This window comes from Amycolatopsis sp., assembly GCF_035546795.1.
Classification (GTDB): domain Bacteria; phylum Actinomycetota; class Actinomycetes; order Mycobacteriales; family Pseudonocardiaceae; genus Amycolatopsis_E.
Map to the genome: position 1 here is coordinate 54,292 of NZ_DASZWC010000066.1, position 52,487 is coordinate 106,778.

Annotated in this window: 52 protein-coding genes and 1 pseudogene; 33 read left to right on the top strand and 20 right to left on the bottom strand. The window is 68.5% G+C overall.

Going from position 1 to position 52,487, the window contains the following annotated elements; translation table 11 throughout:
* Positions 1 to 28: 28 nt before the first annotated feature.
* Together VHD82_RS32605 and VHD82_RS32610 are read left to right on the top strand one after the other, a co-directional pair.
* The gene (locus tag VHD82_RS32605) at positions 29 to 955 is read left to right on the top strand and encodes a helix-turn-helix domain-containing GNAT family N-acetyltransferase (protein WP_325712661.1); all 927 of its coding nucleotides are present in this window, start codon (positions 29 to 31) and stop codon (positions 953 to 955) included.
* A 3-nt stretch (positions 956 to 958) separates the two neighbouring features.
* Complete coding sequence (locus tag VHD82_RS32610; protein WP_325712662.1) at positions 959 to 1,216, top strand: hypothetical protein; 258 nt, start codon at positions 959 to 961, stop codon at positions 1,214 to 1,216.
* On the opposite strand, the pseudogene VHD82_RS32615 reads toward VHD82_RS32610, so the two are convergent.
* From VHD82_RS32615 to VHD82_RS32625, 3 genes and pseudogenes are all read right to left on the bottom strand, one after another.
* A pseudogene (locus tag VHD82_RS32615) lies at positions 1,204 to 1,768 on the bottom strand (peroxidase-related enzyme). The gene VHD82_RS32610 and the pseudogene VHD82_RS32615 sit on opposite strands and share 13 nt — an antisense overlap.
* A 9-nt stretch (positions 1,769 to 1,777) precedes the next feature.
* On the bottom strand, positions 1,778 to 3,457 hold the full coding sequence (gene mctP / locus VHD82_RS32620) for a monocarboxylate uptake permease MctP (RefSeq protein WP_325712664.1): 1,680 nt from the start codon (positions 3,455 to 3,457) through the stop codon (positions 1,778 to 1,780).
* Entirely contained in the window at positions 3,454 to 3,732 is a 279-nt protein-coding gene (locus VHD82_RS32625) for a DUF3311 domain-containing protein (RefSeq protein WP_325712665.1), read from the bottom strand. The genes mctP and VHD82_RS32625 overlap by 4 nt, the downstream gene beginning before the upstream one ends.
* Positions 3,733 to 3,924: 192 nt before the next feature.
* Between VHD82_RS32625 and VHD82_RS32630 the strand changes: the two genes are divergently transcribed.
* Positions 3,925 to 5,517 carry an alpha/beta hydrolase gene (locus VHD82_RS32630; protein ID WP_325712667.1) on the top strand — a complete coding sequence of 531 codons (1,593 nt, stop codon included), beginning with the start codon at positions 3,925 to 3,927 and terminating at the stop codon, positions 5,515 to 5,517.
* Positions 5,518 to 5,868: 351 nt separating this feature from the next.
* On the top strand, positions 5,869 to 6,114 hold the full coding sequence (locus tag VHD82_RS32635) for a helix-turn-helix domain-containing protein (RefSeq protein WP_144754022.1): 246 nt from the start codon (positions 5,869 to 5,871) through the stop codon (positions 6,112 to 6,114).
* 84 nt (positions 6,115 to 6,198) lie between these two features.
* On the opposite strand, the gene VHD82_RS32640 is transcribed toward VHD82_RS32635, so the two are convergent.
* The 5 genes from VHD82_RS32640 to VHD82_RS32660 all read right to left on the bottom strand — a co-directional run bounded on the left by VHD82_RS32640 (position 6,199) and on the right by VHD82_RS32660 (position 12,972).
* Complete coding sequence (locus VHD82_RS32640; protein ID WP_325712669.1) at positions 6,199 to 8,022, bottom strand: phosphoenolpyruvate carboxykinase (GTP); 1,824 nt, start codon at positions 8,020 to 8,022, stop codon at positions 6,199 to 6,201.
* 369 nt (positions 8,023 to 8,391) lie between these two features.
* Entirely contained in the window at positions 8,392 to 9,117 is a 726-nt protein-coding gene (locus VHD82_RS32645; protein WP_325712670.1) for a hypothetical protein, read from the bottom strand.
* 68 nt (positions 9,118 to 9,185) lie between these two features.
* Positions 9,186 to 11,021 (bottom strand): dynamin family protein, encoded by a 1,836-nt coding sequence (locus VHD82_RS32650; protein WP_325712672.1) that lies wholly within the window; start codon positions 11,019 to 11,021, stop codon positions 9,186 to 9,188.
* Entirely contained in the window at positions 11,018 to 11,470 is a 453-nt protein-coding gene (grpE, locus tag VHD82_RS32655; protein ID WP_414637608.1) for a nucleotide exchange factor GrpE, read from the bottom strand. The genes VHD82_RS32650 and grpE overlap by 4 nt, the downstream gene beginning before the upstream one ends.
* Positions 11,467 to 12,972, bottom strand: a complete 1,506-nt coding sequence (locus tag VHD82_RS32660; RefSeq protein WP_325712741.1) for a dynamin family protein — start codon at positions 12,970 to 12,972, stop codon at positions 11,467 to 11,469. The genes grpE and VHD82_RS32660 overlap by 4 nt, the downstream gene beginning before the upstream one ends.
* 173 nt (positions 12,973 to 13,145) lie before the next feature.
* Here VHD82_RS32660 and VHD82_RS32665 point away from each other — a divergent pair, with 173 nt between their 5' ends.
* The 4 genes from VHD82_RS32665 to VHD82_RS32680 are packed head-to-tail and all read left to right on the top strand — an operon-like array spanning position 13,146 to position 15,474.
* Complete coding sequence (locus VHD82_RS32665; RefSeq protein WP_422652907.1) at positions 13,146 to 14,309, top strand: sensor histidine kinase; 1,164 nt, start codon at positions 13,146 to 13,148, stop codon at positions 14,307 to 14,309.
* Positions 14,306 to 14,962, top strand: coding sequence for a response regulator transcription factor (locus tag VHD82_RS32670; protein ID WP_325712673.1), 657 nt, complete (start codon positions 14,306 to 14,308; stop codon positions 14,960 to 14,962). The genes VHD82_RS32665 and VHD82_RS32670 overlap by 4 nt, the downstream gene beginning before the upstream one ends.
* Before the next feature lie 31 nt (positions 14,963 to 14,993).
* Positions 14,994 to 15,254: a type II toxin-antitoxin system prevent-host-death family antitoxin gene (locus VHD82_RS32675; RefSeq protein WP_325712675.1), complete on the top strand. Its 261-nt coding sequence runs from the start codon at positions 14,994 to 14,996 to the stop codon at positions 15,252 to 15,254.
* A gap of 34 nt (positions 15,255 to 15,288) precedes the next feature.
* Entirely contained in the window at positions 15,289 to 15,474 is a 186-nt protein-coding gene (locus VHD82_RS32680) for a type II toxin-antitoxin system RelE/ParE family toxin (protein WP_325712745.1), read from the top strand.
* A 1-nt stretch (position 15,475) separates the two neighbouring features.
* Here the strand turns inward: VHD82_RS32680 and VHD82_RS32685 are convergent, their stop codons facing one another.
* Positions 15,476 to 16,372 carry an SDR family NAD(P)-dependent oxidoreductase gene (locus VHD82_RS32685; RefSeq protein WP_325712747.1) on the bottom strand — a complete coding sequence of 299 codons (897 nt, stop codon included), beginning with the start codon at positions 16,370 to 16,372 and terminating at the stop codon, positions 15,476 to 15,478.
* 226 nt (positions 16,373 to 16,598) lie between these two features.
* Between VHD82_RS32685 and VHD82_RS32690 the strand changes: the two genes are divergently transcribed.
* From VHD82_RS32690 to VHD82_RS32710, 5 genes are all read left to right on the top strand, one after another.
* Positions 16,599 to 17,540, top strand: coding sequence for an ABC transporter ATP-binding protein (locus VHD82_RS32690; RefSeq protein ID WP_325712677.1), 942 nt, complete (start codon positions 16,599 to 16,601; stop codon positions 17,538 to 17,540).
* 16 nt (positions 17,541 to 17,556) lie between these two features.
* A complete protein-coding gene (locus VHD82_RS32695) occupies positions 17,557 to 18,324 on the top strand; it encodes an ABC transporter permease (protein WP_325712679.1) in 768 nt (255 codons plus the stop codon).
* A 307-nt stretch (positions 18,325 to 18,631) separates the two neighbouring features.
* The gene (locus tag VHD82_RS32700; protein WP_414637609.1) at positions 18,632 to 19,186 is read left to right on the top strand and encodes a hypothetical protein; all 555 of its coding nucleotides are present in this window, start codon (positions 18,632 to 18,634) and stop codon (positions 19,184 to 19,186) included.
* 99 nt (positions 19,187 to 19,285) lie between these two features.
* On the top strand, positions 19,286 to 19,981 hold the full coding sequence (gene trmB, locus VHD82_RS32705) for a tRNA (guanosine(46)-N7)-methyltransferase TrmB (protein WP_325712683.1): 696 nt from the start codon (positions 19,286 to 19,288) through the stop codon (positions 19,979 to 19,981).
* Between the two features lie 33 nt (positions 19,982 to 20,014).
* Positions 20,015 to 20,452 carry a MarR family winged helix-turn-helix transcriptional regulator gene (locus tag VHD82_RS32710; RefSeq protein WP_325712685.1) on the top strand — a complete coding sequence of 146 codons (438 nt, stop codon included), beginning with the start codon at positions 20,015 to 20,017 and terminating at the stop codon, positions 20,450 to 20,452.
* Between the two features lie 46 nt (positions 20,453 to 20,498).
* On the opposite strand, the gene VHD82_RS32715 is transcribed toward VHD82_RS32710, so the two are convergent.
* Entirely contained in the window at positions 20,499 to 22,706 is a 2,208-nt protein-coding gene (locus VHD82_RS32715; RefSeq protein WP_325712687.1) for an FtsX-like permease family protein, read from the bottom strand.
* Positions 22,703 to 23,398, bottom strand: a complete 696-nt coding sequence (locus tag VHD82_RS32720) for an ABC transporter ATP-binding protein (RefSeq protein WP_325712749.1) — start codon at positions 23,396 to 23,398, stop codon at positions 22,703 to 22,705. Before VHD82_RS32720 ends, VHD82_RS32715 begins: the two co-directional genes overlap by 4 nt.
* Positions 23,399 to 23,507: 109 nt before the next feature.
* Here VHD82_RS32720 and VHD82_RS32725 point away from each other — a divergent pair, with 109 nt between their 5' ends.
* From VHD82_RS32725 to VHD82_RS32735, 3 genes are all read left to right on the top strand, one after another.
* Positions 23,508 to 25,205, top strand: coding sequence for a sensor histidine kinase (locus VHD82_RS32725; RefSeq protein ID WP_325712689.1), 1,698 nt, complete (start codon positions 23,508 to 23,510; stop codon positions 25,203 to 25,205).
* An 85-nt stretch (positions 25,206 to 25,290) separates the two neighbouring features.
* On the top strand, positions 25,291 to 25,944 hold the full coding sequence (locus tag VHD82_RS32730) for a response regulator transcription factor (protein ID WP_325712691.1): 654 nt from the start codon (positions 25,291 to 25,293) through the stop codon (positions 25,942 to 25,944).
* Positions 25,945 to 25,953: 9 nt separating this feature from the next.
* Positions 25,954 to 27,255: an amidohydrolase gene (locus VHD82_RS32735; RefSeq protein ID WP_325712693.1), complete on the top strand. Its 1,302-nt coding sequence runs from the start codon at positions 25,954 to 25,956 to the stop codon at positions 27,253 to 27,255.
* Between the two features lie 70 nt (positions 27,256 to 27,325).
* Here the strand turns inward: VHD82_RS32735 and VHD82_RS32740 are convergent, their stop codons facing one another.
* On the bottom strand, positions 27,326 to 28,015 hold the full coding sequence (locus VHD82_RS32740) for an SDR family oxidoreductase (protein WP_325712695.1): 690 nt from the start codon (positions 28,013 to 28,015) through the stop codon (positions 27,326 to 27,328).
* A gap of 55 nt (positions 28,016 to 28,070) precedes the next feature.
* On the opposite strand from VHD82_RS32740, the gene VHD82_RS32745 reads away from it, so the two are divergent.
* Positions 28,071 to 29,414 carry an MFS transporter gene (locus VHD82_RS32745; RefSeq protein ID WP_325712696.1) on the top strand — a complete coding sequence of 448 codons (1,344 nt, stop codon included), beginning with the start codon at positions 28,071 to 28,073 and terminating at the stop codon, positions 29,412 to 29,414.
* Here VHD82_RS32745 and VHD82_RS32750 read toward each other — a convergent pair.
* From VHD82_RS32750 to VHD82_RS32760, 3 genes are all read right to left on the bottom strand, one after another.
* Positions 29,373 to 31,376, bottom strand: a complete 2,004-nt coding sequence (locus VHD82_RS32750; protein WP_325712698.1) for a PhoX family phosphatase — start codon at positions 31,374 to 31,376, stop codon at positions 29,373 to 29,375. The two genes, VHD82_RS32745 and VHD82_RS32750, sit on opposite strands and share 42 nt — an antisense overlap.
* Before the next feature lie 84 nt (positions 31,377 to 31,460).
* Positions 31,461 to 32,675: an MFS transporter gene (locus tag VHD82_RS32755; protein WP_325712699.1), complete on the bottom strand. Its 1,215-nt coding sequence runs from the start codon at positions 32,673 to 32,675 to the stop codon at positions 31,461 to 31,463.
* A complete protein-coding gene (locus VHD82_RS32760) occupies positions 32,665 to 33,057 on the bottom strand; it encodes a MarR family winged helix-turn-helix transcriptional regulator (protein ID WP_414637610.1) in 393 nt (130 codons plus the stop codon). Before VHD82_RS32760 ends, VHD82_RS32755 begins: the two co-directional genes overlap by 11 nt.
* 131 nt (positions 33,058 to 33,188) lie before the next feature.
* On the opposite strand from VHD82_RS32760, the gene VHD82_RS32765 reads away from it, so the two are divergent.
* Entirely contained in the window at positions 33,189 to 33,824 is a 636-nt protein-coding gene (locus VHD82_RS32765; RefSeq protein ID WP_325712703.1) for an HAD family phosphatase, read from the top strand.
* Here the strand turns inward: VHD82_RS32765 and VHD82_RS32770 are convergent.
* From VHD82_RS32770 to VHD82_RS32780, 3 genes are all read right to left on the bottom strand, one after another.
* The gene (locus VHD82_RS32770; RefSeq protein ID WP_325712705.1) at positions 33,807 to 34,457 is read right to left on the bottom strand and encodes a TetR/AcrR family transcriptional regulator; all 651 of its coding nucleotides are present in this window, start codon (positions 34,455 to 34,457) and stop codon (positions 33,807 to 33,809) included. The two genes, VHD82_RS32765 and VHD82_RS32770, sit on opposite strands and share 18 nt — an antisense overlap.
* Positions 34,458 to 34,614: 157 nt before the next feature.
* A complete protein-coding gene (locus VHD82_RS32775) occupies positions 34,615 to 35,706 on the bottom strand; it encodes an inositol-3-phosphate synthase (protein ID WP_325712707.1) in 1,092 nt (363 codons plus the stop codon).
* 59 nt (positions 35,707 to 35,765) lie between these two features.
* On the bottom strand, positions 35,766 to 36,329 hold the full coding sequence (locus tag VHD82_RS32780; protein ID WP_325712709.1) for a PadR family transcriptional regulator: 564 nt from the start codon (positions 36,327 to 36,329) through the stop codon (positions 35,766 to 35,768).
* A 223-nt stretch (positions 36,330 to 36,552) separates the two neighbouring features.
* Here VHD82_RS32780 and VHD82_RS32785 point away from each other — a divergent pair, with 223 nt between their 5' ends.
* The 3 genes from VHD82_RS32785 to VHD82_RS32795 all read left to right on the top strand — a co-directional run bounded on the left by VHD82_RS32785 (position 36,553) and on the right by VHD82_RS32795 (position 41,394).
* On the top strand, positions 36,553 to 36,951 hold the full coding sequence (locus VHD82_RS32785; protein ID WP_325712710.1) for a DUF5318 family protein: 399 nt from the start codon (positions 36,553 to 36,555) through the stop codon (positions 36,949 to 36,951).
* 397 nt (positions 36,952 to 37,348) lie between these two features.
* The gene (locus VHD82_RS32790; RefSeq protein ID WP_414637611.1) at positions 37,349 to 39,679 is read left to right on the top strand and encodes a transglycosylase domain-containing protein; all 2,331 of its coding nucleotides are present in this window, start codon (positions 37,349 to 37,351) and stop codon (positions 39,677 to 39,679) included.
* Positions 39,680 to 39,810: 131 nt separating this feature from the next.
* Positions 39,811 to 41,394, top strand: a complete 1,584-nt coding sequence (locus VHD82_RS32795) for a glycosyltransferase family 87 protein (protein WP_325712713.1) — start codon at positions 39,811 to 39,813, stop codon at positions 41,392 to 41,394.
* On the opposite strand, the gene VHD82_RS32800 is transcribed toward VHD82_RS32795, so the two are convergent.
* Positions 41,370 to 42,143, bottom strand: coding sequence for a deoxyribonuclease IV (locus VHD82_RS32800; protein ID WP_325712715.1), 774 nt, complete (start codon positions 42,141 to 42,143; stop codon positions 41,370 to 41,372). The genes VHD82_RS32795 and VHD82_RS32800 overlap by 25 nt on opposite strands.
* Positions 42,144 to 42,245: 102 nt before the next feature.
* On the opposite strand from VHD82_RS32800, the gene VHD82_RS32805 reads away from it, so the two are divergent.
* The 12 genes from VHD82_RS32805 (at position 42,246) to dnaB (ending at position 51,749) form a co-directional block, all read left to right on the top strand.
* Positions 42,246 to 43,025 carry a hypothetical protein gene (locus tag VHD82_RS32805; RefSeq protein WP_325712716.1) on the top strand — a complete coding sequence of 260 codons (780 nt, stop codon included), beginning with the start codon at positions 42,246 to 42,248 and terminating at the stop codon, positions 43,023 to 43,025.
* 78 nt (positions 43,026 to 43,103) lie between these two features.
* A complete protein-coding gene (locus tag VHD82_RS32810; protein ID WP_325712718.1) occupies positions 43,104 to 43,955 on the top strand; it encodes a hypothetical protein in 852 nt (283 codons plus the stop codon).
* Positions 43,956 to 44,030: 75 nt separating this feature from the next.
* Positions 44,031 to 44,909, top strand: coding sequence for a hypothetical protein (locus tag VHD82_RS32815; RefSeq protein ID WP_325712751.1), 879 nt, complete (start codon positions 44,031 to 44,033; stop codon positions 44,907 to 44,909).
* Between the two features lie 79 nt (positions 44,910 to 44,988).
* Positions 44,989 to 45,312, top strand: a complete 324-nt coding sequence (rpsF, locus tag VHD82_RS32820; RefSeq protein ID WP_325712719.1) for a 30S ribosomal protein S6 — start codon at positions 44,989 to 44,991, stop codon at positions 45,310 to 45,312.
* 7 nt (positions 45,313 to 45,319) lie between these two features.
* A complete protein-coding gene (locus tag VHD82_RS32825) occupies positions 45,320 to 45,820 on the top strand; it encodes a single-stranded DNA-binding protein (RefSeq protein ID WP_325712721.1) in 501 nt (166 codons plus the stop codon).
* Between the two features lie 36 nt (positions 45,821 to 45,856).
* Positions 45,857 to 46,105, top strand: a complete 249-nt coding sequence (gene rpsR, locus VHD82_RS32830) for a 30S ribosomal protein S18 (RefSeq protein WP_325712722.1) — start codon at positions 45,857 to 45,859, stop codon at positions 46,103 to 46,105.
* Positions 46,106 to 46,120: 15 nt separating this feature from the next.
* Positions 46,121 to 46,579: a 50S ribosomal protein L9 gene (gene rplI, locus VHD82_RS32835; protein WP_325712723.1), complete on the top strand. Its 459-nt coding sequence runs from the start codon at positions 46,121 to 46,123 to the stop codon at positions 46,577 to 46,579.
* Between the two features lie 148 nt (positions 46,580 to 46,727).
* A complete protein-coding gene (locus tag VHD82_RS32840; protein ID WP_325712725.1) occupies positions 46,728 to 47,147 on the top strand; it encodes a hypothetical protein in 420 nt (139 codons plus the stop codon).
* A complete protein-coding gene (locus VHD82_RS32845; RefSeq protein WP_325712726.1) occupies positions 47,144 to 47,749 on the top strand; it encodes a DUF3558 domain-containing protein in 606 nt (201 codons plus the stop codon). The genes VHD82_RS32840 and VHD82_RS32845 overlap by 4 nt, the downstream gene beginning before the upstream one ends.
* A 15-nt stretch (positions 47,750 to 47,764) precedes the next feature.
* The gene (locus tag VHD82_RS32850; protein WP_325712727.1) at positions 47,765 to 49,093 is read left to right on the top strand and encodes a PPE domain-containing protein; all 1,329 of its coding nucleotides are present in this window, start codon (positions 47,765 to 47,767) and stop codon (positions 49,091 to 49,093) included.
* A 1-nt stretch (position 49,094) separates the two neighbouring features.
* Entirely contained in the window at positions 49,095 to 49,877 is a 783-nt protein-coding gene (locus tag VHD82_RS32855) for an ESX secretion-associated protein EspG (protein ID WP_325712729.1), read from the top strand.
* A gap of 468 nt (positions 49,878 to 50,345) precedes the next feature.
* Complete coding sequence (dnaB, locus tag VHD82_RS32860; protein ID WP_325712730.1) at positions 50,346 to 51,749, top strand: replicative DNA helicase; 1,404 nt, start codon at positions 50,346 to 50,348, stop codon at positions 51,747 to 51,749.
* A gap of 92 nt (positions 51,750 to 51,841) precedes the next feature.
* Here dnaB and VHD82_RS32865 read toward each other — a convergent pair.
* Positions 51,842 to 52,487, bottom strand: a 646-nt coding sequence (locus tag VHD82_RS32865) for an acyl-CoA dehydrogenase family protein (protein WP_325712731.1), incomplete at its 5' end; no start/stop codon positions are given.

Sequence of the window (52,487 nt, forward strand, 5' to 3'; positions counted from 1 at the left end):
AAGTCAACGAACTCGTTGAGGAGGTCAAATGACTGACGATCAGCTGCACGCCCGGGTCGCCAGGGTCCGCGCGTTCAACCGGTTCTACACCGGCGTGGTCGGCGCGCTTGATGAAGGGCTCGTCGGCAGCCCACATTCACTGAGCGAGGCCCGCGTCCTGTACGAGCTCGAGCAGGAGGGCGTCACCGAGGTGACCGAACTCCGGCGCCGGCTCGGGATGGACGCCGGTTATGCCAGCCGCCTGCTGGCCAAACTCGAAGCACGCGGCCTGCTCGTCCGCGAGAAGTCCGACACCGACGCCCGCCGCCAGCTCCTGCGGCTCACCGACGCCGGCCGAGCCGATCAGCACCTGCTGGAGCAGAACACCGTCGAACAGGTGGCGAAACTGCTCGAACCGCTCACCGAAGAGGAGCAGGATCGCCTGCTCACCTCGATGCGGACGATCACCCGGCTCGTCGGCGACGAGGCAGGCGACCCCATGGTCGTGCTGCGCCCGCCGCGTGCCGGGGACTGGGGCTGGATCGTCGAGCGGCACGGAACGCGGTACGCCGAGGAATACGGCTGGGGAGCGCAGTTCGAGGCCTGGGTCGCCCGGATCGTGGCCGACTACCTGTCCGACGCCGACCCAAGGCAGGCCGGCTGGATCGCCGAGGTGGACGGCGAGCGCGCCGGGGCGATCGCCTGCACCCGCGGCCCCGACGAGCAGACAGCGCTGTTGCGGCTGCTCCTGCTCGAACCGCGCGCCCGCGGCCGCGGTCTCGGCAAACGTCTGGTGGCCGAATGCATCGATTTCGCCCGTGCAGCGGGATATCGTGCGATGGAGCTGTCCACCTACGACGTGCTCACCGCCGCGCGCGGGATCTACCGGCGCGCGGGTTTCGAACTGATCAAGGCCGAACCGGTACACCACTACGGCCAGGATCTGACGAGCGAGACCTGGCGGATGGAGTGGTAGCCCGTGTTCCTGGTGTACTGCCCGGCCTGCGACAGCCGCACGCTGATGGGGATCGACGAGGTCGAGTGGGTGCACAACCTCGCGCCGGGGATGATCTCAGTGACGGGCCGCTGCCCGCGCGGGCATGAGGCGACGGTGCTCACCGGCGAATCCTTCACCCCGCGCAGCGATCCGCGGCGGCACCGGACGCCACGGCGGCGCCGGAAGTGGTGGGCGCAGCTGTTCGACCGGCACCTGCCGGAGGTGTTCTACCGCTTCTGACGGCCCATCGCGTAGAACTCCGGATTCGGCCGGAGCGCGGTGAAATGTGCCAGCCGGTTCGACATCGCGAACAACGCGGTGATCGCGCCGACGTCCCAGATCTCGTCCTCGGTCAGCCCGGCCTCGCGTGCGGCGGCGATATTCTCCTCGCCGAACAGGTGCGAGTCACGAGCCAGCGAAAGCGCGAGTTCGACGATGGCCCGGCCACGCTTGTCCAGCTCCACCTGCCACGGGTTGCTCGACACGCGCGGGATCCTTCGCGCGGATCCGCAAGATCGCGCCGTGCGCCACCACGCAGTAGGTGCAGTGGTTGGCGCCCGAGGTCGCCACCACGACCAGCTCGCGCTCGGCCTTGGTCAAGCCGTCGGAGCTTTCCATCAGCGCGTCGTGGTAGTCGAGGAACGCGCGCAGCTCGGCGGGCCGGTGCCCGAGCGCACGGAAGATGTTCGGGACGAACCCGGATTTCTCGGCGATGGCGCCGACCCGGTCGCGGAGATCCGCGGGGAGCCCGTCGAGCTCCACGACCGGGAACCGGCTCACTGCTTCGGTCATGCCCTCACGCTAGTGCGCGCCGATCGCGCGGAGGTCCTTGTCGTGCTCGTCGGCGTGGTAGTCGGTGTCCTCGGTTTCGTCGACACCGTTGAACACCTTGAAGGAACGGGCGATCACGGTCACGATCACCGCCACCACAAGGTTCGCCACCAGTGCCACGAAACCCGGGTAGATCTGCGTCGTGACACCGGAGAACGGGTGCCAGCCGAAGATCGACAGGTTGCCCAGCGGCATCGCCGAACCACCGAAGTGCGCCTTGCCGTTGCTCGGGTTGGGGATGTTGTAGAGCATGATCAGGCCCCAGCCCATGCCGACGATCCAGCCCGCGACCAGACCCCAGCGGTGCAGCCACCGGGTGTACAGGGAAATCGCGACGGACGGCAGCGTCTGCAGGATCAGCACACCACCGATCAGCTGCAGGTCGATGGAGAACTGCGGGTCGATGAACAGGATGAACGCGACCGCGCCGAACTTCACCACCAGCGAAGCGAGCTTCGCCTGCTTCGCCTCCTGCTTCGGGGTGGCGTCGCGCTTGAGGTACTCCTTGTAGATGTTGCGCGTCCACAGGTTCGCCGCCGCGATCGACATGATCGCCGCCGGCACCAGCGCGCCGATCCCGATCGCCGCGAACGCGATGCCCGCGAACCACGACGGGAACTGCAGGTCGAACAGCACCGGCACAACGGTGTTGGAGTCGGCGTTCCCGGTCGCCGCGTTGGTGATCGGCTTGACGCCTGACGCGAGCGCGACGTAACCCAGCAGCGCCAGCAGACCGAGCAGGAACGAGTACGCCGGCAACGCCATCATGTTCCGCTTGATCACGTTGCGACCGCGCGAAGCGAGCACACCGGTCAGCGAGTGCGGATAGAGGAACAGCGCCAGCGCCGAACCCAGCGCCAGGGTGATGTACTGCAGCTGGTTGGTCCCGGTCAGCACGATCGAACCGGCGGGCTTGCCCGTCTTCGGGTTGGGCTGCGCCAGTTTCTGCGCACTCACGTCGAAGATGTGCGACCAGCCGCCGAGCTTCGCGGGCAGGTAGAACACCGCCACCAGGATCACGACGTAGATCAGCCCGTCCTTGACGAACGCGATCAGCGCCGGCGCGCGCAGCCCGGACTGGTAGGTGTAGAGCGCCAGGATGATGAACGCGATCAGCAGCGGCAGGTGGCCCGTGATGCCCCCGCCGTTGAGGCCCATCGTGCGCAGCACCGCCTCCAGGCCGACGAGTTGCAGCGCGATGTAGGGCATCGTGGCGACGATGCCGGTGATCGCGATCAGCAGCGCGAGGGTGGGCGAGCCGAACCGGCCGCGCACGAAGTCGGCTGGGGTCACGTAGCCGCGCGAGCGGGAAACCGACCACATCCGCAACGCGGGCAGGAACACGATCGGGTACAGGATGACGGTGTAGGGGAGCGCGTAGAAACCGAGCGCGCCGGCCCCGAACACCAGCGCCGGCACGGCGACGAAGGTGTACGCGGTGTAGAGGTCACCACCGACGAGGAACCAGGTGATCCAGCCGCCGAACTTGCGGCCGCCGAGCCCCCATTCGTCGAGGTGGTCCAGCGATTCGGCGGCCTTCCACCGCGCCGCCAGGAACCCGAGCACGGTGACCAGCAGGAACAGCACCACGAAGATGCTCAGCTCGGTCCACTGCAGCCCACTGCCGGGCGCTGCCGCGAGAGTCTTCATTTCTGGTCCCCCTCATCCAGTTCCTCGGCCGCGAGCAGATCGGGCTTGCCGGTGACCACCGGCTTGCCCTTGGTCGCGACATAGACGATCGCGACACTCGCGACGCCGATGAACACCCAGACGAACTGGAACCAGTAGAAGAAGGGCAGCCCGAGGAATCTCGGTTTGTCGAAGTTGAACCACGGCGTGACCAACATCAACAACGGAATGAGCAGGACCAGGTTCCACGGGCTCACCTGCAGCCCGCGCACCTTCCCGGCCGCTTTGCCAGACATCGGACCTCGCTTCGACGTTCGTATGGCCGGATAGACCTTAATCCTTCGGCCCTGGTGGCCATGCATGCCCGATGTATCGATTTGATCAGCAAATGCCCGACTATCGCAGGTTGCCGACGCCCCGCCCCCGGGCTATCAATGACCGATCGCGAGAGTGATCACATGGCCTCGGCCAGTGACGAAGGGGAGAGCATGAAACGAATGCGCTACGCGGTGGTGATTCCGGCTCTGGCCGGCACCCTGCTGGCGGGTGGGACGACGGCGCTCGCACAGCCACCGAGCACCACGGGGATCCCGGACAAGTACACGAACCAGGTGCTCGACTGGCATCCGTGCACCTCCGGCGAGCTGTCCGGGCAGACCCCGCCCGCGGGTGCCGAGGGCATCGAATGCGCGACTTACCGCACTCCCCGTGACTGGCAGAAGCCCGACGAGAACATCGATCTGACCATCGCCGTGAGCAGGCTCAAGGCAACCAAGGACGCGACGGCGAGCGTGCTGGTCAACCCGGGCGGCCCCGGCGCGCCAGGGCTGATCTTCCCGGCGCGGCTGCGCAACCAGCCGCGGTTACGGGAACACCAGGAGGTCATCGGGTTCGACCCGCGGGGCACCGGCAAGAGCACGAACATCACGTGCGGCGGCGCGATCGGCACCGGCAACAAGCTGGACCCGCGCGACCGCAGCCGGGACAACCTGAACCTGATCCTGGACGCGACGAAGTACGCGGCCGAGTCCTGCCAGGTCAAGTCCGGTGAGCTCGGCCCGCTGATCAACACCGACCAGACGGTGCACGACATCGACCTGCTGCGGGCGCTGCTGGGCCGCCAGAAGATCAACTGGGTCGGCTACTCGGCCGGCACCTGGCTCGGCGCGCACTACGCGCAGGCATTCCCGGCGCACACCGGGCAGTTCGTGCTGGACTCCAACACCGAGTGGACCACCACCTGGCAGAAGTCCTTCGACTGGCAGCCGATGGGCTTCGAACGCCGCTGGCGCGAGGACTTCCTGCCGTGGCTGGCCACCTACGACAAGCTGTACCACTACGGCACGACCGCCGAGGCCGCACGCCAGACGTACGAACAGGTGCGGGCGTCGCTGGCGAAGAACCCGGTGGAACTGGACGGAAACAAGTTGTCCGCCAACGAGTTCGACTCCTTCATCTCTTCGGAGCTCTACAGCAAGAAGTCGTTCCCGGACCTGGCGGACTATCTGGTCAACGTGCACACGTTGACACAGACGAGCGCGACGGCGCAGCAGCAGACGGCTGCGAAGCAGAAGGTGACCGCGAAGAGCACCGCGGAGCGCGCGGTCGGTCCACAGCCGCTGGTGGTGCCTGTGGATTACGACGACGCGTACGACGCGAGCTTCTGGACGATCCCGTGCAACGAGGGCCCGTGGTTCGGCGGCCGCGCGTCGGCGATCAACCAGTCCGCGGAGCTCGGCCCGAAGTACCCGCTGCTGGGCTGGGGCTGGCTGGTGCAGCCGTGCATCTTCTGGAAGAACACCCCCGCAACGCTGCCGGCGATGACCGGTGACGGCGTGCCGCCCGTGCTGATGGTGCAGTCCACGCACGACCCGGCGACGCCGATCGAAGGCGCGGAGCGTGCGCACCAGGCGTTCCAGAACTCGCGGATGATCACCGTGACCGGCGAGGGCGACCACGGCATCTACGCCGGCGGTAACGTGGGCGTGGACAAGGTTGTGGAGGACTACCTCGTCGACGGGACCGTGCCCGCCGACCAGAGCATCCCGGGGGTGCCGCTGCCGGTGCCTTCGGGCGCCTAGTCGATTTCTTCGACGACCCCGTCGAGCCGCTGCGCTCGGCGGGGTCTTTTCTGTGTTCAGTGGCGGGGGCCCGACTGGTCCTCCGGCACGAACGCTCCTGCGTGACGCCTGTTTCGTGTGGTCCTCAGGTCGCGGAACCGGCCACTCGCGAGGGCCAGCGCCAGGTACGCCAGCGCGAGGAGCAGCATTGCCGCGGCTGCGAACAACATCATCTCCCACCTCCGATCGCGCCTGTATCCATGAGACGTGCCGATCATGGAAAACGTTGCGAGCAGTTTCTCCACCGTGTTCCACAGCCTGTGCACAGAGTTGTCCACAGGCTGTGGAGAACTCCCCGGTTAAACTGTGCACATGGTGCGAGTGCCGCTGACCGACGCCGAGCGTGCTCGCGGCGAGCGGCTCGGCGCCGTTCTCCGCGAGGCGCGGGGTGCCCGGAGCATGGTCGAGGTCGCGGCCGAGGCCGGGATTTCGGTGGAAACACTGCGAAAGATCGAGACCGGGCGCATCCCGACGCCGGCGTTCTTCACCGTCGTGGCATTGGCCGACGCGGTGGGCCTGCCGCTGGAAGCCCTGCGCGGCGCGGTTCCGACCGGTTAGCGGAGCGATCACCAGGCCGGCCGCGGACCTGACGCGAAACAGCCGGCTTCCCCGAAGGAAAGCCGGCTGCTGCGGAGAAAACGCTTACGCCAGGCGGGACTTCAGTGCGTCCAGCTCGTCGCGAAGGGTCGACGGGACCTTGTCGCCGATCTTGTCGAACCACTCCTCGATGAGCGGGATCTCCTGCCGCCACTCCTCCGCGTTGACGTCGAGCGCGGCCTGGATGTCCTCGAGCGGCTCGGCGAGGCCCTCCACGTCGAGGTCCTCGGCGCGGGGCACGAAGCCGACGGGGGTCTCGACCGCACCGGCCTTGCCCTCGATCCGCTCGATGACCCACTTCAGCACGCGCGAGTTCTCGCCGAAGCCAGGCCACAGGAACCGCTTGTCGTCGCCGCGGCGGAACCAGTTGACGTAGAAGATCTTCGGCAGCTTGGTGCCGTCGGCGGCCTTGCCGAGCTCGATCCAGTGCTTGAAGTAGTCACCGGCGTGGTAGCCGAGGAACGGCAACATCGCCATCGGGTCGCGACGGACTTCGCCCACCTTTCCGGCAGCGGCGGCCGTCTTCTCCGACGACATGGTGGCGCCCATGAACACGCCGTGCTGCCAGTCGCGGGCCTCGTTCACCAGCGGCACCGTGGTGGCGCGGCGGCCACCGAAGAGGATCGCCGAGATCGGCACGCCCTTCGGGTCGTCCCACTCCGGCGCGAGGATCGGGCACTGGGACATCGGGGTGCAGTAGCGCGAGTTCGGGTGCGCCGCCTTCTCCTCCGACTCCGGCGTCCAGTCCTGCTGCTTCCACGAGGTCAGGTGCTCGGGCTTGCCCTCCATGCCCTCCCACCAGATGTCACCGTCGTCGGTCAGGGCCACGTTCGTGAAGACCGTGTTGCCCTTTTCGATGGTGCGCATGGCGTTCGGGTTGGTGTGCCAGTCGGTGCCCGGCGCGACCCCGAAGAAACCGAACTCGGGGTTGACCGCGTAGAGCCTGCCGTCCTCGCCGAACCGCATCCACGCGATGTCGTCGCCGAGGGTCTCGGCACGCCAGCCCGGGATGGTCGGCTGCAGCATCGCCAGGTTGGTCTTGCCGCAGGCGCTGGGGAACGCGGCGGCGATGTAGTACGCCTTGTTCTCCGGCGAGATCAGCTTCAGGATCAGCATGTGCTCGGCGAGCCAGCCCTCGTCACGGGCGAGCACGGAGCCGATGCGCAGCGAGAAGCATTTCTTGCCCAGCAACGAGTTTCCGCCGTAGCCGGAGCCGTAGCTCCAGATGGTGCGGGTCTCGGGGAAGTGCGTGATGTACTTCGTGTCGTTGCACGGCCAGGGCACGTCCTTCTCGCCCGGCTCCAGCGGCTTGCCGACCGAGTGCAGCGCCGGCACGAAGGCGCGCTCGGTGCCGTCCTCGGTGACGAACTTGTCCAGCGCCGCCTTGCCCATGCGCGTCATCACGCGCATCGACGCGACGACGTACGCGAAGTCGGTGACCTCGATGCCCAGCTTCGGGTCGTCCGAACCGAGCGGGCCCATGCAGAAGGGGATGACGTACATCGTGCGCCCGCGCATGCAGCCCCGGTAGAGCTCGGTCATGGTCGCGCGCATCTCGTCCGGGTGGGTCCAGTTGTTGGTGGGCCCGGCGTCTTCCTCGCGCTCCGAACAGATGAAGGTGCGCTCCTCCACGCGAGCCACGTCGCTGGGGTCCGAAGCCGCCCAGAACGAGTTCGGCTTCGACTTGAGCGGCACGAAGGTGCCGGCTTCGACGAGTTCGGAATTGATCCGCGCGGCCTCTTCCTCGGAGCCGTCGCACCACACCACCCGGTCAGGAGTGGTGAGCTCGGCGACCTCCCGCACCCACGCAAGCACCCCGCTGTGCGAGGTCGGCGCCTTGTCCAGTCCCGGGATGGCTACTGCAGTCATTCCTTCTCCTGACTTTCGACGGGAGAAGCCCGCGACCGGACGTGGCTGTCCGGAAGCGGGCTCCATCGCCGGCTACCGAATGGCTTCGCGCACCGGCTGGCGACCGGTGTGCTGGAAAATTGGGATTCCCCGAGAGTAGCCGGGAGGACCCGGTTCAACCGAGCCCTGAGCTGTCGGTTCTCTCACAAGAACGATCAGGGAATCGATTCAGATATCGCTGAACCGGCCTAGCGGAAAAAGGTTTCCCGTCCTGCCGTGATCTTCCCGATACCTGCACCCCGCCGGCACAAAGCGAAAAACCGGTTCCCGCCAGGTTTTCCTGACGGCAACCGGTCCTCGGGCCGAGTCTGTTTGGGGCGTTTTGGGCGCTCAGTTCTGCGAGATCCACTGCCCCGTAATGGAATCGATCTTCGCGACGCCCTCGACGGTGTCGTGGCCCGCGCCGCCCCACAGCTGGTCGCTGTCCGCCGGCACGCTCGCGGTGACCCCGTTGCCGGTGGTCTCGGTCCACTCGCCGGGGCCGGTGTGCTCGTAGGTGGTCGACTCGCCGTCCGGTGTGATGATCGTCTGCACGTCGGCACTGCCGTCACCGTCGGTGTCGGTGAACATCCGGGTGTTGCCGTCGGAGTCGGTCACGACCGCGGTGTCGGCGGTGCCGTCGTGGTCGCTGTCCACAGTCGCCGCGCCAAGGTCCACCGTGCCGTCGGCCATGTCCGCGGTGAGGTCGCCCTGGTGGCCGGCGTCGGTGCTGGTGCTGTCCGTGGAGTCGCTGCCGTCGCCGTCGGCCACCCAGTCACCGGTGGACTCGTCGAACTTCGCCATCTCGACGATGTTGCCCTCGGTGTCGGTGTGCAGGTACTCGTCGGCGTGCCCGTCACCGTCGGTGTCGACGTACGCGGTCATGGTGCCGTCCTCGTTGTCGAGGCTGACCCCGTCGTTCTGCCCGTCGTGATTGAGGTCGAGGTTCTCCTCGGCGGTGTAGTTCTGACCGTCGACGGAGATCTCCAGCTCACCTTCGTGGCCGGTGCCCGTTGCGTCCGTGCCACCAGTCTCGTCGATCCACACGGCCCGGTTCTCCCCACTTCTCAAGGTCACTGTCGAGAACTTGGACTTACCGTATTCCGGTTCGGTTCCCGTGCACAACCAATCACCGAACGCGCTGGTCAGTGCTGGTCGCGAACGGTGCGGATGCGGGAGAGCAGTGTTTCGGCGCGTTCCCGCGCGTCACCGGCTTCCTTGACCCGCTTGGTCAGCTCGGTCAGCTTGCGGGCCCGCTCCTGCGCGTCCATCTTGATGGCCTTGTCGACTTCCTTCAGCTCGCCCTCGATGGTCTCGATCCGGCGGCCGAGCGCCTCGTCGAGCGCGAGCGAAAGCTGCTGTTCGGCCTCGATGAGCTGCTCGGCGACCAGCTGGTCGAGCGTGGAGCGGGCCTCGGCGATCGACTCGACCAGCCATTGCCGCATGTGCTGCTTGTCCGCCGCGTGGCGTCGGGTGCGGGCCATCCACCAGCCGGCTCCGAGGCCGATCACGATCGTGGCCGGCAGGACCACCGGGTTGAGCAAGGCAACCCCGGCCAGCGGCAACGCGGCGATCTTCCCCGCGCCGACACCGCCGGAGACACCCATGAACACCAGGAGCTTGTCCTCCGGCGTCGGCGGGCGCTTGTCGGGAGGGCGGAGCACCACCTGCGGCCCACCCGCACGGAGGAACTGGGCGCGGATCACGTCCAGCTCCTCGGGGGAGAACAGTTCGGCAAGCGAGACGTCGGTGACCCTGTTCAACCGCAGCGCCATGGTGGCCGACACCCGCTGCGAGATCATCTGCAAGGCCGCGTCCACCTGCTGCGGCATCGCCTGCAGCTGTTCGCGCTTCGCCGCGTCGATCTGCTGGCGGAAGTAGGACTGCGCGTCCCGCATCTGCCGGCTCGACTCGTGCCCGAGGTCGACGCGGGCGCGCTGGATCTCGCCGCGCAGCTTGAGCTGCCAGCCGCGAGTGGAGGAGCGGCGCTCGGCGGCCAGCTGATCTCGGCGGGCGCGCAGCGACTCGGCCTCCGCTTCGCCGGAGGACAACGCGCGCTGCTCGGCCTTGAGCACCGCATGCCGTTCGCCGAAGGCACTGGACAGCGCGCGCAGGGTGTTCGCCTCGCCGAGCATGGCCGAGCGGCCGACTACCAGCTCCTGCAACGCGGCCTGCAGTGCGATCACGCCGGAGCGCTCGCGCAGCATCACGGCCGCCTGCTCGTTCGGCGCGGTGCCCGCCAGGTCGAACAGCCGCGCCGAGACCGGGTGGAAGACCGAATCGGCGAAGCGGGGCGCGTACTCGGCCAGCAGCCGCCGATCCTCCTCCAGCACCTGCCGCCAGCCGCGGAACTGGTCCGTTTTGGACAGTGCGAACAACACCGTTTCGACGCGATCGCCCATTTTGGCGAGGAAATCCAGCTCGCCCGCGGTGAACGGCGACGAGGCATCCATGACGAACAGCAGCGCCGTGGCGTTCGCCGCGGCCTCCATCGCCAGCTCGCCGTGCATCGAGTCCAGCCCGCCGACACCTGGAGTGTCCACAATAGATACTCGCTCCAACAGCGGCACCGGACCCGTCACCTCTACGTAGCGGGGCGGGATCTGGCCGTCCGGGAACTCGTGTGCGGCCGAGGTCCAGCGGACCAGCTCGCCGAGCGGGATGCCGACCGGAGCGAGCTGCCCTGGGTAACAGGCCTGCGCGGCCCATTCCTCGGCGTGGTCGAAAACCAGATAAGTCGACGTAGCGACATCCGCGTCCACCGGGGACAGGCCCGGCATCGCGAGCAGGGCGTTGACCAACGAACTCTTGCCCCGGTTGGTCTCGCCGACCACCACGATCGACGGCTTCTTCGGCCGCGCGCGGCGGATGTCCTCCACCCATTTCGCCGCCGCGGGATCGGCTTCCCGCAGCAGCGTCAGCAAGGACTCCCTGGCCTGCTTGGCCTGGGCGGGCAACGAAGAGATCGACGCGGCCGTCATCGCTTCGTGTACACCGTGACGACCGGGGCGCGCAGCAGCGTCTCGTGGTCGGCGAACCCGACCACCTCGGTCTCCGCGACCACCCCGTCCAGCGCCGGGTCATCGGTGACAACCGCACCGCCCGCCTCGTGCAGCGACGGGTCGAACCGCTGCCCGTCCGGGCGCACCGCCGTCACGCCGATGCCGGCCAGGCCCTGTTCCAGGCGTTCGACGACGCCGCCGCTGCGGGCGCGATCCAGGGCGTAGAGGCACAGCTGAATGAGCGCCTGTCGATCGGCCAGCGCCCGCTCCATCACGGAGTTCACATCGGTGTTCGACGCGCCGTCGGCGGCCGCGGTTCCATCCGCCTCCTCGATGATCTTCGCCATGCTCTGCGCGGGGATCTGGCCCGTCGGGTCCTCCGACCCAGGACCAGGATCCCGCCGAAACCACGAAGGCACCGCCCTCACCTCCGGTTCTCGCGCAGTTGTTGCCAGATCAGGAAATACGCGCGGTGCACGACGTGGGCCACCCGGCTCTGCGCCGGGGTCGCACCGAAGGACGCGAACGAGCGCCACCAGCCCGCGCGTTCCAGCGCGTGCGCCGCGAGCTCTTGCCTGCCGCTGCCGGGCAGGCCGAGCTGGGCGTCGATGTCGGCGTTGCTGCCGACCCGCAGCACCTCCTCGGCCAGGTCCTCGGGCATATCCACAGCACCGGCGACGACCAGGGTCAACGCTTCCAGCAGGCGCAGCTGGTGTGCCTCCGGCTTGGCGAGCAGCACCTCTATCGCGTCGTGTACGCGCTGCCGCTCCGCCGGGTCGCCCGAAGCGTGCGCGAGCGCGGTGACCGAGGCGAGCGCGGCGGCTGCCTTGATCCCGTCCGCGCGGGCGGCGAACACGATGTCGAGCCGGGCGCGCACGGCGGCCAGCCCGGAGGCCTCCAGCAACAGCCGGCGCAGCGCGCCCGCGGTGATCTCCGGCTCCGCGTGGATCGCGTCGATCGCGCTGCGGATGCCGTACAGGTCCAGCTTTTCCAGCAGCCGCAGCCGGGTGCCTGCCGGGATCTCGCACTCCCAGCTGGTGAAGATGTCCGCGGCCATCAGCATGGTCTCCAGCGTCGCTTCGTCCAAAGTGGACAGCTGACGCAGCGCCTCGGCGTCGGCGGAGGTGAACCCGCCGGACTCGGCGGACTCGGCGATCAGCCCGATCACCGGCAGCACATCGGCGACCCTCGGCTTCAGCAGCGCGGCCTGCTTCTCCGCCAGGATCGTGGCGGCCTTCCACACGTCGGAATCCGCGCCCTGCACCGATTCCGGTGCGATCGTGTCGGCCTTGTTCAGGACCGCGATCGCGTTCACCGGGCCCGCTTCGCGGCTCGCGGTGGCGGCGGTGAACGCGGCCAGCGCCTGCTGGTCGTCCGCACGCACGCCCTGTGTGACGACGTAGAGCACCGCCTCGGCCCCGGCGACGGCGTTGCGCGAGGTGTCGTCGAGGTCGTCGGAGCCGTCGTCGGAATTGGCCGCGCCCAGCAGTTCCTCGGTGCGGGAGACCGACGCGGCGTCCAGCGAGCCGAGGCCAGGGGTGTCGATCACCGTCATGCGCTGCAGTACCGCGTTGGTCAGGTACGCCTCGATATGCGAGACCTCGGAGATGTCCACGCCCAGCTCGGCCGGGATCATCCCGTCCGGCGCGAAGGGCAGCACTTCCTTCCGGCCACTGGTGAACACGACCTCGATCCGGTCCACCGTGCCGTACTGGAAGCGGGTGACCAGCCGCGTGCACTCACCGACGTCGGTCGGCGCGACCCGGCGTCCGATCAGGGCGTTGACCAGGGTGGACTTCCCGGACTTGATCCGGCCGGCGACCGCGACCTGCAGCGGCGCGCTCAGCCGGCGCATCACCTCCGCGAATCCGGCCGCGGTGCGGGCGGAGACCTGCGGCTGCAGCCGGCGGCAGAGATTGGCCACCGACATCGACAAGGGACCGGCCAGACGGCCCGGATCCGTCACGTCGCCCCCCTCCAGGTTGTCCGGTTCGAATCCTGCCACGAGTAGACCTGGGGTCCTATGGAAGGTGGTACCGCCGGATGACGCGGAACGAGGGCCCGGCGACCTAGGGTGATCAGGTGCGGCGACTGAGTTTGTGGATGCGGGCGCACCCGATGGTCGGGGACAGCCTGGTCGCGGCGTTACTCCTGCTGGCGGACCTGCTGTTGCTGGTGCTCGATGCCACGACGCCACATCCGACCATCAAACCCTGGTACGTGACCGTGCCACTGGACGTTGCCGTCGTGGTGCCGGTGGCTTTCCGGCGGAAGTATCCGCTGTCCTCGGCGTATGCGATCGCCGTCGTCGGGATCGCGCACAGCTCACTGCAGCTCGGGATCAGCAGCCTCGCCGCCGCGGCGATCGCGCTGTACACGCTGGTCGTGTACGTCGGCAGGCGGATGGCACTGTATTACCTGCTCGTACAGCTCGCCGTGATGGCGGTGCAGTTCGCGCTGGACTGGGGCGACAACAACTGGCTCACCCTGGTACTCATCGGGTTGACCTTCGCGTTCAGCTGGCTGCTGGGCGAGTTCGTCGGCGCGCGGCGGGCCTATCACAACGAGGTCGAAGCGCGGCTGCACCTGCTGGAGACCGAACGCGACCAGGCGAGCCGGATCGCGGTGGCCGAGGAGCGCGGCCGGATCGCCCGTGAACTGCACGACGTGGTCGCACACGCGGTGAGCGTGATCGTGGTGCAGGCCGACGGTGCTTCGTACGCGGTGCGCTCGAACCCGGACCTGGCCGAACGCGCGGTGCAGACCATCTCGCGCACCGGCCGCGAGGCGCTCACCGAACTGCGCCGGTTGCTCGCGGTGCTGCGCGATGACACAACCGGGCACCCGAGGATTCCGCAGCCGGACGCCGACTCCCTCGTGGAGCTGACCGAACGAGTCGAGCAGGCGGGCGTGCGGGTGCGGCTCACGGTCGACGGCACCCTGACCGGGCTGCCCGCCGGCGTTTCGCTCGGGCTGTACCGCATCGTGCAGGAGTCGCTGACCAACACGCTCAAGCACGCCGGGCCGGGCGCGCGCGCCGACGTGCGGATCCACCGCGAAGGCGATCTCATCGAGGTCGACGTGGTGGACGACGGCGCGGGCAAGGCCAACGCGCTCGTCATGGTGGAACGGGAACTGCCGGGAGGCAACGGGGTGATCGGGATGCGCGAGCGGGCGAACGTCTACGGCGGTTCGCTCGATGTCGGGCCCGAACCGGGCGGCGGCTGGCATGTGCACGCGGCGCTGCCGGTTGGGGACGAGCTGTGATCCGCGTGCTGGTGGTGGACGACCAGGAACTGATGCGCGCCGGCTTCCAGATGGTGCTGGGCGCGCACCAGGACATCGAGATCGCCGGCGAAGCCGCGAACGGGGCCGAAGCCGTGCAGCTGGCCGAGCAACTGCGGCCGGATGTGGTCCTGATGGACGTGCGGATGCCGGTGCTGGACGGGGTCGAAGCGACGAAGCGGATCGTGGACGCGGGCACCTCGCGGGTGCTGGTGATGACCACCTTCGACCTGGACGAGTACGTGTACGCGGCGTTGCAGGGCGGGGCTAGCGGCTTCCTGCTGAAGGACACGCCCCCGGCTCATCTCGTTTCCGCGCTGCACGCGGTGGCGAGCGGCGACGCGGTCGTCTCGCCTTCGGTCACGCGGCGTCTGCTCGACCGCTTCATCGGCGACGGCGGCGGGCCGCTGCGCGACGAGTCGGCGCTGGAGGTACTCACCGATCGCGAGCACGAAGTGCTGGTGCTGATCGCGAAGGGCCTGTCGAACGTGGAGATCGCGGGCACGCTGTTCCTGTCCGAGGCGACGGTGAAGACGCACGTCGGCCGCATCCTGGCGAAGCTCGAACTGCGGGACCGGGTGCAGGCGGTGGTACTGGCCTACGAGACGGGGCTGATCCGGCCTGGGCACAGGTGAGGTCGCTGTACAATTTGTACATTTCTCGGAGATGAGCATCTCTGCGGCTCGCGAGTCATTGGGCCCGGTGACCAGCCGTGTCGAATACGGCGGGGAAACGGTCTACCTGACCAAGCATGGTCGGCGGGCGGCCGCGGTGGTGCCTGCGGCGGCTGCGGAACTGCTCGAGCAACTCGAAGATGTTTTCGACCTCGAAGCCACGCGAGCAGCCCTGGACGCCCTGGCCTCCGGCGAAGCCGCTCCCGAACCCTTCGTGCGCCGCACCAAGTCGCGCGACACCCGGGACCGCTGAGTGACCTACTCCGTCAACGTCCTTCGGCCGGGATCTGGCCGAGGAGCCGCGGCCGCCCGGTGGCAAGCCACTCACGGGCGTTCCCGGTGTGTGGCGGATCCGGGTCGGCGGCCATCGGATCTGCTACACGATCAACGACGGCGAACTTCCGGTCCTGGTGGTCACGATCTCAACCCGCGACGACATGTATCAGATGCTGCGCCGCTACCTCGGCCAGTAGCTCACCGGAAGGGCGCCGGGTCGACCGAGGCCGGGTCCAATCCCTGCTCCCGGACCACGGTCATCCAGCGGCCCCAGTCCGGGCGGGTGCCGTCGCTGTCGGTGAAGCCGTACGTGCGCATCAGGCTCCACGAGCCGATCGTGCGGCCGGCGAAGCGGGACACGTCCGGATCCGTCGCGAGGGCGGCCACCCCACGACCCAGATACGACGGTGTCTCGGAAATTGCGAAATCGGGTGGCGCGTCGGCGCCCACCGCGTCCCGCCAATTTCTTTCTGTCACACCGAATAGCTCAAGCATCATTTCCGAGCGGAGAAATCCCGGGGTGACCGCCAACCCGGTACCGCCGTATTTCGCCAACTCCACCCCGAGCCCCCGGCCGATCGCGCGAATCGCGCTTTTCGCCACGTGGTATCCGATGGTCGGGCCGACGTAGTCGTCGTTGTCCCCGTCGGTCACCTCCACCACCAGCCCGCCCGGCCGCGAAACCACCAGCGGCAGCAGCCGGTGCAGCGCGATCAGGTGCGTGTCCACCGCGTTGTGCACCATCGCGAGCGCCTTGCCGAGACTCGCCGCCCAGTACGGCTTGTCCCACTCGATGAACCTGTCCCCGCCCCAGACGTCGTCGACCAGCACGTCCACGTGATCCAGCCGCGCACGCAGACTGTCCACATCGGATACCGACGTGAAGTCGCAACGCACCGGGACGCCGGTACCGCCGGCCGCCGCCACCAGTTCGGCCGTCTCCTCGATGGTTTCCGGCCGCCCGAGTGGCGACGCCGACTCGCGGGTAGTACGACCTGCGACGTACACGGTCGCGCCGAGCCTGCCCAACTCGACCGCGATCGCCCGCCCGCAGCCCCTGGTCGCGCCGGTGACCACAGCTGTTTTTCCACTCAGATCGGCAACCATGCCCGGACACTATCCGGCTACCCCGACAAAACCGGCAGGGAAAACCTCAGGGGCGAGTCAGGGTCATCACCGATCGCGCACAGCGACCGTGCGCGGGAAGCTACTACCGCAGTCGGGCGGGAAGTTCGGTCCACAGGATGACGCGCCGAGGGTGCCCGATCGGAAAAGATGTGGCACACGGGGTATTCGAAGGCCTGAAATCAGGGGAGCAGTCATGATCGAGGCACAAGGCCTCACCAAGCGATACGGCAAGACGCTGGCCGTGAACAACCTGTCCTTCAGCGTCGAACCCGGCCAGGTCACGGGTTTTCTCGGCCCGAACGGTGCCGGAAAATCCACCACGATGCGGATGATCCTCGGGTTGGACAACCCGACCTCGGGTCAGGTGCGCATCGGGGGCAAGGCCTACCACGACCTCAAGAACCCGCTGCGCACCGTCGGCGCGCTGCTGGATGCGAAGTGGGTGCACCCGAACCGCTCGGCCCGCGCGCACCTGCTGTGGATGGCGAAGTCCAACCGCATCCCGGCCCGCCGAGTCGACGAGGTGCTGGACACGGTCGGCCTCACCAGCGTGGCGAGCAAGCGCGCGGGCGGGTTCTCGCTCGGCATGTCGCAACGGCTCGGCATCGCGGCGGCCCTGCTGGGCGACCCCGAGGTGCTGTTGTTCGACGAGCCGGTGAACGGGCTCGACCCGGAGGGCATCCTCTGGATCCGCAAGTTCATGCAGCGGCTCGCCGAGGACGGCCGGACCGTCTTCGTCTCCAGCCACCTGCTCTCGGAGATGGCGCTGACGGCGACCAACCTCGTGGTGATCGGCAAGGGGGAGCTGATCTCGCAGAGCACCACCAAGGAATTCGTGGCCAGGGCGGCGGAGAACACGGTCAAGGTGCGCAGCCCGCGGCTGGACACCCTGCGCACCGCGCTGATCCAGGCCGGCGCCACCGTGACCGACTCCGACGACGGCATCCTCGTGTCCGAAATGGACAGTGCCGAGATCGGCGAGCTGGCCGCGGAGAACGGCGTCGTCCTACACGAGCTGAGCCCGCAGACGGGTTCGCTGGAGCAGGCCTTCATGCAGATCACCGGCGACTCGGTCGAGTACCACACCGGCCTGGAAGCCGAGGCACAAAAAGTGCTCGAGTCGAGCGCGAACTAGGGGAGACGGGAAAACAATGACTCTGCTCGCGGTAGAACGCATCAAGCTGTTCACCACCCGCTCCCCGTGGTGGTGCTCGCTCATCACGCTCGTACTGACCATCGGTTTCGCGGCGCTCATCGTCGGCAACTCCGGCGACGTGGTGCCGGCGACGGTGGCCTCCACCCAGTTCGGCTACAGCTTCGGGATGGCCGTGATCATGGTGCTGGCCGCGCTGTCGGTCACCACCGAGTACCGCTTCGGCACCATGCGAACCACCTTCCAGGCGGTGCCGCACCGCGGCTCGGCGCTGATCGCGAAGACGACCGTGGTGGCTTTGCTCTCGTTCGTCGTCGGCGAGATCTCGGCATTCGGCTCGCTCGGTGTCGGCATGCTGCTCAAGCCGAACGCGGACCTGGCGCTCAACAGCGGCGCCGACTGGATCAACGTGGCCGGGGGCGGCGTGATCTACGCGCTGGCGGCCGTGATCGCGGTGGCGGTCGGCATCCTGCTCCGGCACAGCGCCGGCGCGATCGCGCTGCTGCTGATCTACGCCTTGGCCGTGGAAAGCCTGATCCGGTTGATCCCGACGATCGGCGCCAAGATCTACGAGTGGATGCCCTTCAACGTGGCCGACAAGTTCCTGACCGGCAACGGGGCCTCCAACACCGGACGCGCTGCCGGCGACGGCGCGCCGATGTCCACCGCGGTACTCGGCCAGGGCTGGGCGTTGCTCTACTTCGCCGGTGTGGCGCTCGTCCTGCTCACCATCGCGATCACCGTCGCGAAGCGGCGGGACGCGTAAAGACCCACAGGGGAAACCCGGACAGCGCGCGGAATCGGGGCCGCGCCGGACGGGACAGGGGAAGACGGCCCGGGCCACCGATCGGGGGGTGGCCCGGGCCGGACCCTTTTCAGGTGTCCTGCGGAAAAACAAGGTGCCCAATCGATTAATCCCAGGTGCGCGTTAGCGGCCTGGGGTTAATAGCACGTAAAGACCCTGTGGTTGGGCTCACAGGAAGCGGACATCCGGCTGCTGACCAGGGAATATGGAATTACCACGTCAGGAAACTCCACGGAGGTGACCCTTGACGGTGGAAATCGGTCGAGAAATCGGGACTCCTGTTCCCGCTCAGCGCGCCGGAGCGCATCAGCCCTTGCTGGAACCACTCGACGGGCTCGAGTGGTCGCAGGCAATCGAGCTGCCCCGTGACGCCAGCCTGGCCACCAAACCGGCGGAGATCCGGCGCGCGTGGATCCACCGTGCCCCGGAGGCGGAGGTGCTCAACCTCTTCCGCGCGGTGACCGCGAACGGTGAACAGATCCCCTCACCGTGGTGGCTGCGCGCGCTGGCCGAGGGCAGACTCGACTCCCGCGAGTCCGGGTTCCGCGTGGAGGACCGGATCGCGCAGTTGCTTTCCCGCCGTCCCGGCTGGGAGTACGTGCCGTGGGCCGCCGACGGCGAGTCCGGGTACTGGGAGTTCATGCCGTCCGAGGGTGGCCGTTCGGGGCACCGCATCCCGACCACGATCCTCAACACGAGCAGGCACGGCGGCTGGATCGACGTGCTGCCCGCGCACAACGCCGTCACCCCGGAGCCGATCGCGGTCGCCGGGCTGGCCGGGCTGCGTGCCCGGTTGGGGGAGTTCGAAGCAGTCCGCCGCTGAGAGCCCGCACTGTGTCGATCGACCAGCGATCCGCCTGGCGTAGGTCCGCTCCGGTTGATCGCGTCGGCCTGCTTCAGGTCGGATTGCTAATTTGGGCTGGTGGAAAGCGAGCATCAACCTCGGCTGCGCAGCGTCGTCAGCTACGTCCAGCGCGGCGGCCGGATGACCGTCGGCCAGCAACGGGCGTGGGAACACCATTGGCCCCAGCTGGGCCGCGAGGTGTCCGAGCTGCCGCCGGGTCCCATCGATTTCGCCGAGTGGTTCGGCAGGGCGGCGCCGGTGCTGCTGGAGATCGGTTCCGGGATGGGGGAGACCACCGCCCAGCTCGCGGCGGCGGAGCCGGAGGTCAACTACGTCGCCGTCGAGGTGTACGAGGCCGGGCTCGGCCAGTTGATGCTCCGCGCGGAGAAGCTCGCACTGGAGAACCTGCGCCTGCTGCACGGAGATGCCGTCATCCTGCTCCGCGAACACATCGCCGCCGAGTCGCTGTCCGGGGTGCGGATCTTCTTCCCGGACCCGTGGCCGAAGAAGCGGCACCACAAGCGCCGGCTGGTGCAGCCGGAGTTCGTCAAGCTCGTCGCGTCGCGGCTGGCGCCCGGCGGGATACTGCACATGGCCACCGACTGGGCGCACTACGCCGAGCAGATGCTCGCGGTCTGCTCGGCAGAACCGTTGCTGCGCAACAGGTTTCCGGACTGGGCACCGCGCCCGGGCTGGCGACCGGTGACCAAGTTCGAGCAGCGGGCCGACGAGGACAACCGGGAGAGCCACGACCTGATCTTCGAACGACTGTGACTCAGCTAACAGTCGGCTGCTAACGTGTCGGCGGTGAGCGGTCCCCTGCCCGAAGCCCGTACCGCGTACCTGGTCAAACAGCTGGAACTCGCGCTACGAGGCCGACTCGACTCAGCGGTGCGCCCGCACGGGCTGACCGTCGTCCAGTACACCGCGCTGACCGAACTGGCCCGCGATCCCGGGCTCTCGGCGGCGGAGCTGGCGCGGCGTTCGTTCGTCAGCGCGCAGACCATGCAGGAGCTGATCGTCCGGCTGGAACAGGTCGGCCTGGTCCGGCGGCAGCCTGCCGAGCACAACAAGCGGGTGCTCGAAACCACGCTCACCGAACTCGGCCAGCGCAAGCTGCACGGCTGCGACCACGAAGTGGACGAGATCGAGCGGGACATGCTCGCCGATCTCGACGGCGAAGCGACCGAAGCGCTCCGGCAGGTCCTGCGGTCCTGCACGAAGCGCGTTCGGGACGGCGCGTAGTGAGCCGGGGTGCCGTCCCTCCCGCAAGGAAGGGACGGCACGGTCGCTATTCGTCGGCCAGTGGTTCGGCCTGCACCCGGTTGAGCGCGGGCGTGCACACCGACGCGGCGAGCACCGCCACCCCGAGCCCGAGCACCACCGGCGCGAGCAGCCACGGAGTCAGCACCGCGGCCACGTCCTTGCCGCGCTCGACCATGGAGAACAGCCCGAGCCCGGCGGCCACCCCGATCGCACCGGACCCGATCGTCGCGGCGAGCGCGGGCAGCGCGGCCTCCGCCCGCAGTGCCCTCGACAACACACGCACCGGAGTCCCGGCCGCCATCAGCGCGCCGAACGTGCGGCGGCGGTCCAGCACCGATCCGGCGGTGGCGATCGCGGCACTGCACCCGGCGAGCACGGCCGCCGCGACCACCCCGATCACCGTCACCCGGCGCAGGTCGGCCAGTTCGGTCTGCTGTGACGCCAGGTATTCGTCCCGGCTGTAGACGCTCGCCCCGCTCGATGCCAGCGCGGTGCGCACCACCTCCGGGTCCGCCCCGGCCGAGGCAACCGCCACATCGACCTGTTCGAGCCGGACGCCGGCCGGCAGTGCCCCGGGATCGATGATGGCGTCGACAGTCGCGTCGGAGTCGTTGTGCCGCAACGTGCCCACCGGCGTGCCCGGCGCCAGCGGAACGCCGGGCGAGCCGTAGTCGCCGCTCACGGTGTAGCCGCTGACGTCGAAGGAACCGTAGACAGCCGGCTTGTCCTGGCAGGAAACCGTCAGCCGCAACAGTTCCTGGGCCTTCGAGCAGTCCAGCACGAGCGCGGTCAGGCTCCCGCCGTTCACCGAGCTGAGCATCACCTGGCCGACCTCGGTGGCCTGCGTGTGTTGCCCGGAGTGCGCCAGTTTGGCGTTCGTCTGCGCGACCAGTTCGGCCGCCTTGGCCGGCGCGGCACTCACCGACAGCACCGAATCGCGGTAGGTGCCGCCGCCACCTGCCGTGCTCTCGAAGCTGGGCATCAGTGTCAGCGCCATCGAGCCGACGAACACCGCGAGCACCACCCCGGCGGAAGCTCGGTATGACCCACGTGGATCGTCCAGCAGCCGCCGCCCGGCGAGCAGGCCCGACGGTTTCCGCCAGCGCCCCACGAAGATCCGCCCGACGGCGAAGGTCACCCAGGGGCCGACCACGATCGCTGACGCGACCAGCAGGAACAGTGCCAGCAGCACGAACGCCGCACTGCCGTGCTCACTGGAGGTCGCCAGGTAGAACACCACGCCGGTGCTCGGCAACGCGAGCAAACGCCACGCCTTCAACGGTTTCGGCGAGTGCGCCGACACCGCACCCACCGGATTCCGCACCACGCGTCGCAATCCGAGCACTGCGGCCAGCAGCACCAACACCGGCATCGCCACCACGAGCGCCACGGTGACCCCCACCGGCACCGTGAAATCGCTGAACTGCCAGGTGCCGCCGTCCCAGGGGACCATCGTGCACAGTGCGGAGAACACCGGTTTCACCGCCAGCCCGAGCAATGCGCCGACCACCGCGGCCACCCCCGTTTCGGCGGCGACGATCCCGGTCACCTGCCCCGGGGTCGCCCCGGCCAGCCGCAGCGCGGCCAGCCTGCGTTCGCGACGGGCGGCGGTCAGGCGCGAGGACGAGGCCACGAGCACCAGGCTCGGCACCAGCAGCACCACCACACCGACCCCGGCCAGCAGGCTGAGGAACGGATCGGCTTCGGCGTCGCTCGCGGGCGTGAACCCGGCCGACTGGTACGCGTCGTACGGCATCGTGTCCGGCGAGTGCCCGACCACCGCGACGAGCTGGTCCGGATATTTCAGCGCATCGTCGGTCAACGTGCCGACGACCGTGCCGGGGAAGCGATCCGCCAACCGGTCCGCGGGAAGTGCGTGCATCTGCTCGAACAACGCGGGCGATACCAGCACTTCGCCTGGGCCGGGGAACTTCGGCAGTCCCTTCGGCAGGGCGATGGTCGTTGGGTCCACTGTGGACGCCAGATCGAGCCGGGTGATCTCGGTGCCGCCGGTGAAATCGTGACTCGAGGCGCGCAACATCGTGGTGCCACGGTTCGGCGAGGATTCCTGCCAGACCGAACGTTCGGCCCTCGCCTGTGTCGCGTACGGGAGGCTGACCAGCAACAGCACCAGCCCGGTCGCCACCGCGACCCCCACCGCCGTCAGGATTGTCGAAGTCCGGGTCCGGCTGTCGACGCGCAGCACCCGGAACGCCAGCTGCACCGGGTTCACGGAACCGCCACCTTCGAGGCGATCCGGCCGTCGCGGATGACGATCGTGCGCGGCAGCGAGTCGGCCAGTTCCCGGTCGTGCGTCACGATCAGCACCGACGCCCCCGCGTCGGCGGCCGCCACCAGCAGCGCGTCCATCGTTTCCTTGCCGGTGCGGGTGTCCAGGGCGCCGGTCGGCTCGTCGGCGAAGATCACCTTCGGCTGGTGGGTGAGCGCCCGCGCGATCGCGACCCGCTGCGCCTGCCCGCCGGAAAGCTCACCGGGACGACTGCCGCCCCGCCCCTGCAGCCCCAGCCTGCCCAGCCATTCCCGCGCCGCGCCCAGCGCCTGTTTGCGCCCCGCGCCGGCGAGCAGCATCGGCAGCGCCACGTTCTCCTCCGCGGTCAGCTCGGCGACCAGCATCCCCTGCTGGAAGACGAACCCGAACTCGGTGCGCCGCAGCTCGCTGCGCTTCTTCTCGGAGAACTGGTCGATCCGTTGTCCCGCAAGGTGAATCTCGCCCTCGTCGGCGCGCAGGATGCCGGCCAGCACGTGCAGCAGCGACGTCTTGCCCGAGCCGGACGGGCCGACGATCGCCACCGCCTCGCCCGGCTGGATGTCGATATCCACCCCCGCCAGTGCGTGCTGCGTGCCGTACCGCTTCACCAGCCCCCGGCCGGACAGCAGTGCCCGGCTGTTCCACTGTGGATTCATGTACAGCAGGTTCACAGCCGCCACACCTCGCCCGGATCGGCCGATCGGCCGATCCGTGGTGGCCGGGCGGCCAGGGTGCGGGTGACCCGGAATCCTCTACCGTCACGGTGTGCCGTTCTCCGACCGCTTGCGCCTTGCCTGGCGATGGCTGGGCCTCGAGGGTGTCGTGTTGCTCGCGGCGCTCCTGGTCGACCTGCTGATCGTCATCAGCGCCGCTTTCGACAACTTCGGCCCGAAGGGCCGCGATCTGTTGCTGCTGCCGGGAATCCTGGCGATGTGCGGCTGCGCGCTGTGGGCGCGCAAGCATCCGCTGCGCGGCACGTTCGGCGGCGCCGCGGTGCTGGTGCTGTCCACCGCACTGATCCGCTACACCGACGCGAGCGCGTATTCGACGGTGCTCACCGACCTGTCGCTGACCGAGACGGTGGCCGGGGTGGAGCTGGTGTTCGCCTGCGTGCGGCGGGTCCGGCCGTTCGTCGCGTTCACGGCCATCAGCACGCTGGTGATAGCGGCGCTGGTGGCGGCGACGAACCGGTCGGATCTGCCGTATCGCTCCAGCCGCTTCGAGTCGACCCTGCTGACCGGTCTCGTGCTGCTGGTCGCCGCCGTGGTGCTGGGCCTGGTGGTGCGACGGCCGACCAAGCCGGCGCAGACCAGCCCGGCCTCGGAGCTGGTGCGCGCGCAATGGCCGTTGATCGGCGTGCTCTGCCTGCCGTGGTTCCTGGAGCTCTACGGCACGCTCGACCACGGTCCCCGCGCGTTCCCGCTGCTGATCTGTTCGACGGCCTCGGCGGTGCTCGCGGTGCTGGCCTCACGGATCCCGGTGCTCGCCGGGTCGCTGCTGTCGGTGGTGTTCCTGGTAACCGCGGTCGCCGTGCGGATCGCGCCGCGCTCCTACAACCTGCCGTTCGGTGCCCTCCCGCTGACCCAGATCGTGGCCGGGATGGTCGCGGTGGTCTTCCTCATCCGGCTCGTGCAGACGACACAGGCGTGGCTCGTCATCGGCCTGATGTCGATCACCGTGGCGATCACGACCGTGTCCGGGCACCAGCTCTCGGACGCGCCGGATCTGGGCACGCTGTCCGTCGGCGCGCTGCTGACGCTGGGCATCTCGGTCGCGGTCGGGCTGTTCTTCCGTGCCCGCGACTCCGAACGCACCCAGGTGGTCGAGTCCGCGGTGAACCAGGCGCAGACCTCGGAGCGGATGGCGCTGGCGCGCGAACTGCACGATGTCGTGGCCCACCACGTCACGGGGATCGTGGTGCAGGCGCAGGCGGCGAAAATGATGGGCGAGAAGAACCCCGCGGTCGCGATGGAGGCGCTCGGCCGGATCGAGGAGGCGGGCACGGAGGCACTGGTGGCGATGCGCCGACTGGTCCGCAGTATGCGCAGCAACGTCGACGACGCCGAGTACGCCACCACCGACCTCGACGCCGACCTTCGGCAACTGGCCGAGTCCGCGGTCGGCGCGCCGGTCGTGCTGGAGCTGCGGCTCGCCCCGGACATCCCGCAGGAGGTCGCGCGCTCGGCGCTGCGGCTGGTGCAGGAGTCGCTGACCAACGTCGGCAAGCACGCGCCCCGCGCGACCAGGGTGGACGTGCTCGCCGAAGTCGCCGACGGGGAGTTGCATGTGCGGGTCGGCAATGACGGGCACACTCCGGAGCCGTACCCGGCGGGCGGGTCGGGCGGATACGGGCTGGTCGGGATGCGTGAGCGCGTGGAACTGCTACATGGCAGGCTCTTCGCCGGGCCGGTCGCCGATGGCTGGCTCGTGGAAGCTTGGTTACCGCTTGAGGAGCTTGAATGAGCGAGCTTGCGAGCGAATCGTCCGGCACCAAGCCGGCCGACGTAATGCCGCTGCCGCGGCTTGCCGCGTCCGAAGAGGAGGCCGCTTGATCCGGGTGCTCATCGCCGACGACCAGAGCATGGTGCGCACCGGGTTCCGGATGATCCTCGACGCGCAGGACGACATCGAGGTCGTCGCCGATGTCGCGGACGGGATCGCGGCGGTGAGCAAGGCTCGCGAGCTGCGCCCGGACGTGTGCCTGCTGGACATCCGCATGCCGGGGCTCGACGGGCTGGAGGTCGCGCGGCAGCTCGCCGGGCCGGACGTGGTGGATCCGCTGAAGGTCGTCGTGGTGACCACGTTCGACCTCGACGAGTACGTGCACACGGCGTTGCGCAACGGCGCCAGCGGGTTCCTGCTCAAGGACGCCGGGCCCGCGCTGCTGATCGAGGCGGTACGCGCGGCGGACCGGGGTGACGCGCTGGTCTCGCCGCAGGTCACCGTCCGGCTGCTCAAGCATTTCGACGGCGGGGCCAAGAAGCGGGAGGTCGACCCGCCGAAGGAACCGCTGACGGCCCGTGAGCTGGACGTGGTGCGCGCCGCCGCGCGAGGGCTGACCAACACCGAGATCGGCAAGGAGTTGTTCCTGTCGTTGTCCACGGTGAAAACGCATCTCGCGTCCGTGCAGGGCAAGATCGGCGCGCGCAACCGGGTCGAGACCGCGGCCTGGGCCTGGCGCTCGGGCTTGATGGATTCATAGGATCGGCAGATGCCACGTCGTTACACCGCCCCCGTCGTCCTGCCCTGTGACCCGGCCTGTTCGGTCATCCGCGACGGCGCGGTCGACGTCGGCGACGACGGCCGGGTCACCTACTGCGGTCCGGCCACCGAGGAGTTCTCCGGTCCAGTGACGGCGCTGCCCGGAATCCTGTTGCCCGGCTTGGTGAACGCGCACGCGCACACCCCGATGACGCTGCTCCGCGGGATGGGCGGGGATCTGCCGCTGTTGCGCTGGCTGCGCGAAATCATCTGGCCCGCCGAGGCGAAACTGCGCGCGGAGGACGTCCGGGCCGGGATGATGCTGGGCTCCTTGGAAATGCTCTCGCGCGGCGTGACCACCAGTGCCGAAATGTATTTCCATGCCGAGGAAATGGCCGAGGCGGTGCTCACGACCGGCGCCCGCGCCGTGCTCGGCGGGCCGATCATGGACCTGCCCGGGCTGGATTGGCGGGAGATGATCACCGCGGCAGCGCGCTGGATCGACGCTGACGGCCTGCGGTTCGGGCCGGGGGAACGGATCGAGCTGTCCTTCGCCGCGCATTCGGCGTACATGCTGCCGCCGGAAGCGCTCCGGCTCACCGCGGAAGCCGCGGCTCCGCGGAACGCGCTGGTGCAGATCCACGTCGCCGAAGCGGCGGACGAAGATGAGCGGCAGCGCGCGGATTTCGGTTCCGTGCCAAGGCTGTTGGAGGTCGCCGGCCTGCTGGACGGCCGGATGATCGCGGCGCACGCGGTGCACTTGTCCGACGGGGACATCGCGTTGTTCGCCAAGCACGGTGTGGGGGTGGCGCACTGCCCGGGCTCCAACGCCAAGCTCGCGTCGGGCTTTGCCAGGCTGACCGACCTGCGTGCCGCGTCGGTGCCGGTCGGGCTCGGCACGGACGGGCCGGCCAGCAACGACGACCTGGACCTGTGGGAGGAGATCCAGCTCGCCGCGATGTTCGCCCGTTTGTCCACAAAGGACTCTGCCGCGCTGAGCGGCGCGGATGCACTGCTGCTCGCCACCCGTGGCGGCGCGGAAGCGTTGGGGCGCAACGACATCGGCGCATTGGAGGCCGGCCGGTGGGCCGACTTCGTGCACCTCGACGCCGAGGATTTCGCGTTCGCCCTCGGCCTCGCCGTGCCGGACGAGCAGCTGCTGGCGAACCTGGTGTGGGCCGCGGGCTCCCGCCGGGTGCGCGATGTCTGGGTGGCCGGGGACCAGGTGCTCGCCGACGGCGAATCCACCCGCGTGGACCGCGAGAAGGTGCGGGCCGCCGCGAGCGAATCGGCGGCCCGCATCCGCGGCTAGCGGTCCGCTTCGAGGCCGTGCTGGTCATCGCCTCGATCAACGAGTGGCTACCCCGCTTATGAAACACGTCCTAGCGGTGCCTCGGCCGGATGACGATCTCGGTCGGATGCGCCTCCGGCGTTGCGGAAACGGCGGAAAGCACGGCAGCCGCGACGGAGTCCGGGCGCAGGTGATCCTCCGGGACGTAGTCGCGGCCCTCGTGCGCGATCACCGCCTGCTGCATCTCGGTGTCCGTGCGCCCGGGGTACACCGTGGTGACGCGGAGGCCGTTGCGCTCCTCCTCGGACCGCAGCGCGTCGGCGAATGCGCGGACGGCATGCTTGCTCGCCGCGTACGCGCCCCAGCCTGGGTTCGCGTTGCGGCCGGCCCCCGAGTTGATCACCACGACGTGTCCGTTCGCGGCGCGGAGTGCGGGTAGCAGCAGGCGGGTCAGCTCGACCACCGCGATCACGTTGACCTCGTAGTTCCGCCGCCATGAGTCGGCGTCGGACTCGGCGACCGTGCCCAGCTCGACCACGCCGGCCGAATGCACCAGCACGTCCAGCCGGTCGATCTGCGCTGCCGCCTCGCGGACCGCGGCGAAATCGGTGAGATCCACCGGCCAGGGCCGTGCGCCCGGCAGTTCCTCGGCGCGTTTCGCCAGCGCGTCCGCGTCACGGCCGCCGAGCAGCACCTGGTGGTCGGGCATGAGCACGTGCGCGATGGCCGCCCCGATCCCGCGCGAAGCGCCGGTGACGAGAGCGAGTGGGCTTTCTGACATGGTTCCAAGGTAAGTCGTTCTTGACGAACAACGCCCGGTGGCCTGGGATCTGTTCATGTCGACGAGGACTGCCGCACCGGAAAACCGAGTACTCGCCAAGGTCGCCTGGCGGGTGATGCCGTTCCTGGCCCTGCTGTATTTCGTGAACTACCTGGACCGGGTCAACATCGGTTTCGCGGGCCCGAACGGAATGAACAAGGAGCTGGGCCTCTCGTCCACGGCGTTCGGGTTCGCGTCGGGCATCTTCTTTCTCGGTTACCTGATCCTCGAGGTGCCGAGCAACCTCGCGCTGCACCGGTTCGGCGCCCGGCGCTGGCTGGCCCGGATCATGATCACCTGGGGGATTCTCGCCACGGTGCTGGCGTTCGTGCCGAACCCGACCACGCTGGTGATCCTGCGGTTCCTGCTGGGAGTGGCCGAAGCCGGCTTCTTCCCCGGCATCATCCTGTACCTGACCTACTGGTTCCCGGCCGCGCAACGCGCCAGGGCGGTGGCGCTGTTCATGGCCGCGATCCCGATCTCGTCCGCGATCGGCTCCACCGTGTCGAGCCTGCTCATCGCGCATGGCGGCGGCATTTTCGGCCTGAGCGGCTGGCGGTTCATGTTCCTCGTCGAGGGCATTCCGGCGATGCTGCTCGCGTTCGTGACCTGGTTCTACCTGACCGACCGGCCGGAGAAGGCCAGGTGGCTGACCGAGGACGAGCGCAACTGGCTGATCACCGAACTCGACGCCGAGCGCCGGGCGACCGAGGCCGAGCACCACTGGCCGCTGCGCAAGGCGCTCACGCATCCGCGGATCCTGGCCCTTGCGTTCGTGTACTTCGCCATTGCATACGGATTGTATGCACTCGGTTTTTTCCTGCCGACGATCATCGCCGGGTTCGGCTCGGAGTTCGGCACCAAGCTGACGGTGATCCAGTCCGGCCTGGTCAACGCGGTGCCGTACGTGATCGGCGCGGTGGTGATGGTGTTCTGGGCGCGGCACGGCGACCGCACTGACGAACGGAAATGGCATGTGGCGCTGCCGATGCTGCTCGGCGGGATCGCCATCCCGATCGCGCTGTACCTGGGAAATCCGTACGCCGCGATGGTCGCGGTGACGATCTGCGCGGTCGGCGTGTGCGCCGCGCTGCCGACGTTCTGGGCGCTGCCGTCGAACTTTCTCGCCGGGACCGCGGCCGCGGGCGGGATCGCACTGATCAACTCGCTGGGCAACATCTCCGGTTTCGCGGCGCCCTACGTCACCGGCTGGCTGCGCGACCTGACCGGCACCCAGCGCACCGGCCTGTGGGTCGTCGGCGCCTGCATGGTCGCCGGGGCCCTGGTCGCCCTCGCGCTGGGTGCCAAGCCGCGAGTCTCAACCGCGCCAGATCGAAGCGACAGCCGGGCGGGCGAGTGACGTTCCGCCGTCCGGCCAGTGCGAGGTCGGCGCGGTCGGCGTGCCGTTCTCGCCGGGGTGTTGCACGGCGACCACGACGAAGTCGTCGGTGACCACGGGTCCGCAGGTCTCGGCACCGTAGGGCACGGTGAGGAACTGCTTGACGTGCCCGCGTTCCGGGCCCTCGACCGGCACCGAGAACAGGCCGTCGTTGGAGCCGAGCGCGTTGCCGTCGGTGGCGATCCACAGGTTGCCGTACGGGTCGAAGGCGACGTTGTCCGGGCAGGAGATCGGGCTGACCTGTTCCTTCGGGAAGCCGCCGAAGTAGGTGTCGGCCGCGGCCGGGTCACCACAGACGAGCAGCAGCCGCCAGGAGAACTTCGTCGCGGCCGAGTCGCCGCCGCTCTCCTCCCACTCCAGCACTTGCCCGTTCTTGTTGCCGTTGCGCGGGTTCACCTCGTCCACGCCGGCCTTCCCCGCCGCGCCGCGGTCGGTGTTGTTGGTCAGCGCGGCGTAGATGCGGCCGTTGACCGGGTTCGGCTCGATGTCCTCCGGGCGGTCCATCTTCGTCGCGCCGACCTTGTCCGCGGCCAGCCGGGTGAAGACATACACCTCCTCGGCGGTGAAACCATCCACAAAGGACCGGTCGCCAGCGACGAGCGGGATCCACGCACCGGTGCCGTCGAACTCGCCATCGGACGGGAGCTTTCCGGTGCCGTCGAACTCGGCGGCCGGGCTGTCGCCGGTGAACTTCGCGACGTAGAGCGTGCCTTCGTCGAGCAGGGCCATGTTGTGCCGCCGGGCGAGCGCGCTGTTGCCCGGCTTGTACTTGCCCTTGGAGACGAACTTGTAGATGTAGTCGAAGCGCTCATCGTCACCGGAGTACACCGCGACGCGGCCATCGCGCGCGATCTTGACGTTCGCGGCCTCGTGCTTGAACCGGCCGAGCGCGGTGTGCTTGACCGGCGTGGAGTCCGGGTCGTTCGGGTCGATCTCCACGACCCAGCCGAACCTGTTGGGCTCGTTGGGTTCCTGCGCCACGTCCCAGCGCTTGTCGAAGCGCTCCCATTTTCGGGTGCTGGCGCCGGTGCCGACGGCGTAGCGCTTGAGCCGCGCCTGCGCCGTGGGGTCGGTGACCTTTTCGGAGTTGGCGAAGTACTGGTGGAAGTTCTCCTCGCCGGAAAGCACGGTGCCCCAAGGGGTCACGCCGCCGGAGCAGTTGTTCTGCGTGCCGCGCACGCGTTTTCCGGTCGGGTCCGCCGAGGTCCTGAGGTACTTCGACCCCGCCGCCGGGCCGCGCACCTCGAACTCGGTGTCGAGCGTGATCCGGCGGTTGTACCGACCGGGCACGGCTTCGAGCCCGCCGCCCCGGCGCTTTTCCACCTGCACCACCGAAAGCCCGTGTGCCGCCCAGGCGATGCGCACCTGCTCCTCGGTGGGGTTGTTCGCGTCGTACGTGCCGGCGGGGAACATCTGGACTTCGGTGGTGTACTCGTGGTTGACCACCATGAGGTAGCGGCCGTGTCCGTTTTCGATCAACCCGACGAAGTCGTTGTTGTAGCCGAACTGCTTGGCCTGCGCGGCCGCGGTCTGCCTGGCCGGGTCGAACTTCGGCGCGCCGGGCACCACCGGGTCGCCCCAGCGGATCACCACGTTCTGCTTGTGGCCCTTGGGAATCACGAGCGCGTCGGCCTTGTTCGGCGCGACCGCCTCGAAGCCGGTTCCCGGCACGGGGCGGCCCGCGAGCGCGGGGACGGCGGCGTCCGAGGTGCCCGACAACGCGGCGAATCCGCCTGCGGCGGCGGCCATCACCGCACCGGCCTTGAACACGCCGCGCCGGGAGAGCACTCCCTTGGCGACATCGCCGAAGTATTCGTTGTCCGAGATGTTCGGCGTTTCGTGCGCGCAGGCGTTTCCGCAGCGGTACTCGCAGGTGAGCGGGGATCTCCCGCCGGAATGCGCGAACAACGGTAGAGACAGCACCGGGCCTCCATCACTCAGTCAGGGGAACGTCCGTGACGGTAAGCGAGGAAGACCAGGTGCTGCCAAACAGAAGGTAAATGTAAGTTAAAGCTCCTCGCCGACGAGGACCGCTTCCTTCGGCACCCGGTGCGGGTCGGCCGAACGGTCCTTGATCAGCAGCAGCCCGCCGGCGACCACACAGAGCACAGCGGCGACGACGAACGGGGCCTGCTGCGAACCGAACCAGGCCGCGACGTGGCCGACCAGAGTCGCGGCCGCCGCGCCGCCGAGCCACCGGCAGAAGTTGTAGCCCGCACTGGCCACCGGCCGCGGCGCGTCGCTGATCGACATCGCGGTCCCGGTGAACAAAGTGTTCAGCAGCCCCGAAATCAGGCCCGAGACGATGACACCGACGACCACCACCGGCTTGCTCGGCACCGCGAGTACCAGCATCAGCACCGCGTAACCGAACACCGCGACCGCGGTCGCGTGCCGCTCACCGAGCTTGCCCGCGAGCTTCGGTGCGAGTGCCACACCCGCGACCGCGACGCACAGGCCCCAGCCACAGAAGATCAGACCGACCGCGACCGCACTCCAGCCGAGCACGAACGGAGTCCAGGCCAGCACGGTGAAGAACGCGGCGGTGTAGAGCGCCGAGCCGATCGATGTGCGCAGCAGACCGGCGTGCCGAAGCGCGCGAAGCGGGTCGGAGATCCGGATCTTGGGCCGCTTCTCGTGCGAGTCCTTCTGCAGGAAGATCGCGCACAACACGAGGGCGGCGGCCATCAGCACGGCGGTGCCGACGAACGGCCCCCGCCACGAGATGCTGCCGAGCAATGCGCCGAGCAGCGGCCCCACGGCGAGACCGACACCGAGCGCGGCCTCGTAGAGCAGGATCGCGCCCTTCTGCCCGCCGGTGGCCGCACCGACGATCACCGAAAGCGCGGTCGCGATGAAGAAAGCGTTGCCCAGCCCCCAGACCGCACGGAGTGCGACGAGCTGGGTGATCGTCGCGGCGGCCGCGCAGAACGCGGTCGCGAGCACGATCAGGACCAGACCGGTGAGCACCGTGCGCTTGGGGCCGAACCTGGCGCTGGCGGCACCCGTGATCAGCATCGCCAACACCTGAACACCGAGGTAAGACGAGAACAGCAGGGTCACCTGTGATGCCGAGGCGTGCAGCCCGTCCGCGATGGACAACAGGATCGGATCGACAAGGCCGATTCCCATGAAGGCGATCACGGCCGCGAACGCGGTGATCCAGACCTGTTTTGGCTGCCCCTTCAAGGCATCCAGCAGGCTGCCATGGTTAGTGCTCATCCAGCAGTTCCTCCTTCTTCGCCGGATCGATGAGCCGTCGCAGGGCCGGCAGCGCGGCCTCGATGGCCGCGCGGTCGGTCGGATCCAGAGCGGTCAGGCGCTCCCGCAGGAACTCCTCGCGGGCGAGCACCAGCTCGCCGACGTACCGCTTGCCCGCTTCCGTCGCCTCGATCAGCACGGCGCGGCGATCCTCGGGATCGGGCTTCCTGCTGACCAGGTGCAGCCGCTCCAGCCGGCGCACCAGGTCCGTCATGGACGGCTGGCGCACGCCCTCGATCTGCGCGAGGACGCTCATCCGGCGCGGCCCGCCTTGCGCCAGCTCGGAAAGCACCGAGCCCTGCGTCAGGGTCAGCCGGTACTGAGGGGTCAGCCGGCGGACCATGTAGTAGAGGCGAAAGACGAGCGGGCGCAGCTCGTGCGCGAGTTCGGCGACTCCGGATTTCACTTAGCTATGCTAACTTATTTTTACTTAGCTTGTCGAAGTAATTCTGGACACAGGTACCGTTTCGAGGCATGGACGCGGTGGTTTTCGACCTCGACGGGGTGCTGGTCGGCTCCGAGCAGACCTGGGACGAGGTGCGGCGCGCGGTCGTCGCCGAACAGGGCGGGCACTGGACCGACGAAGCGACGCGGGCGATGCAGGGGATGAGCACCCCGGAGTGGGCGCGCTATCTGGTCGACGAGCTCGGCGTCGGACTGACCCCGGAGCGCGTCGCCGAGGTCGTGATCGAGGAGATGGCGAAGCACTACGAAGACGGCCCGCCGGTGCTGCCCGGCGCGGAGCAAACGGTGCGCGCGGTCGCGGAGCGGTACCCGGTCGCGATCGCCAGCTCCTCACCGCCGGTGCTGATCAAGGCCTTTCTGGAAGCGACGAACCTGACCGGTGTCGTGCCGGTCGCGGTGTCCAGCGAACAGGTCGCGGCAGGCAAGCCGGCGCCCGACGTGTACTTGAAGGCGACCGAACTCCTTGGTGTACAAGCAAAAGACTGCGCCGCCGTGGAGGACACCACGAACGGGCTACGCGCCGCGCTCGCCGCCGGGATGTCCGTCTACGCGGTGCCGAACCCACATTTCCCGCCGGATCCGGCGGTGCTGGCGCAGGTCACCGCGGTGCTCGGCGAACTCCGGGAGCTAGTAGCCGCGCTGTGAAGCACGCAGCCTCGTGACCGGTGGCGGTTCGGCGCCGGTGAGCGTGCTTTTCGGCGCGGACAGGCCATACATCCCGTACAGCCAGCGGCGCACCGGCTCCACCGGGTACTGCGGGCCGTACACCGCGGCCTTGTAGATGACGCCCTCCAGCACGCTGCGGAGCATGATCTCCTCCAGCGCCGGATCCGCGGCGCCGCGCTCGGTGAACAGCTCGCGCAGGCTGTCCTCGAGCCGGCAGATCCGCTCGTCCTTGCGGGCCTCCACCTCGGCGAAGATCGGATGCGTCGACGGCTGCACCATCAGCGCGAGCACCACGCCCTGCACCGGCAGGTCGGTCAGCAGACCGGACAGCACCCCGTCGATGATCCCGGCGAGCCGCTCGTCCGCGGTGCCCGGCATGTCGATGATCGCGGCGACCCCGTCGAGATACGCGTCGAGCAGTTCGTCGACCAGCAGGTGCTTGTTCGGGAAGTAATAGGAGGCCAGCCCACGGGAAACCCCGGCACGGTTGGTGATCTCGGTGATCGTGGCGCCGGTGTAACCCTTTTCCGCGAACACCGCCAACGCGGCGGCGAGGATCTTCTGCCTGGACTCCTCGCGCATCTCCTTGTTGGCACTGACGGAACGGGGCACTGCTCTCCTCACTCGAACCGGCGCTCACCGGCAGACCCCCTCTATTCTGCCTGCCGGTGCGCGCCGGAGCCCCGGTTCCAGGTTGACTGTACGTACATCCAGTCGAAACGGTGACCGGTATCCCCCGGCCAGGGGAGGCCGGAGGACTTACCGGGGCTCAGCGCTCGACTTCGCCCTTGATGAACGCTTCGACCGAGTCACGCGCCTGCGAGTCGTTGTACTGCACTGGCGGCGACTTCATGAAGTACGAGGAGGCCGACAGCAGCGGGCCGCCGATCCTGCGGTCCAGCGCGATCTTCGCGGCACGCACGGCGTCGATGATGATGCCCGCCGAGTTGGGCGAGTCCCACACCTCGAGCTTGTACTCCAGGTTCAGCGGGACGTCACCGAAGGCGCGGCCCTCGAGCCGGACGTAGGCCCACTTGCGGTCTTCCAGCCACTGCACGTAGTCCGACGGGCCGACGTGCACGTTGGCCTTGCCCATGTCGCGGTCGACCTGCGAGGTGACGGCCTGGGTCTTGGAGACCTTCTTGGATTCCAGGCGCTCCAGTTCCTTCATGTTCTTGAAGTCCATGTTGCCGCCGACGTTGAGCTGCATCGTGCGGTCGAGCTGGACGCCGCGGTCCTCGAACAGCTTCGCCAGCACGCGGTGCGTGATGGTGGCGCCGACCTGGGACTTGATGTCGTCACCGACGATCGGGATGCCGGCGTCGGTGAACTTCTGCGCCCACTCGGGGTTGGAGGCGATGAACACCGGGATGGCGTTCACGAACGCCACCCCCGCGTCGATCGCGGCCTGGGCGTAGAACTTCTGCGCCGCGTCGGAGCCCACCGGCAGGTAGGAGACGAGCACGTCGGCACCGGACTCGCGCAGCGCGGCGACGATGTCGACCGGAGTCTCGTCGGACTCCTCGATGGTCTCCTGGTAGAAGCGGCCGAGCCCGTCGAGGGTGTGGCCGCGCTGCACCGGCACACCCAGCGGCGGCACGTCGGTGATCTTGATCGTGTTGTTCTCGCTGGCGAGGATGGCCTCCGACAGGTCGTGGCCCACCTTCTTCGCGTCCACGTCGAACGCGGCCACGAACTCCACGTCGCGTACGTGATAGGGGCCGAACCGCACGTGCATCAGCCCGGGCACCCGCGATGCCGGATCGGCGTCCGCGTAGTAGTGCACCCCCTGCACCAGCGACGCCGCGCAGTTGCCGACGCCAACGATGGCCACCTTCACGCGGCCGCTGTTGTCGCCCATGCCGGATTCTCCTTCGCTCGTTAGCTTTTAGGTCAGTGTTTTTTCCACGACGGCGGCCGCTACTTCTGCAGGCCGCGCTGTTCGGCTTGTTCGTGCGCGATCAGCTCGTTGAGCCAGCGCACTTCACGTTCGCTGCTTTCCAGCCCGAGCCGGTGCAACTCGCGGGTATAGCGGTCGATCTTCTCCTCGGCTCTGGCCATCGCGGCGCGAAGCCCTTCGCGCCGCTCCTCGACCCGGCGGCGCCGCCCCTCCAGGATGCGCATCCGGACATCGGCCGGGGTCCTGGAGAAGAACGCCAGGTGTACCCCGAAGCCCTCGTCGTCCCAGGTCTGAGGACCGGCGTCACCCAGCAGCTGGGCGAAGTGCTCCTTACCCTCGGCGGTGAGCTTGTACACCCTGCGTGCACGCCGGACCCTGGTGCTGCGCTGGGTTTTGGCGTGCTCGTCGCCCTCATCGGCTTCCTCGACGATGAAGCCGGCCCGCTGCAACCGACGCAGGGTCGGGTACAGCGAACCGTAGGAGAAGGTGCGGAACATGCCGAGCGTGTCGTGCAGACGTTTGCGCAGCACGTATCCGTGCATCGGCGCTTCGTGCAGCAGCCCGAGAATCGCGAACTCCAGCACGGTGCACCCCCTCTCGGGCAGCAAACGACTCCACCTGGTCAACCTAACGCCTGATTATATCGCGTCGATACATCGAAGTGGCGTAGCTAACGGAAGCGCCTGCCCGCCGCGGGGGACGAAGTTCACCAGAGAGTTATCGAAATTCCGGCGTGTCCTCCACGCGGTCAGATCATTACGCAGAACAGCTCATGGCGTTCCGACACCGGACCCGTACTCTGTCAGCGTGCAAAACCAGCGACAGGTAGTGGACTACGCCCTGCGGCGCCGAGCGCTGCTGGCCGACGTCCGTGCTGGTCGCGTGGGCACGAAGGACGTTTGCGACGCCGATCCCTATCTACTGCGGGCGGCGAAGTTCCATGGCGAACCCGGCGAGTACCCGTGCCCGGTTTGCCGCAAGGAGACCGTGACGCTGGTCTCGTGGGTCTTCGGCGACGAGTTACGGCACGTCGCCGGATCGGCCCGCACGCAGGAGGAACTTACCCGGATGGAGCAACTATTCCGGGAGTTCAACGTCCATGTGGTGGAGGTGTGCCGCCTCTGCCGCTGGAACCACCTGGTGCGGTCATACGTCCTGGGGACGGGCACCCCCCGTGGTCACTCGAAGAGGACCGCGGGACAGTGACCCTGGAGGCAGGCGTGCAGCTGGACGACCGCAGAACGGCGAACCCCGAACCGCCGGTCTGGGAGGCTCATTCGTGAACGACCAGTACAACCGCTCCTGGCCAGGCCAGGAGCCTGATGAACCCCGTCGCGCCCAACGGCCGAACGGTGACGAGCCGCGCTGGCCCGGCGAACAGCCGCCACCGCGACGCGGGCCGGCGCCGCAATGGCCGCGCGAGGGACAGCAGCAACCGCCCCGGACGCCCGGCGGCGGCCAGCGGCGTGTGCCGCCTCCTCCGCCCGGCGCCGGTGGAGGCCGCGTGCCGCCGCCACCCGGCCGTCGTCCCGGCCCGCCGCCGCCCGGCCAGGGCCGTGGTCCGCAGGGCCCGGGTCCGCAGGGGCCCGGCGGTGAGCGGCCGATGCGCGGTGGCTATCGCCCGCCGCCCAGCCCGCCCGAGGACCGCGAGCCGGGGCTGCTCACCCACGACGCCCTCGGTGGCGGTGGCAGCTATCCCGAGGACGACTACGACGACGACCAGGACAGGTTCAACGAGTTCGGGCCGGACGACGAAGAGACCCCGGAGACCGACGGGAAGAAGAAGGGCAAGAAGGACAAGGCGGCCCTGACACCCAAACAACGCAAGAAACGCCGGTGGAAGATCGTCCGCCGCACCCTCTACGCGTTGTTCGGCCTGTTCGTGGTGCTGCCCGCGGTCGCCTTCACCATCGCCTACTTCCTGGTGGACGTGCCGACCCCGGACGAGGTGCTGGCGCAGCAGAGCCAGGTCGTGACGTACTACTACAACGACAACTCGGTGATGGGCAAGGACGTTCCGGACACCGGGAACAGGCAGATCCTCAAGCCTGGCCAGATCACGGACACCGTCAAGCACGCCGTGTATGCGGCCGAGGACGCCACCTTCGAGACCAACAACGGTTTCGATGTGCTCGGCATCCTGCGCGCCGCCTACAACCAGGTGACCGGCGGCAGCGGTGGTGGCTCCACGATTTCCCAGGAATACATCAAAAAGGCCACCGAGAACGAAGCTCCCACGCTGACCCGTAAGGCGACGGAGCTGGTGAAGTCCTTCAAGATGAACCAGACGCAGTCCAAAGAGGACATCATCACGGCGTACCTGAACATCGTCTACTTCGGACGGAACGCCTACGGGATCCAGGCCGCCGCGCACGCGTACTTCAACAAGGACGCGTCGCAGCTGAACGCGTCCGAGGCCGCGCTGCTGGCCGGGCTGATCCAGGGCCCGAGCAAGTCGGAGAACACCGAGTACGCGACGTGGCGCTGGAACTACGTGATGGACAACATGGTCAAGAACAACTGGCTGCCGGCGGCCGAGCGCCAGGCGGCCCAGTATCCGGCCCCGTTGCCCAAGGACCAGACCAAACCGCAGGCCATCACCGGCCCCAACGCCTACATCCAGAACCAGGTCGAGGACGAGCTGGACGCAGCGGGCTATTCGAAGGAAAAGCTGCAGGCCGGCGGCTACAACATCTATACGACCATCGATCCCAAGGCCCAGCAGATGGCCGTGGACGCGGTCAACAAGTACATGGACGGCCAGCCGGCGGAGCTGCGAAAAGCACTGGTGGCGGTCGATCCGAAAACAAGAGGGGTGATCGCCTACTACGGCGGTCCGAACGACAACACGGACGCCAAGGACTGGGCGAACACCACCCGAAACCCGGGCTCCTCGTTCAAGGCTTTCGACATAGCTGCCCTGCTGAAAATGGGCAAGGGGCTGGGTGAGACCTACGACGGAACCTCCCCGAGACAGTTCGGCTCCCGCACGGTGCGAAACGCGGGCGCGTCCAACAGCTGCAGCAAGGAATGCACCGTCGCCGAGGCGACCATGAGATCCACGAACACCGTGTTCTTCGACCTGGTGGCGAACACGACCGGCTGGCAGGCCGTGCGTGACGCCGCGTCGGAGGCCGGGGTGAAGAGCGTGGACAACCCGAAGGTCGCGCTGGACAACAACATCTCGCTCGGTGGTGGTACCACCGAGGTCACGCCGCTGGACATGGCGTCGGCCTACGCCACCTTCGCCGACGACGGCATCGCGATGGATCGGCACTTCGTCACGAAGGTGACGGATCCTGGCGGCAACGTCGTGTACCAGTCGCCGAGCAACCCGGCGCCGGCGTTCGCGGCGAACAACGCGGCCAAGAGCAAGCAGATCGCCGGGAACGTGACCACCGCGCTCAAGCCGGTGATCGACTTCTCGAAGCTCAAGTGCCCGCCCGGCCACGAGTGCGCCGGCAAGACCGGTACCCAGCAGTACACCGGGGCCAACGGCGACACCTCGGTCAACGGCAACTCGCAGGTGTGGATGGTCGGCTACACCCCGTCCATCTCGGTGTCGTCCTGGGTGGGTACCGGTGGCAACAACGAGCTGAAGGACAAGAGCGGCAAAGCGATCGGCAGTAGTGGGCTGCCTGCCCAGATCTGGCAGGAGTTCATGAACAACTACCTCAAGGGCAAGCCGAACGAGAAGTTCTCGACGGTGGATCCGATCGGCAAGTCGGCGACGGCGAGTTCGGACGACTCGTCGAGCACCAAGGCGACCACGACGAACACCAACACGCAGCCGGCGGGCCCGCCGTCGACGACCACCACTGCGCCGCCGACCACCGAGTCGTCGACGGGTGGCCGGAAAACGACTACCACCACCACCGCGGACGGGATCATCCTTCCGCCCGGTGGCCGCGGCGGCGGCGGTGGCGGCGGCTGATCTCGAAGAGCCGGAAACGACAGGCGGCGGGCGACAAGGCCCGCCGCCTGTTTTGTCATCCGCACCCGATCATGGACACGACTCGAGCGCCTTAAGCCGAACCCCACGTGACGGGCCGTAACATCGCGCGCGTGTCCAGCCCCACCGATCAGGAGAACTCGGCCGAACCGGCGCCGGCGTCACTCGCGCCCGGCGAGCGGAGCGCGCCCAGCCGCGAAGAACCGCTGGCGGCCGCGGCGAGCAGACCGATCGGTGGCCCGCTCGGCGAACACGCCGCGGTGGGCAGGCACTGGTTCTGGTCCCCGCAGCGGGTCGGCCTCGCGATGGCGGTGCTCGCGCTGATGCTGTGCTGGTTCGGCAAGGCCAGCTGCATCCAGCAATACACCGACGACAGCGGCCAGAACCAGCTCGACTGGCGAGCGGGCAGGCCCTACGTCGCGATGTGCTACTCCGACGTCGTGCCGCTCTACAGCGCGGAACGGCTCAACCAGGACGGCGCCTTCCCGTACCGCACGAGCTGGGTGGACAACGCGGGCACGGCCAACGCTCAGGTGCGGTACATGGAGTACCCGGTGCTGACCGGGCTGTTCCAATGGATCAACGCGAAACTCACCCAGGGCTGGACGGCGATCTCCAGCGTGGGCTGGCTGCCCGGCGCGCTACCGGTGGCGATCTACTTCAACATCACCGCGTTCTGGCTGGCCGCGGCCTGGCTGGTCACGGTCTGGGCGGTGGGGCGCACCGCGAACCGCAGACCGTGGGACATGGTGCTGGCGGCGATCTCCCCGCTGGTGCTGGTACACGCCTTCACGAACTTCGACACCCTCGCCACCGCGCTCGCGGCCACCGGGCTGCTCGCCTGGGCGCGCCGAAAACCCGTGCTCGCCGGGGTGCTGCTCGGGCTCGGCGCGGCGACGAAGCTGTATCCGCTGTTCTTCCTCGGCCCACTGCTGATTCTGTGCATCCGGGCCGGGAAGTTCCGGGACTGGACGAAAACGGCGGGCACGACGATCGTGGTCTGGCTCGCGGTGAACCTGCCGATCGCGCTCACCCTCAACACCGGCTGGCGTGAGTTCTTCCGGCTCAACGCCCAGCGCGGGATGGACCCGGATTCGCTGTACAACGTCATCTCGTACTTCACCGGCTGGGCCGGTTTCGACGGGCCATTGCAACCGGGACAGACGCCGACCTGGCTCAACGCGGTGAGCGGCGCGCTGTTCCTGTTGTGCTGCGCGGGAATCGCGTACATCGGGCTGTCCGCGCCGGCCAGGCCCCGGCTGCCGCAGCTGTGTTTCCTGGTGATCGCGGCCTTCCTGGTGACGAACAAGGTGTGGAGCCCGCAGTACTCGCTGTGGCTGGTGCCGCTGGCGGTGCTGGCGATTCCGCGCTGGCGGCTGCTGCTGGGCTGGATGCTCATCGACGCGCTGGTGTGGGTGCCGCGGATGTTCTACTACCTCGGCGTGGACCACAAGGGCCTGCCCGAGGACTGGTTCCTCGGTTTCGTCGTGGTGCGGGACCTGGCCGTGCTCGGGTTGTGCGCGCTGGTGATCCGCGAGATCTACCGGCCGCGGCTGGACAAGGTGCGCTTCGACGGGGTGGACGATCCCGCGGGCGGCGTGCTCGACGGCGCCCGCGACCTGTTCGTGCTCAAGCCGCACCGAACCAGGCAGCCCGGTGCCGCGGACTTGGCTCAGTTGAGCGCTTTTCGCAGGTAGGCGATGTCGGCGGCCTGGCCTTCGGCCGGGGTCTCCACGATCACCGGCGCCTCCGCCGCCCGCGCCACCTCGACGAGCTGTTCCGGATCGATCGTGCCGTCGCCGTCCACCACGTTGGCGTGCCGGTCCCGCGTGGACGCGAACTCGTCACGCGAGTTGTTGAGGTGCACCAGGTCGATCCGCCCGGTGATCGCCTTGACCTTGTCGACCACGTCGCCCAGCTCCCAGCCCGCCGCGTACGCGTGGCAGGTGTCCAGGCAGAACCCGGCGCCGAAGTCGCCGACCTCGTCCCACAACCGGGCCAGCATGTCCAGGTGCCGGGCCATCGCGCCGTCGCCGCCCGCGGTGTTCTCGATCAGGATCGGTACCCCGAAACCGCCTTCGTCGGCCTGGCGCTCGAACAGCTTCCGCCAGTTCGTGAGGCCGTCCTGCGGATCGTCGTCCTTGCGTACATGCCCGCCGTGCACGATCAGCCCCTTCGCGCCGATATCGGCCGACGCCGCGGCGTGCTGCGTGACGAGCTTGCGCGAGGGGATACGGATCCGGTTGTTCAGCGACGCCACGTTCACGACGTACGGCGAGTGCACGAAGACCGCCAGGCCGGAGGACTCGACATCGGCGGCCGTCAACGGCGGCGCCGGTTTCTTCCAGCCCTGCGGGTCGCCGAGGAAGCACTGCACCACGTCCGCGTTCCGCTCCTTGCCGACCCCGAGCGTGTCCTCGTCGTGGATGTGCGCACCGATCTGCATGCGCCCAACGCTACAACCGGGTGAGAACCCGGGTGCTCACGGAGATGAAGTAGCGTAAGCGCGTTCCGTGAACCGCGTGGGTCGGCGATGCCAGGGGGAAGCATGGGGAAGACCACGATCCGGCTCAGCGCGCTCGGTTTCCTGCTCACGGCTTCGGCCACGCTGGCACTGCCGGGCGCGGCCTTCGCCGACACCGCGGCGCCCGTCGTCGACGGCAGCTGCACGGCGACTCTCCAGGACAACTCCGGAAAACCGCTGACGGTCGACGCCGGTGCCCTGCTCAACCAGCCGGACGCGGTCACCGTCGGCACCGGTTCGGAGTCCGACGGTCTCGTGAAGATCCCGGCCGCGGACGCGGTGAAAACGCTCGGCCTCGGCAATCTCCCGCTCGTCGGTGACCTGACGGCCAAGGTCGTCTGCCCGGCGGCGCAGGACACCGCGAACACGCTCGGCGCCACCACACAGAGCCTGCTGTCCGGCGAGCCGAAGGACGTGCCGCACCCTGGCACGCCCAGCCAGCCCACTCCGCCGCCCGCCACCGCTCCCGCGCCGCAGCCCGGGCAGCCGGTTCTCGGCACCAGCCCGGGCAGCTCCGGAAGCGGTATCCAGTTCGTGAACTACCCGCTGACCGTCACGTCCCCCACGGCCGGCATCGACCTCGCTTCGCTCATCGCGCCCAGTTCGATCGGCTCGATCACCCCGGGCCTTGTTCCACCGACTGGGACAATGCCGGCGGCCGTAGCGCAGGATTCGGGCAGCGCGCAGGCGATGCCTATGGCGTCTTCGGGCCCAGCGAAACTGCCGTTGTTGCTGGCAGCGGTGGCTTTGGCCGTGGTCGCGGCGGGCCTTGCTCATATCTGGTTACGACGGAAGATCACCTGATTCGACGACCTGCATCCGTCACTCCGTTCGGTTACCGTCGTTATTTCAGTGAGTGACGTGCACTGGAGGTCCGGTCGAATGCAGGGTCGAACGCGCAAGGCAGCTGCGGTCGGAGCGACCGCGTTCGTATTGGCCGGATCAGCGGTATTGGCCGCCCCAGGCACCGCGTCGGCGGCGACGGTCGACGCGAAATGCGGGGATACCGTCACGGTTCACCCGGGGGATGTCATCAGCACCCCGCTGGGGTTGAAGACGGTTACGGACGGTCTGACCTCCATCGTCGGCGGACTGCTCACCGGACTCTGCAAGATCACCGTCAACGTCGTGGACACCGTCGTCGCGCCCGTGCCGGTCGTCGGCGCGCCGGTTGCCGGGGCGGTGGACAACACGGTCACCGGCACCACCAACGGACTCTCCGGCGCGGTGCAGAAGGCCACCGGCGGGAAGCAGGAACAGCCCGCCCCGCAGAACCCGCCGAGCAACGGCGGCTCCCCGCAGACCGGCCCGTCCGGCGGCGGCAACGGAAACGCGAACGCGGGCGCCCCGGCGACCATCCCGGGCGCGACCAGCCCGGTGCTCGGTGGCGACCCGTCCACCTTCGATCTGCTGCCCTTCGGCTCCTCCGGTTACGCGCCGATGCGCGACTACAGCGACATCCCGTATGCGCTGGCCGGACTGTGGGCTCCATCACCCGGCGTCCGCTACGGCGGGCAGATCCCGGGTTACGCGCCCGAGGTCGGCGCGCTCGGCCAGAGTTCCAACCAGGGCAACAGTGGCGTGCAGAACGCAGGTCAGGCGGAAGCTCTGCCCGGTGGCAACGGCGGCACGGCAGGCCCGCTGGGTCTTCCGATGCTGATCGCGGTGCTCAGTTTGTCCGGCGTGAGCGCGGCTTTGGTACGCACGTGGGTGCTGCGCGGAGCTACCCACTAGTATCGTCGGCGCCTGCTCCTCGTTATCCCTTCGGATGACGACGCCTGCGATCACTGGAGGACAGCGCCCGTGCGGATGCCAACGCGGACCGACCTGACCAGGAAGACGCGCCGGGTGGTCATCGCTTCGGCGCTGGCGGCCTTGTTCACCGGCGGACTGTTCACCGGATCGGCGTCGGCCAGCACGGTACTCGCGCAGGGTTGCACCGGCACGGTGGTCGGCAACATGGGTGACGCCGTCGCAGTGCAGGGCAAGGATGTCGCCGGTCTGGTCAAGGCCGGGGCGCAGGAGCAGAACGCCTTCCTCAGCGGGGTCGACCCGGACAAGCTCGCCAACGAGATCACCGCGAAGGGCGCGCTGGCCGTCGGCACGATTCCCAACGCCGCCAACGGATCCGTCACCGGTGAGAATGTCGCCGCCGCCGTCAACGACGCGCTCAAGGGCGCCGACGGCCTCGGCTGGTGGGGAGCCGACCAGCAGCAGAAGGTGCTGGACTCGATCAAGAACAAGGTCACCGGCAACTGCGCGCTGACCACGTACGCCAGCAACTTCTCGAGCACCACCTCGCTGCCCAGCGCCGCGACCGGCGGCACGGCCCAGACCAACACCCCGGCCATGGGTTCGGCCGGTGGCATCGCGGGCACCGGCAACGCCACCGCCCCGCCGCGCGACTACGGCAACATCCCCGCGGCAGTGCCCGGGTTCTCGCTCTCGCCCGGCGACCGCTACCCGTCCAGCGCACCGATGTCCGGCGCGGCCACGCCCGAGGTCGGGCTGCTGCCCGGCAACTCGGCGGGCCAGACCGACGTGAAGAACGCGGGCAACGCCAACGCACTCGCCGACGACTCCTCGTCCGCGCAGACCGTGCAACTGCCGATGCTGCTGGCCGTGGTCGCGCTCGCCGGAGTCAGCGCCGCGCTGGTCCGGACGTGGGTGCTGCGCAAAGTGTCGTAGCGGCCAGCTACCCTTGGTCCCGACAAACCCTCCTGCCACGGACAGTCCGTGGCCGCGAGCCCACAGGAGGTGAGTGGTTGTGTCACGCCATTACGAGGTAATGGTCATCCTCGATCCGACGCTCGACGAGCGCACCGTCGCCCCGACGCTGGACACGTTCCTCAACGTGATCCGCACGTCCGGCGGCAGCGTGGAAAAGGTCGACGTGTGGGGCCGGCGACGGCTTGCCTACGAAATCAAGAAGCACGCCGAGGGCATCTACGCCCTGCTGGACCTGAACTCCGAGCCCGACGCGGTGAAGGAGCTCGACCGGCAGCTGTCGCTGCAGGAGAACGTGCTCCGCACCAAGGTCGTCCGCAAGGTCGCCGCCCGCAAGGCCGCCAAGGTCGCGGCGAAGGCCTGAGGCGACCATGGCCGGAGACACGATCATCACGGTTGTCGGCAACCTGACCGCCGACCCGGAGCTGCGTTTCACGCCGTCCGGTGCCGCCGTCGCGAACTTCACCGTTGCCTCCACGCCGCGCACCTTCGACCGCCAGAGCGGTGAGTGGAAGGACGGCGAGGCGCTGTTCATGCGCTGCAACATCTGGCGCCAGGCCGCGGAAAACGTGGCCGAGAGCCTGACCCGCGGGGCGCGGGTCGTCGTGCAGGGCAGGCTGAAGCAGCGGTCGTTCGAGACCAAGGAAGGCGAGAAGCGGACCGTCGTCGAGCTCGAGGTCGACGAGATCGGTCCGTCGCTGCGCTACGCCACCGCGAAGGTCAACAAGGTCAGCCGCGGCTCGGGTCCCTCGGGCGGCGGCGGCTATGGCAGCGGCGGCAGTGGCGGCGGCGCGCCCGCCGACGACCCGTGGGGTTCGGCCCCGCCCGCAGGTGGCGGTGGCGGCGGTTTCGCCGACGAGCCCCCCTTCTAACCAACCACTCTTTCTCGGATTACCAGGAGCTATACCGTGGCCAAGCCACCCATTCGCAAGCCCAAGAAGAAGGTCTGTGTGTTCTGCAAGGCGGAGAAGAAGGGCCGCCCGGAATTCATCGACTACAAGGACACCAACCTGCTGCGGAAGTACATCTCCGACCGCGGCAAGATCCGTGCCCGTCGCGTGACCGGCAACTGCAGCCAGCACCAGCGTGACATCGCCATCGCGGTCAAGAACTCCCGCGAGATGGCGCTGCTGCCCTACACGTCGACCGCGCGCTAAGGGAGGCACGTCAAAATGGCGAAGATCATTCTGACCACCGACGTGGCCAACCTCGGCGGCCCCGGCGACATCGTCGAGGTCAAGGACGGCTACGCGCGCAACTACCTGCTCCCGCGGGGCTACGCCATCGTGGCCTCCAAGGGTGCGGAGAAGAACGTGCAGACCATCCGGCGCACCCAGGAGACCCGGCGCATCCGGGACCTGGACCACGCCAAGGAGGTCAAGAACCAGCTGGAGCAGCTCGGCACCGTCGAGCTGGTCGCGAAGGCGGCCGAGGGCTCGAAGAAGCTGTTCGGCTCGGTGACCACCGGCGACATCGTCGCGGCCATCAAGGCCGCCGGCGGCCCGCTGCTGGACAAGCGCATCATCGAGACCGGCGGGCACATCAAGACCGTCGGCAAGCACCAGGTCAGCGCCAAGCTGCACCCGACCGTCGAGGCCGGCGTGCGACTGGAGATCAAGGCCGGTCAGTAGGCCGTAGCGCGGCACGGAAAGGCCCTTCCCACCTTGGGCGGGGCCTTTCTGCTTTCCCGTACTGGAACCGTACCGGCTGCGATAACATCCAAGCTGCTGATCTCGGCGCATGTGGGGGCGCGGGACGGAGCGAAAAGGGGAGCTCGGGATGACGCAGCCGGCGCAGCCTGTCTCGGCGGGGGCACCCGTCGACACGTTGACCACCGTGCCGCCGCCCGCGCCGATCCAGGTCGGTAACAACGGCAGTTCCGGTGGCTACAAGTTCGACCCGGACCAGGTGCAGGACGTCATCAACAAATGGCAGGCACTGCTCGATGACGTGAACGCCGACATCGAGTCGGCGACCACCGTCGCCCAGGTCAAGCCGCCCGGTCAGGAGTTCGCCAGCGGGGACTTCGTCACCCAGGGCGCGAACCCCTCCGGCCAGACGTTGCTCACCCAGCACCAGCGCATGAAGACCTACATCCAGAACTACATCGAGGCGCTGCAGCAGGCCAGCGGCAAGATCGCACAGTCAGAAGACGACGCGCGCCAGACCGCGCAGCAACAGGGGCAGGCAATCGTATGAACAAGGTCCGAGCCATCCGACTCGGAGCCGCCGCGATCGCCGCGGCCGGCGTGCTGTCCGCGTGTTCCGGCAACAGTGGCACCCCGACACCGGTCGGCAGCACCGGTTCCTCAGCTGCCGCCAGCAGCAGCGCCGCGCAGCTCGCGCCTTCGGTGCCTTCGCCGCTGCCCACCGACCAGCTGGTGTCGAACCCGTGCAGCGCGCTTTCGGCCGACCAGGTCACGCAGACCGGGCTGACCGGAGCCGGGCAAGCGGACCAGGACCAGGCAGGCCCGCGCTGCATGTGGAAATCGGCGACCTCCACGTTCAACTACGTCTACATTTCCCCGGTCACCGCGAACAAGAACGGTCTGAGCAACATTTACGCGTTGAAGGCGCAGGACGCGTACTTCGAGCCGACAACCGTCAGCGGTTACCCGGCCGTCTACGCCTCGATCCAGGACACCCGGTCGGCAGGCAACTGCTCGCTGTGGGTCGGCGTGACCGATCAGCTTGCGGTGTCGGTCACCGCGCAGATCGGCAGTGGGCCCAACAAATCGAACCCGTGCCCGGTGGCCGAGCGCATCGCGACGGCGATGATCACGCATCTGCAGAGTCAGTAAGAGGGGTTGGTTGCCATGGGGAACGGCGCGCTTACCGGCGCAACGATCGGCACCGTGATCATGCCCGGTGCCGGGACCGTGGTCGGCGGTGTGGTGGGCGGTCTCGTCGACCTCTTCTCGGGGCCCGAGGCCCAGCAGCAGCAGGCGAACGTCGGTGGCCGCACGATCGACGCCCGGCAGATCTGGGAGCAGATCCAGGGCGGCAGCTCCGAATCGCTGCGTGACGGCGCAGCCGCGGCGAACACCCTGCAGGGCGTGCACGAGCAGCGTTCGAAGCAGATCGACGCGATCAACCAGGCGATGGACGCGGCCTGGCAGGGCGATTCGTCGCAGCAGGTGCAGGCCGGTGCGCACCCGCTCGGCGTGTGGCTGCAGGACTCGGCGCAGAACCTGTCCAAGAGCCACAGCTACCTGAGCAGCCAGGGTGACGCCTTCGACAACGCGCAGTCGAAGGTGCAGGAGATCGCCGCGACCCCGCCGCACGCCGGGTTCATGGACCACATCAACCCGTTCAGCGACAAAGACGACGAGATCAAGAAGTACAACGAGCAGGGCCAGACGAACGTCCAGGCGTTCAACGCGTACTACCAGGCCAGTGCCCAGAACGCGGCCGGAATGCCGCAGTACAGCGCCTGGCAGGGCAACACGTTCTCCGACGGTGGGCACAACGGCGGAGACGACGGCAAGACCGGAAATACCGGAAACACGGGAAATACCGGCAACACCGGGAACACGGGCAACATCCCCGGCACCGGGAACATCCCCGGCTACGGCCAGAACAACATCCCCAGTAGCAAGAGCGACCTCCCCAGCGGCTACCGGCCCAACACTCCCAGCACGGACACCCCGAGCTACCACACGCCCAGCACGACGAACCCGACGTACCAGACCCCGAGCTGGAACGACGGCACGACGGCGGCCGGGTACACGCCGAGCACGTCGTCGAGCGATTTCGGCGGTGGCTTCGGCCCGACGGGGTCCGGCTATGGAGCCGGCGGCGGCTCGGGTGCCGGTTCCGGTTCCGGCGGCTATGGCGTCGGTGGCGCGGGCGCGCTGGGCGGCTTCGGCCCGGCCGGTTCGGGCAGCGCCCTCGGTGGCGGATCCAGCACCGGGGCCGGGGCCAGCTCGGGCAGCGGCGGTGCGGCGGGTGCCGGGCGCGGTGGCGTCGGCGCGGGCAGTGCGGGTGCGGCGGGTCGCAGCGGCATGTCCGGCATGGGTGCGCACGGCGGCAAGGGCAAGGGCAGTGACGACGAGGAGCACGAGACCAAGTACCTGGTCGGCGAGGACCCGAACGAGCTGTTCGGCACCGACGAGCTCACCGCGCCGCCGGTGATCGGTGAGTGACGTGACCGCTCCGATCAAACTCTCGACCCCGATCCTGCTGAACCTGATCCGGCGTCGCGGCGGCGAACCGCACGCGGTGCTGTCGAGCGTGCCGACCTGGTACGACGAGAGCGCCCAGCGCAGGGTGGACCAGGAGGTCAACAACCTGCTGACCGAGCACGGCCTCATGGGCCCGCGCGGGATGGACCGCGCGCTGCTCGGCCTGATCGAGTCCATCTCGCGGCCGCAGCTGGAGTACTACGGCTGGTTCGAGGGGCAGTTTCCCGGCTCACCGCCGAACTTCGCGGTGCTGGCGGGCAGTGGCAGCGGGGGCGCGTTCGTCCTCGTCCGCATCATCGGCGAAGAGTCGGTGATCCTCGCGCCCGAGCGGCCGGAGGAACTGCTCGTCGGGTTCATGAACCAGGTCCCCTACGGCAGGCCCGGCGCCGGGCAGCCGCTGGTGGCCGGCAAGGCGGAGTTCGAGAGCGGGCGCGATTCCCGGCCGGAAGGTGAGTTTTCGGTGATGCGGTCCGGGCGGGAAGCATCGCCCGAGGCTCCGGCGAAGGAGATGCGCCGGCTCATGGAGACACCGCGCAGCGGTGCCGGCAGCCTTTACGTCGCGGCTCGAAACCGCAGTGGCAGCCGCCGGCGCTGTGAACGTCCGCTGAACTTTGTCGATACGGCGGAAGGACGCTGGTTGATGGAGGAGCGGCCTGGTCGCGGCGATGCACTCGTGGTGTTCACGCCGGCGACCCCGCAGGTGCTCGGCGAGCGGTTACGGAACGCACAGAGCGCGCTCGGCTGAGCGGGAGCTTCACCACCCACTCAGCCCAACGAGTGGTTCTTCTACGTTCCGTAGCAGCTATCCACAGGTGACGTGTCATGGGGTTCGTATTCCACTGCGCACGACACGCCGAACACACGAGTCCCCACGACACGCCGACGAGTTTTCACCAATGTTTTCCACAGCTTGCACACAGGGCTTGACCTGGACTTTTACTAAAGGCCACCCTGCTTGTCCCCAAGTTGTACACAGGCAAGCCTGCGCCTGTGATTGGATCGGCCCGCTCATCCACAAGTTGTCCACAGGGTGTCCCCAGACGATCAACAGGCAGGTTTGCTTTGCTCCTTCCGAGCGATCTAGCGTGCCCGCCGGACGGTCGCTCGCAGTGCGCGTCGCCCCGCCCGACATGCCCGCCGTCGATGGTGGGCAACAGCCGGATACTCCGGCATAATCGAACTGGTGTTCGCTTGACGAGGAGGTGTCCGCGCGGTGGCGCTGACGGACGACCGTGGGCCCGCTTTTCCGCCTGATCCCGGTCCCGAGGACCCCGGGCCGCGGCGCGGCGAGTTCGATCGCCAGCCGCCCCAGGACGCGGCAGCCGAGCAGTCGGTGCTCGGCGGGATGCTGCTGTCCAAGGACGCCATCGCCGATGTGGTGGAGGCACTGCGCCCCGGCGACTTCTACCTCCCGAAGCACCAGGCGGTCTACGACTGCATCCTCGATCTCTATGGCCGCGGCGAGCCGGCGGACCCGATCACCGTGTCGGCCGAGCTGGAGCGGCGCGGTGAACTGGCCAGGGTCGGCGGCGCGCCGTACCTGCACACCCTGATCGCCACGGTCCCCACCGCCGCGAACGCCGGTTACTACGCGGAGATCGTCGCGGAGAAGGCGATCCTCCGTCGCCTGGTCGAGGCCGGCACCCGGATCGTGCAGTACGGCTACGGCGCGGCCAACGAGGGCGGCGAGATCAACGAGGTCGTGGACCGCGCGCAGGCGGCGATCTACGAGGTCACCGAGCGCCGCACCAGCGAGGACTACGTCGCGCTGGAGGAACTCCTCCAGCCGACCATGGACGAGATCGACGCGATCGCGTCCCGCGGCGGCAGCGCGCAGGGCATCCCCACGGGGTTCATGGACCTGGACGAGGTGACCAACGGCCTGCACCCCGGCCAGATGATCATCGTCGCGGCCCGACCCGGTGTCGGTAAGTCGACACTCGGCCTGGACTTCGCCCGGTCCTGCTCGATCAAGCACGGCATGTCCAGTGTCATCTTCTCGCTGGAAATGAGCCGGATCGAGATCGTGATGCGGATGCTCTCGGCGGAGGCGCGGATCCGGCTGGCCGACATGCGTGGTGGCCGGATGTCCGACGACGACTGGACCAGGCTCGCGCGCCGGATGAGCGAGATCAGCGAGGCGCCGCTGTTCATCGACGACTCGCCCAACATGACCATGATGGAGATCCGCGCCAAGGCACGACGCCTCAAGCAACGCCACGACCTGCGGCTCATCGTGGTCGACTACATGCAGCTCATGACCTCCGGCAAGAAGGTCGAGTCCCGCCAGCAGGAGGTCAGCGAGTTCTCCCGCCACCTCAAGCTCCTCGCCAAGGAACTCGAAGTACCCGTGGTCACCATCAGCCAGCTCAACCGCGGCCCCGAACAGCGCACCGACAAGAAGCCCATGCTCGCCGACCTGCGCGAAAGCGGGTCACTCGAACAGGACGCCGACATGGTCATGCTCATCCACCGCCCCGACGCCTGGGAACGCGACGACCCCCGCGCCGGCGAAGCCGACCTCATCCTCGCCAAACACCGCAACGGCCCCACCACCACCGTCACCGTCGCCCACCAGCTGCACTACAGCCGCTTCTTCGACATGGCGCAGAACTGAGCGATCTGCAGGGTCAGGGCGGGCCCCGTTTTCTCAGTGGGCGTGGTTGCCTACGATTCACCTGGTGGTCGATGCGGTCCGGTCGGCGGCTCTCAGGCGCCGGGCAGGTCGACCAGGTCGGCCAGCGCGGCGCGGTGCCGGTCCGGGGTACCCAGCGCGATCTGCGAGGTCTTCGCGCGGGCCAGGTACAGGTGCACCGGGTGCTCCCACGTCATGCCGATGCCGCCGTGCAGCTGCAACGCCTCCTCGGCCGCGTGCACCGCGAGCTCCGAGCAGTACGACGCGGCCACCGCGACGGCGATGTCCACATCGGACCCGGTGGCCAGCGCGTCGGCCGCGGCGCGGGAGACCGCGACCGCGCCGGACACCGACGCCCACAGGTCGGCCAGCCGGTGCCGCAGCGCCTGGAAGGAGCCGATGGGCCGGCCGAACTGGTGCCGCGTGGCGACGTACTCGGTCGTCGCGTCCAGGCACCACTGGGCCACGCCCAGCTGCTCGGCCGCCAGCAGGCCGGCGCCGGTGGTGAGCGCGGCACGCAAAGCCGCTGCCGCGTCGCCATGGAGCTTGCGCGACTCCACGCCGTCGAGCTCCAGCGTGGCGATGCGCCGGGTGAGGTCCAGCGGCGTGATCGGCGTGACGGTGACGCCGGCCGACGCCGTCTGGACGACGTGCAGCTCCGGCCCGTCGGCCCCGATTGCCGGCACCACAACGACATCGGCGACCTCAAGGTCGGCGACG

Bases quoted from the DNA above. Each gene is read 5' to 3' on its own strand.
- VHD82_RS32605 (WP_325712661.1), top strand. From the start codon at position 29: ATGACTGACGATCAGCTGCACGCCCGGGTCGCCAGGGTCCGCGCGTTC.
- mctP (WP_325712664.1), bottom strand. From the start codon at position 3,457: ATGAAGACTCTCGCGGCAGCGCCCGGCAGTGGGCTGCAGTGGACCGAG.
- VHD82_RS32625 (WP_325712665.1), bottom strand. From the start codon at position 3,732: ATGTCTGGCAAAGCGGCCGGGAAGGTGCGCGGGCTGCAGGTGAGCCCG.
- VHD82_RS32630 (WP_325712667.1), top strand. From the start codon at position 3,925: ATGAAACGAATGCGCTACGCGGTGGTGATTCCGGCTCTGGCCGGCACC.
- VHD82_RS32635 (WP_144754022.1), top strand. From the start codon at position 5,869: ATGGTGCGAGTGCCGCTGACCGACGCCGAGCGTGCTCGCGGCGAGCGG.
- VHD82_RS32640 (WP_325712669.1), bottom strand. From the start codon at position 8,022: ATGACTGCAGTAGCCATCCCGGGACTGGACAAGGCGCCGACCTCGCAC.
- VHD82_RS32650 (WP_325712672.1), bottom strand. From the start codon at position 11,021: ATGACGGCCGCGTCGATCTCTTCGTTGCCCGCCCAGGCCAAGCAGGCC.
- VHD82_RS32660 (WP_325712741.1), bottom strand. From the start codon at position 12,972: ATGTCGGTGGCCAATCTCTGCCGCCGGCTGCAGCCGCAGGTCTCCGCC.
- VHD82_RS32665 (WP_422652907.1), top strand. From the start codon at position 13,146: ATGCGGGCGCACCCGATGGTCGGGGACAGCCTGGTCGCGGCGTTACTC.
- VHD82_RS32675 (WP_325712675.1), top strand. From the start codon at position 14,994: ATGAGCATCTCTGCGGCTCGCGAGTCATTGGGCCCGGTGACCAGCCGT.
- VHD82_RS32690 (WP_325712677.1), top strand. From the start codon at position 16,599: ATGATCGAGGCACAAGGCCTCACCAAGCGATACGGCAAGACGCTGGCC.
- VHD82_RS32695 (WP_325712679.1), top strand. From the start codon at position 17,557: ATGACTCTGCTCGCGGTAGAACGCATCAAGCTGTTCACCACCCGCTCC.
- VHD82_RS32720 (WP_325712749.1), bottom strand. From the start codon at position 23,398: ATGAATCCACAGTGGAACAGCCGGGCACTGCTGTCCGGCCGGGGGCTG.
- VHD82_RS32735 (WP_325712693.1), top strand. From the start codon at position 25,954: ATGCCACGTCGTTACACCGCCCCCGTCGTCCTGCCCTGTGACCCGGCC.
- VHD82_RS32740 (WP_325712695.1), bottom strand. From the start codon at position 28,015: ATGTCAGAAAGCCCACTCGCTCTCGTCACCGGCGCTTCGCGCGGGATC.
- VHD82_RS32745 (WP_325712696.1), top strand. From the start codon at position 28,071: ATGTCGACGAGGACTGCCGCACCGGAAAACCGAGTACTCGCCAAGGTC.
- VHD82_RS32755 (WP_325712699.1), bottom strand. From the start codon at position 32,675: ATGAGCACTAACCATGGCAGCCTGCTGGATGCCTTGAAGGGGCAGCCA.
- VHD82_RS32760 (WP_414637610.1), bottom strand. From the start codon at position 33,057: ATGGTCCGCCGGCTGACCCCTCAGTACCGGCTGACCCTGACGCAGGGC.
- VHD82_RS32765 (WP_325712703.1), top strand. From the start codon at position 33,189: ATGGACGCGGTGGTTTTCGACCTCGACGGGGTGCTGGTCGGCTCCGAG.
- VHD82_RS32775 (WP_325712707.1), bottom strand. From the start codon at position 35,706: ATGGGCGACAACAGCGGCCGCGTGAAGGTGGCCATCGTTGGCGTCGGC.
- VHD82_RS32790 (WP_414637611.1), top strand. From the start codon at position 37,349: ATGCGCGGTGGCTATCGCCCGCCGCCCAGCCCGCCCGAGGACCGCGAG.
- VHD82_RS32800 (WP_325712715.1), bottom strand. From the start codon at position 42,143: ATGCAGATCGGTGCGCACATCCACGACGAGGACACGCTCGGGGTCGGC.
- VHD82_RS32805 (WP_325712716.1), top strand. From the start codon at position 42,246: ATGGGGAAGACCACGATCCGGCTCAGCGCGCTCGGTTTCCTGCTCACG.
- VHD82_RS32810 (WP_325712718.1), top strand. From the start codon at position 43,104: ATGCAGGGTCGAACGCGCAAGGCAGCTGCGGTCGGAGCGACCGCGTTC.
- VHD82_RS32815 (WP_325712751.1), top strand. From the start codon at position 44,031: ATGCCAACGCGGACCGACCTGACCAGGAAGACGCGCCGGGTGGTCATC.
- VHD82_RS32825 (WP_325712721.1), top strand. From the start codon at position 45,320: ATGGCCGGAGACACGATCATCACGGTTGTCGGCAACCTGACCGCCGAC.
- rplI (WP_325712723.1), top strand. From the start codon at position 46,121: ATGGCGAAGATCATTCTGACCACCGACGTGGCCAACCTCGGCGGCCCC.
- VHD82_RS32840 (WP_325712725.1), top strand. From the start codon at position 46,728: ATGACGCAGCCGGCGCAGCCTGTCTCGGCGGGGGCACCCGTCGACACG.
- VHD82_RS32845 (WP_325712726.1), top strand. From the start codon at position 47,144: ATGAACAAGGTCCGAGCCATCCGACTCGGAGCCGCCGCGATCGCCGCG.
- VHD82_RS32850 (WP_325712727.1), top strand. From the start codon at position 47,765: ATGGGGAACGGCGCGCTTACCGGCGCAACGATCGGCACCGTGATCATG.